The following is a 57671-nucleotide window of genomic DNA, read 5'->3' on the forward strand; positions in this document are numbered from 1 at the left end:
AAATCCTGCAAAATCTGGTAATCCTTGCCGCTGCCATGCAGGGAGGCGCGTGCGGCGGCAGAGAGGATGGGAGCGCCGAGCTGAACCTCGAGCTCCACAGCGGTACGCATCAGGATGAAGCGGCGGATGGCATCCATGAAAGCCTGCAGCAGTACCGCTCCAAGAACCGCGACCGTCAGCATCACGAGCGTATCCATCGAGCGGCTCGTCAGCACGCGGTCCGAAATCTGAAACAGATAAAGCGGTATGGCGAGAAGCAGGACGTTGATGGCGACGGTGAACAGCATCACCACAATCATGTTGCGCCGCACCGCGGCGATGCCCTTGGCAAGGCTTGCGGCGAAATTGATCGGTTCGCTGCGTTTATGAAAGCCGCTCTGGCTGCTGCCACCGCCGCCGCCACCGCCGCCATTGCCCGTTGGTTCCTTGCCATCGCCGCCACCGCCCGTCGCCGGGCGGCGTTCGTTTTCACGGATCGGACCGTCATTGTTGTCGATAGTCTTGACGAAGGCGAGGTCGGGAGCGCTCTTTAGTTCTGCATTGTCGATCTTGGCTTTGGGGGCAGGTTGCGACGCGGGGTGTGGCTCCTGTTGCGGTGCCGGATTTCCTGCTGGCATATCCCGCAATGTGTTGGATTGCGGTGTCGTCGGCGAGGGCGGTGGGGCCACCTCCGGAGAGGGCGGGGTTGCCCTAGCGATCTGTTCCGCACCCGACAACTGGCGAAGGTTCTCTACGGCTTCATTGATAGCTGAAATACAGGCGTCCGTCAGCTTGCTGTCTTCCGCGTCCTGATCCAGCGGTAAATCCAGCGAGCGTCCATCCGCAATCGTTCTTCTTGAAATATGATCCATTTTTATCGGTCCCCTCGGTGATCTTGCGGCTTTTGCGGTTACACAGGCGGAACTGCCGCCGGCAAAACCTATGCGGTGACCGCTTGCATGACGTCGGATGAGTGGGCATTGGACCACGACAGGTCGTGCCCGGCATTGATGACGCCGTCGGATTCGTTTTCGATGGTGGCGGGATCGTCGTGAAGAAAAGCGATGACCTCGTTCGCAAGTTGACCCGGTTGCGCAGGCTGCGACGTATCGTTTTCGATGATGCCACCCTGTATCAGAATGGCGTCGGAATAAACGCCGCCGGCAACATAGGTGGTGGAACCGAAGCTGTCGTAATCAATGATCTGCGCGAGATTGATGACGGCATTGCTGCCGGTATCGATATGGACGTCGGCATTCTCGTTGTTTTCGAGTACCTTGGCCGAGGCCTGGGTAACGTCGTCGGAATCGCCGAGCACACTCACCTGCTTAATGATGCTGACATCGTAGAGATTGCCGGTGATGTAGAGCACGTTCAGTCCCTGATAGCCGGCAAAATTGCTGTCATGCGCAAGTGCATCCGGCATGTTCGGATCGCGCTCATTGATCGCGGACACCGTCTGCGCCATGTAGTCGGGCATCGCTTCGAAACGGTCGTTGGAGCCGACGTTATAGATGGAGGCATCATTCCAAAGGAGATTGTTGCCGGATTGAATAGTGGCGCCTCCCGGTGCATCGGGATTGGCGCGGGCCCAGTCATTGTCGTAAAGCACGGCGATCTGGCTGATGAGGTTCATGTCTAGCACATTGCCGCCAACGATGATGAGGTCATACTGCATTCCGATGCCGAGGAAATTCGCAATATTGAGTGCGGCATTTCCCCCTGTCAAAAGACTGACGCTCGCACCGGAGGTCGTGATCGTCATCGTGTCGTTGTCGCTGACGAACTGGTATTGTTCGATCCAATGCACGAAGGAAACGTCACCCTCCAATACGCTGACGCGCCACGCGGTGGGGAAAATCGGCATTTCGCCGGTTTCAGGGCTCTCCGCAGCCGTATTTTCCGCGGCGGGGAAAACGCTGCGTTCGAAATTGGCGATGTTGTAGGCGGCCGTGTCGGCCTGATCCTCGGAACGGGTGAAAACGGAAGCGATTTCGTCCCTGTCGCTATAGATATAGGCCTGGGTGATCGCATCGATCTGGTGGTAGTCACCCATCACGGCGGTGACGGAGGTCATGACGGCGGTATTGACCAATGTGGCGACGTTGGCGACGACATTGGCGCCTGCGGCCACATCGAGACTGTTGCCGGCGGGACTTTCTTCATGCAGCGCAACGTCACTTCGTTCCGGTTCTTCCGGAGGCTTGGCAATGCCGCGATCCGGCATGTAGTCGTCCAGCGCCGGCTTCTCAGCGGCGGCAACGCCATTGATATAAAGACCATTGATGTCGTTGCCGGCCAGGACGAAATCCTCATCTGCGCCGGTCCCGAGTGAGGTAACGTCGTTGTCGCGGGCGTGTTCGATGTAATCATGCGCGGTCTTGGCGAGAGCCTGCAGCGCATCATAGCTGTCGGTGCGCTGGAAACCGGAAAAAGGGGTGAAGACGGACGCTTCGTTGTAGAATTCGACTGTACGTTCAGTGACGAAGCTGGTGTCGCGGGCCACGTTGGGGCCGTCCGTCATATTCAGATAATCATCGTCCTGAAGAATATTCACCTGCGCGACATGGGCGACAACCGAGCCTGGGCCGGTATGAATTACCAGCTCACGTTCGTCCTCGAAGGAAAGGCGACCTGGAAAGCGGAAATTCGCAGCGGAAATATCGACCGGTATCGAATTCGCAAACTGCTGCATGTCATGTTCGACCGTGCGTGCGAAATGCGGCGGCAGATAATCGAAGTCGTAATAGCCTGCATGGTACTTGACGCCAGGATCGTAGTCCTGAAGTGCAACGTCATAGTTCTTGTCGAGCAGCCTTGCCGCTTCCTCTTCCGGCAGTTGCTCAGGCCCGGAACGTGCGGGGCCTTCACTATAGTTGTTTCGCAGACGCGCTTCTTCGGCCATCGTATCGAACAGGCCGATGAAATGCGCGATCATGTCTGAAATCTTGTCGATATGCATTGGAGGTCCCTCCCCGATCATTGCGGTACGTCACAGATGTCGGGCGGCACACGTCTTGGAAGCGGTGCTTCTTTGTCGCCAGGCCTGTCTATGAACCGCAAACTGCACCGGCGGACGCCGGTGCAGCTCTTTTCGTCAAGAGATGGTTGTCAGGAGTGATCCTCACCGACGTCCGAGACACTGGAGTTGCCCCCTGTGACCGTGACGTCAACGGCATTGGAGAGCATGTTGGCGCCCTGCACCAGCTCCAGATGGAAGCCGGAATTTGCAAGGATTGCCGATGCGTCGGCCGTGCTGGTGCCCGCTGCGTCGTCGCCGGCCTTGAGATCCCATCCCTTGCCGTCGATGCCTTCTGCGCCATAGGCGTCGCCTGCATTGGCGCTCAGGTGGTTTTCTGCGCCACCGTTCTGCATCTTGATGTCGTATGCCTCATCCTGATCCGCCAGGTGGTTGGCCTGCACGAGGCTGAAGCCCGTGTCGTTGCCGTCACCGTTGAGCGAGTCGTTGAGGATGCTGTCGACATCCAGGGTAAAGGAGAAGTCGTCACCCAGATTGAAGGTGAGGTCTCCGCCGGCGATGCCGAGATTGCCGACATCCTTGACGCCCGTGATGTTGCCGAAGTCGTCATCCGACTTGTAGAAACTATCCGAGGAGTTGAAGCTGTCGGTGGTTGTCGATACCTTGGTGGATGTGTCGTTGTCGGAATAGGAGAACGTCTTGTTGTCCGTATCCGTAATCGTTTTCACATTGGTATCGTTGTCGCTGTACGACTTGCTTTCATAGCTCCAGTCGTAATCGGTCTTGATGTCGGTGTTGGTTTCGGTGCTCGTCTTGGTCGTCGTGTCGTTATCGCTGTACGACTTGCTGTCATAGCTCCAGTCATAGTCGTTATCGCGATTGTCACCATTGCCGACTGCAACATCGATCTTGGCATCAACATCCACATTGGTGCTGTTGTCGCTATTGTCGTTGTTGCGGTTTTCACCGTTCGCGGTGCCGACGTTGCTGTCTTCCACCTTGGCGTCATTGGTAGACGTGTTGGCAAAACCATCGGAAAGCGCGCCGATCTTGGTGATATCGTCGTCGCTGCCAGCGGATTTATGATCATAACCCATTTCGATTTCCTCCGAAAAAGCTCGGAGCAGCTTTCGAAATCCCTCTCATCTCAAACGGGATTTTTTCGCGCTTGCTCCGGATAGCATGAAGATTGATGTTGGCAGATGGACTCGGTTACGCATCATCTGCGGTTCGGTATTGGCCCGTGGACGGGCTCTTTTTCTTCAGCCCTTGTGCGCTACTCGGTAAAACGGCGCACAAATCCGTTCCTCGCTCCAGCAGGGGAGCGCGGTGGCTTCGTCTTTTCGCTTGCATGTTTTCTTGAAAAGGGCCCGGCGCTCTCAAACACACGTCAAGGCCGGGAGTGTCTTTCCATCAGCCGCCGTTCAGCGACGGTCAGACTGTGCCGCAGAAAAATTACGCTTCCTAGATATCAATTTGGGCTAAACCTATCGGCGTTCCACCCGAATATATACGTCGCAAGCGGTTGTCTTGGGCAACGTTCGCCGGTTCATTCTCGAAAAAACGCCGCTTCGGCAGGGCAGAGCGGCTCTTTCGTGAAACATGGTTTATTTCGGTGGAGAGATGCTCTCATCCCGAAAAGGCACAGGCTTTGGCATGTGCAGCAGGCGAGCTATGTTGAGGGATATCAACTGAAAGTTACATTTCGTCGGAACGCAAAACCAGCACGAAAGCTTTTCCGATATATTTGTTTTTACCCCGGTTCCCGCATCACTGATTCTGATCCGGCTTAACCTATTTTGTATGTCAATTGTAAAAAATAACCCGTTTGGGCCATTTATTTACACAGCTTTTCGTATTAGCGTGTACGAATTAACGGGTGATTAATAATAATTGACATGACATGAAGCGGAGGGTCGCCCCCAAGTTTTAAGGGGAAGGTCGCCGGGCGGATGACAGACTGCGCAACCAAAAGAAAGTAATGCGTAAGCGCTTGAGGGAGGCGTCAATGTTCATGGGAACGTCAGATTATGCGGCGAAACAAAAAAACGCCGTCACACATATAAATGGAACTTTATTGATCGTAGCGGATCCGGACCTGTTTTCCGAATGCCTTATGGAGGCGTTGGGCAAAAAGTTCCCTACATTCTCCGTGGTAAGCGTGACATCGTCGGCAACGATTGACGATGATTACGGCGCCGATGTCCGGCTCGTATTGCCCTATCGCCTGGCGGGCGAGCGGCTTCACAGCGTATTGTCGGCGATCCGTGAAAAACATCCTGAAGCGCCAATAGCGCTCGTCGTGGAAACGATCGACAAAATTGAAGAGCCACTGAAGCGGCTGGTGGGAATGCGCATCATCGATGGTGTGCTGCCGCTCAATCTCCGGCTCGACGTCTTCATGGCGGCGGTCGACCTGCTCATGAAGGGCGGGGAGCATTTTCCGGCGGCCCTTCTCGGCAAGCTTACGCCCTATTCCACCGCAGCCGGTGGTAAAAGCGTGCAGAACAGCGCTGTCATCGCCAACCGTGCCGACGCCCTCGCCGAGAGCAGGAGCGACATGGCGACGCTGACGACGCGTGAGGTGCAAATCCTCGACCTGTTATGCAAGGGTACGCAGAACAAGATCATTGCCGACCGGCTTCATCTGTCCGAGAACACGGTGAAGGTGCACGTTCGCAACATCTACAAGAAGATGAACGTTCGCAACCGCACGGAGGCGGCGTCGCGTTTCTTCAGCAAGGATGAAGGCGCGACGTTCTCCGGCTGGAAGAACTGAGCGTCGAGCTGCCAGAGGCAGCCCGGACGTTATGCAGGAGGCTCAGGGCCTCAGGAAGCAGCGGGACTTTTGCCCAAATCCGCTCGGCGAGCAGATATAAGGAGAAGAGCCCGAATAGGAAGGTCGCGAAACTGCCGGTGTGTCCGAAGCACCTGCAACAAGCGTAACGGCTGCGTTGCCGGTTTTTTGATAGCCATAGGCCGCCTTCGCCGGTGTGACGCGGCTCTTGATCGTAGTCGGGCTGGCCGATGCGGTCGTGAGAACGGCGTCTTCGACGACGGAGCATGAAGCGGTCGCGAAAGTGAAAGTCAAAAGTGCGCCGGCAACGAGCGCAAGACGACATTGACGGACTGTTTTGCCGCCACGGAAATAAGGCATTTCATTCATCATGTGTGTCCCCTGAAATCGACTGTCTGTCGCATCTCGCCGGGCGGTTTTGTTCCCGGTGGACCGAGCCTTACAAAACCAGGATAGCCCCGACTGGTTGAGCGAAGCTTGCGCTAATGCTCAATAAGAAAGGCATAATGGAGGCGTAGTTAAAAAGTATTAAATCAACGGGCTATTTTGAGTAATTTTGGGTAATCAATTGTAATATTTCGATAAATTGAAGTTGACCTGTTTTTGCCTGCGCTTATCATGAAAGTGGAAATTTATCGGATGTGAATATTAAAACCTCAGGAAGAAGAAAAAATAGAGGGATGATATTCAGATAGCGTCAAATGGAGAGTTCAATTCACTTAGTTGAATCGGGTGTGCTGATTCACCGTGGGGAGGTGTGTGTTATGCGTAATTTCGTTCCCAACGAACATGATAACGGCGTTACCATTTACTCAGATTGGAAACCCGGGCAACGGGTACTCGTTAATGGTGGCGCCGGTTTCCTGGGCTCCCATCTCTGCGAGCGGTTGCTGAGCAGTGGTCACGAGGTGATCTGTCTCGATGATCTTTCGACCGGCCGTACCGCGAATGTGGAGCATTTGCGGAACAATAAGCGGTTTCTGATGGTCGAGCACGATGTGCGCAAACCCTATGACATCGATGTTTCGCTGATCTTCAACTTTGCCTCTCCGGCTTCGCCGCCTGATTATCAGCGCGATCCCGTCGGAACCCTTCTCACCAATGTACTCGGCGCAGTCAATGTGCTGGAAGTCGCGCGCAGATGCGGTGCTACCGTGGTGCAGTCCTCGACCTCGGAAGTCTATGGCGATCCCCACGTCAATCCGCAACCGGAAACCTATTTCGGCAATGTAAATACAATCGGGCCGCGCGCCTGCTACGATGAAGGGAAACGCAGCGCGGAAACGCTGTTTTTCGATTATCACCGCACTTTCGGTGTCGATATCAAGGTCGGACGCATTTTCAACACTTACGGGCCGCGTATGCGCCCTGACGACGGCCGTGTGGTTTCGAACTTCATCGTCCAGGCGCTGAAGGGTGACGACATCACCATTTACGGTGATGGCAGCCAGACCCGTTCTTTCTGCTATGTCGATGACCTGATCGATGGCTTCCTGCGCTTCTCGGCCAAGCCGAAAGACTGCATCGGGCCGATCAATCTCGGTAATCCCGCAGAAATTCCGGTGCGGCAGCTGGCCGACATTGTTATCCGGATGACAGGTTCTCGCTCACGCATCGTCCATCTGCCTGCCGCGATCGACGATCCGCAGCAGCGACGTCCGGATATTTCGCGGGCAAACGAGCTGCTGAAATGGCAGCCGCGTGTACCGCTCGAAATCGGCCTTGAAAGAACGATCGTCTATTTCGATGCGTTGCTGGCTGGCCGGAAAGTGGCGGAGGCCGTATGAGATGCCCCGCACAATCCTCGTCACGGGCGGGGCCGGATTCATAGGCAGCCACATCTGCAAGGCACTGGCGCAATCCGGCTTCAAGCCCATAGCTTATGACAATCTATCGACCGGTCACGCGGATTCGGTCCGCTGGGGTCCCTTTATCGAAGGCGACATTCTGGATCGTGGTCTCCTGAAAGCCACGCTCCAGGAATTCTCACCAGCCTTCGTCATTCATTGTGCCGCCAACGCTTATGTCGGCGAGTCCGTCGAGGATCCACGCAAATACTACCGCAACAATGTCGGCGGCAGTCTTTCGCTGCTGGACGCCTGTCTTGACCAGAATATCGGCGGATTGGTGTTTTCCTCCAGCTGCGCCACCTATGGCGTGCCGCCGCAACTGCCCATCCGTGAGGAGACGGCGCAGACGCCGGTCAATCCTTACGGCCGCACCAAGCTGATCTTCGAGATGGCACTAGACGATTATGCCGCGGCCTATGGTCTGCGTTTCGTCGCGCTGCGTTATTTCAATGCCGCCGGTGCGGACCCAGATGGCGAGCTTTGCGAACGTCATGAACCGGAGACGCATCTGATCCCCCGTGCGCTGATGGCCGCTGCTGCGAGGCTGCCGCAACTCGATGTGTTCGGTGCCGATTACGATACCAGTGACGGTACCTGCATTCGCGATTATATCCATGTCAGTGACCTGGCCGATGCCCATGTCGCCGCCGTCAACCATCTTGCCGATGGCGGCGAGACGTTGCGTGTCAATCTCGGCTCCGGTCACGGCACATCGGTCGGTGACATCATTCGGGCAATCCATCGCGTGACGGGGCAGGAAGTCCCTGTTCATTTCGGCGCACGGCGCGCAGGAGACCCTCCGGCGCTCTTTGCCGATATAGAACGGGCACGGCAGACGCTCGGCTTTGCGCCCAGACGCTCCGATATAGACACTATCATCCGCACGGCCGGTCCCGGTTTCGGACTGGAGGTGCTGTCATGACGATGCGCTCAACGCCCGCCGTCGCATTCCCCCGCGCCGCTGCAGGCGTGTTGCGGATGCTGCCGGTCTTTACGGGCTGGAACCGCCTTGCCTACCTGCTTGGTATCGGTGGCTGGCTGGTGACGCTCGCCTATTTCTGGATCTGGTGGCTCGATCGAGATCGCGTCATCGACTGGCCCTACTACTCCGTGGTCACGTTGGCGCTGGCGTGGATCACGCTTCTGCCGTCCTATTTCATCTTCATATTTCTCAACGCGAGGGTTGTTGACCGGCGCTCGCCTCTGCCGCGGGGCAGGGTGGCGATGGTGGTCACCAAAGCACCGTCGGAACCTTTCGCGGTAGTGGAAAAGACACTGCTGGCCATGCTGGAGCAGAAGGGTCTGGAGTTCGACGTCTGGCTTGCCGATGAAGCCCCGGATGCGGAAACGTTGAAATGGTGTGGCGCGCACGGCGTTTTCGTTTCCACCCGACAGGGCATTGCCGAGTATCATCGCAAGACCTGGCCGCGGCGCACGCGCTGCAAAGAGGGCAATCTCGCCTATTTTTACGACCGTTACGGTTACGAGCGTTATGATTTTGTCGCCCAGTTCGATGCGGATCACGTGCCGGAACCCGACTATCTGAGCGAGGTAATCCGTCCCTTTGCCGATCCGAGGATTGGATATGTGTCCGCCCCAAGCATTTGCGACGCCAATGCCAATGAAAGCTGGGCCGCACGCGGCAGGCTTTATGCCGAGGCAAGCCTGCATGGTGCGCTCCAGCTGGGATACAATAATGGCTGGGCGCCGCTTTGCATCGGCTCGCATTACGCCGTGCGCACGAAGGCTCTTCGGGAAGTGGGTGGCCTCGGGCCGGAGCTTGCCGAAGATCATTCCACCACGCTTTTGATGAATGCCGGCGGCTGGCGCGGCGTCCACGCCGTCAATGCTATCGCCCATGGCGACGGGCCGGTGACCTTTGCCGATCTCATCGTGCAGGAATTCCAGTGGTCGCGCAGCCTTATGACCATTCTGCTGCAGTATTCACGGCATTACGTGCCGAAGCTGCCCGCGCGACTGAAGTTCCAGTTCCTGTTTTCGCAACTCTGGTATCCGCTGTTCTCCGGCTTCATGGCTCTGATGTTCGTGCTTCCGGCCGTGGCGCTGGTGAGAGGCCATGTGCTGGTCAACGCATCCTATCCGGCGTTTCTGGGGCATTTCCTTCCGGTTTCGCTGATCATGATCGTGTTCGCTTCCTTCTGGCGGGCCACGGGCGCGTTCCGTCCGCATGATGCGAAGCTTTTCAGCTGGGAGGCCATGGTGTTCCTGTTCCTGCGCTGGCCATGGTCGCTTATGGGTGTGCTGGCGGCCATACGTGACACGATCCGTGGCGATTTCGTCGATTTCCGCATCACGCCCAAGGGCACGCAGGCAAAACCGCCGCTGCCGCTGCGGGTAGTCGCACCATACACGATCCTCGCGACACTCAGCCTTCTTGCCATGGTTCTGGCGCCGCGCCAAAACGGCGCGGAGGGGTTCTTTATCTTCGCTGCCATCAATGTGGCGATCTATGCGAGCCTGTCGGTGTTCCTGCTCATCCGCCATGCAGTGGAAAACGGTTTGCCGAAGCTGCCAGCCCTGCGCGGTGGAGCGAGTGCTGCCGCCTGTTCCTTGCTGCTGGTGGCCGGAAGTGCCGCGGAACTCAGCTCCCATGCGATCGGTGGGCTGGAAGCTCTCTCGCACGGACAGCCCTATGTCAGTTTCACCGAAACACGGTTCACGGTCGCCGGTGCGGGCGCGGAAGGTGCGAGGTCGGTGCGTCTGAAATTGCGCATTGCACTGCCTGGACTGCGCGGGCCGCAGGAAATGCAGGCAGAACCAATCGTTGCGCCGCCGCCGGCGGTGGCAACCGGAGAGATCATGCTGGCCGACAATAGGGTCGGACAATGAAGGAGGAGGCTGTGATGAAAACAACAATAAGCACATGCGGATTCTCCGCTTTCGTACTCTGTCTTGCGGTGGTCGCGCCAAGCGTCGTCCATGCTGCAGGCGGCACGAAGACGCCGAAGCCGCTCAGAACCAGCGAGGTCGTGGAGATGTATTTCGACAAGACCTGGAAATGGGATACGGGCGGCGGGCGCTTCATCGCCGACGGCCGTAAATTCATCGCTGCAACGGAAGAAAAGGGCAAGAAGTCCATCGGTGAAGGCCGCTGGACCGTCGATGCCAATGGCACATTGTGCATGCGCGCCACCTGGAAAGCCGAGGCGGGAAGCGGCAAGGCCGATACCTGCTTCGACCATGGCCGCATCGGCAACGTGCTCTACCAGCGCAAACAGGGCGGGCAATGGTACGTGTTCCGGCACAATCCGCCCCGCCCTGGCGATGAATTCCTCAAGCTCGTCCGCAAGGACGATGTCACGCCCCAGATCGCCGCCTACGATAAGGCGATGACGGCAACAAGGTAAGGAGTAAGGTGTCATGCAGATAACAAGACGAACACTTCTGTTCGCGAGTGGTGCCGCCGCAGCCTTTACCGCCGGAATGTATCCGGTGCTCAAGCTCGACGCGCAAGGGGTCGCCCCCATGACCTCGACGGGCATGAAGACACTTGCCGACAAAAGACCGACATTGCATGCGGACGGAATACGTTTCGGCGCATATGATCCGCACGGCGATTTCACCGGCCAGTCCGGGGTGGCGACGGAACACCTGTTCTTGCCCTGGGAAGACGTGGATCTCGATAGTCTCGCACTTGCGGATGCCTATGCCCTGGAGCGCAAGCGCAATGTGATGATCACGGTCGAACCCTGGTCGTGGGACGTCAACTGGCGCCTCTCTTCAGACGAGTTGCGCCGCAAGGTTCTGAGTGGCGATTACGATAAAAACATGCAGGCGATCGCCGCACGCATGTCGGCCATGAAGAGCCCGCTGATCCTGCGCTGGGGACAGGAAATGGAAGACACGACCGGCCGCTTCTCGTGGTCGGGCTGGAACCCGCGTGATTACATCACCGCCTACAAGCGCGTGGTGGATATGACGCGCAAGGCGGTTCCAGGCGTAAAAGTGATGTGGTCACCGAAAGGTCTGGATGGTTTGCGGGCCTATTATCCCGGTGACAATTACGCCGATCTGGTCGGTCTGTCGGTGTTCGGCCTCGAGGATTACGACAAGATCGAATATGGCGCGCCGAAGACGTTCACGGATCTGCTGCGCAAGGGCTACGGACTCGTCGAGACCTTCGACAAACCAGTCTGGGTCGCCGAACTGGGTTATGAAGGCAGCGATTCCTATGTTCGTCCGTGGATGAACGACGTGACGCTGAAACAGGCGGATTTTCCGAAGTTGGAAGAAGTCGTCTACTTCAATGACAAGGATGTTCATGCCTGGCCGCACAATCTCGGCAGACCTGACTGGCGCGTGGTGCGTCCGGCCAAGGTTTGACCGGTATCAAAACCGGCGAGCGGCGATGCCGCTCGCCCGGTACGTGACGTTCCTCACCCTGCTGCCAGCACCGCCTCGGCCTCATAGATGGCGCAGACGATGTGGTAAAACGTGCTTGCCGGCGCCGGTTCGTCGAGCATGGGCCGATCCGCCGGCCATTTGTCGAACCACAGGCCCTTGACCGGCGTGTCAAGGAAAGGCTGCAGCGCGCCGATGGCGCTCAGACCAGAGGCAAGGTAACGCTGCCGCTCCTCGCCATCAGTCACACTGGCAAGCCGCACCGCCGCCTTCAGCCATTCCGTCTGTGGCCATAGTCGCGCAAGCCCGTCACGCAGCGAAAAATCGTCGTAAAGGCTCATCACCGCCACCTTGCGGCGCGGGCAGATACCGTGGTCTTCGCCGATCTCGAACAGGCGTTTTGCCTTGCTGATCGCTTCTTCGTCTCCACGCAGGCTGCCCCAGCGCACCAGAAGCCAGGCCCATTCGAACTGGTGGCCCGGCTCCATGATCCGGCCCTTCTCCCCCTCGTATGGCGTCCAGTCATGGGCGAAGAATTCGCGCAGGCCGCCATTGCCGTCATCGATGAAGCGGGAAAGTGCGAGGCTGGCAATCTCGTCCGCCAGCGCAGACCACGGGCCGTCACGATCCTGCTCTTCCCAGGCCAGCATCGCTTCGAAAAGATGCATATGCGGATTGGAGCAAAGCGGTGTGCGCGGCGGGTTCGCCTCCTCGAAGCCGGCGATGGGGTGTCTGTAGTCGCGCTCGAGAATGGCAAGGATTTCGAGCGCGCGGCTGCACATCTCATTCCTTCGCTCGGGAAGGATAGCAGCTGTCTGTGCTGCGGCGAAAAGCGCAAAAGCCTGGTTGTAGAGATCGAAGGAGGGGTCGATCAGTTTTCCGGTCTGGTCGGCCAGATTGCCGTAAAGACCGTTTTCAAGGCGATAGACCTTCTCGAACCAGGACAGCCCGTGCAACACTGCGTCTTTCCAGGGTCCGTGCCAGCCATGCTGGCCGGCGGCGGCATAACAATAAGCCTGGCGCGGCTGGACGCGGGCGCGGCGGTCATCGGAAAAAACCGGTTTCGCATCCTGACCGAGACGCTCGTAAAAGCCGCCATCCGGCCGGGCTGACCCCGCCTCCCACCACAATGGAAGGGCATCCTCGTCAAGCCATTTGCGTAATGTTCCGATCTCCTCGGCAAGTGTCTGCGCGATACTCGGAAATTGCATGGTCATGCGGTAACTCTCTGTTTTTGCAGTTGAATAAATTGAGATCAATAAAAATACGCAACTATGGAGGCAAATAGACCATGTGGCATATTGCGCTGCAACCGCAAAAATTATCGATCTGACGCAAAGCCAACCCGCAGCGGCGTGATTGGTTCCACCTTTTTGCCCTTCGCCAATGGGAGCGAAAAAGCGATTCGCACGCCATAAACTATCAGAAATTACAACGGAAATTTGCGATTGCTTATTCGCAGTCCTCACGTATTTCGTAACAATGGTCTGGTCATTGGTGATTCGGTTTCCTTTTAATCTGGGCGGCGTCGGGGAAAAAAAGGGGCGAAGGGCAGTGAAATTTTCTGCCTATACTTCATTGCTGTTTTCCATTGCGGTTCTTTCTGGCTGCAATACTCCCGCGGGCATTCGGTCGTTCGGCGGGACGCAGCTTCTGTCCCCTTCCGAAGCGCTGATTTTTCCGCCGCCTGGCGGTCCCGAAATCGTTACCGTCGTCAGCCGTACTTATTCCAATGCCGTGGCGCAGCAGGTCATATTGCGTTCCGAGGCCGCTACGCCGGGACAGAATTATCTCAAGGCGGAGTTCTTCGGTCCGCAGCAGGCGGGCGATACAGATCTCGATTCCCTGGCGTTCACCGGTTTCAGGGCTTCCTCCCTCGCACGGGAAATCCGTGCGGAATTTCCCGGTGAAACTATCGCCATGTCGGCAAATTACTTGCAGAACAGTTACGGCGCGTTTTCCTATGCCGCTGGCAAGGGACGTGGTGAGGATACCTGCCTTTATGGTTGGCAGGATATACGTTCCCCCGAAAGCATGCGGCAGGATTTCCGCAATCTGGGGCGCATCAAGGTGCGGCTACGCCTCTGTCAATCCGGCGCAAGCATCGAGCGGCTTCTGGCGGTGATGTATAATTATACCATCACCGGGACTTATGCCTCGCCAAGCTGGAACCCCTATGGCACGCCGCAGGCGGTGGACAAAAATCTCGGCCGTCCCGGCAATCCGGTCTATCCGATAAAGTCGGAAGAGGTGCCGATGCGACCCGGCGGCGAGGTCACCGCCAGCGTGCCGGTCCGGCCGGTTCGTCGTGCGGCGGCCACTGCCCCGGTTCAGCCGGAACAACAGCCGCTGCCGCCCGTTGCAGCAGTTAACATTCCTTCGCCGGTATCGGCGGGTGCGTCGGGTCAGCCTGCGGTGACGGCCCCGCGCACCGCCGGCGGTGGGGCAGTCACAGGCCAACAGCAATCATCGCGCGTACCGCAGGTGTCCATTCCCTCGCCATCGTGCCTTTCCGGTTCGGGGGCGGGCCAGGGATGCAGATGATGGCGGGGACGAGAGCGGAGATGCCGGGCCGAAATTCCGGATGGGGACGAGAACGGAAAGTTTCTGGATGAACAAGGCCATCACAATCATTGTCTGGTTGCTTGTGTCGCTTTGCGTTCTGGCCATCATCACGATGCCGGTCAGCTTGCAGACCCACCTGGTCGCAACGGCAATCTCGCTTATTCTCCTCGCAACGATCAAGGGCTTCAACGGGCAGGGGGTCTGGCGGCTGGTGGCCCTCGGTTTCGGTACGGCCATCGTGCTTCGTTACGTCTACTGGCGCACGACAAGCACGTTGCCGCCCGTCAATCAGCTTGAGAACTTCATTCCCGGTTTTCTGCTCTATCTGGCGGAAATGTATAGCGTGGTGATGCTGGCGCTCAGCCTTGTCATCGTGTCCATGCCGCTGCCGTCGCGCAAGACCAGGCCCGGCTCGCCCACATACCGTCCGACAGTGGATGTCTTCGTGCCCAGTTACAACGAGGATGCGGAGCTTCTGGCCAATACGCTGGCGGCGGCCAAAAACATGGATTATCCGGCAGACCGCTTCACGGTCTGGCTGCTGGACGATGGCGGCTCGGTGCAGAAGCGCAATGCCGCCAATATTGTCGAAGCGCAGGCCGCGCAGCGCCGCCATGAAGAGCTGAAGAAGCTCTGCGAAGACCTCGACGTGCGTTATCTGACGCGCGAGCGCAATGTCCACGCCAAGGCCGGAAATCTCAATAACGGCCTTGCCCATTCGACTGGCGAACTCGTCACGGTCTTCGACGCCGACCACGCGCCCGCGCGCGACTTCCTGTTGGAAACCGTTGGTTATTTCGAAGAAGACCCGCGGCTGTTCCTGGTGCAGACGCCGCATTTCTTCGTCAATCCCGATCCGATCGAGCGCAATCTGCGAACCTTCGAGACGATGCCGAGCGAAAATGAGATGTTTTACGGCATCATCCAGCGCGGTCTCGACAAGTGGAACGGCGCCTTCTTCTGCGGTTCCGCCGCCGTGCTGCGGCGCGAGGCCCTGCAGGATACCGAAGGTTTCAGCGGTGTCAGCATCACGGAAGATTGTGAAACGGCGCTCGCACTGCATTCCCGCGGCTGGAACAGCATCTATGTGGACAAGCCCCTGATTGCCGGGCTGCAGCCGGCCACTTTCGCAAGCTTCATCGGTCAGCGCAGCCGCTGGGCACAGGGCATGATGCAGATCCTGATTTTCCGTCAGCCCCTGTTCAAGCGTGGCCTCACATTCACACAGCGCCTCTGCTACATGTCCTCGACGCTGTTCTGGCTATTTCCGTTTCCGCGCACGATCTTCCTATTTGCGCCGTTATTCTATCTTTTCTTCGACCTGCAGATATTTGTGGCCTCGGGCGGCGAGTTTCTGGCCTATACGGCGGCCTACATGCTCGTGAACCTCATGATGCAGAACTATCTCTACGGCAGTTTCCGCTGGCCGTGGATATCGGAACTCTACGAATATGTGCAGACGGTTCACCTCCTGCCCGCCGTCGTTTCGGTGATCTTCAATCCGGGCAAGCCAACCTTCAAGGTCACGGCGAAGGATGAATCCATCGCTGAGGCGCGACTCTCGGAAATCAGCCGGCCGTTCTTCGTGATTTTCGGATTGCTGGTGGTGGCGATGATCTTTGCCGTCTGGCGTATCTACAGCGAGCCCTACAAGGCGGATGTCACGCTCGTGGTCGGCGGCTGGAACCTCCTGAACCTCATCTTCGCCGGTTGCGCGCTGGGGGTCGTTTCTGAACGCGGCGACAAGTCCGCCTCGCGGCGCATCACCGTGAAGCGGCGCTGCGAGGTCAAGCTTGAGGGCAGCGACACCTGGGTGCCGGCCTCCATCGACAATGTTTCCGTCCACGGTCTGCTCATCAATCTATTTGATAACGCAACCACGGTCGAAAAAGGCGAGACTGCGATCGTCAGGGTCAAACCCCACAGCGAGGGCGTGCCGGAAACGATGCCTCTCAATATTGTTCGGACGGTGAGAGGTGAAGGGTTCATTTCGATCGGCTGCACCTTCTCCCCACAACGGGCCGTCGATCACCGCCTTATCGCCGACCTGATTTTTGCCAATTCCGAGCAATGGAGCGAGTTTCAGCGTGTGCGACGCAGGAACCCCGGCCTCATTCGCGGTACGGCGACCTTCCTGGCAATATCGCTCTTCCAGACGCAGCGTGGTCTCTTTTATCTGGCGCGCGCGCTGCGGCCGGGTTCCAAGGCCGTCAAACCTGCTGGAGCCGTAAAATGACCGGCCGCGGACCTATCGGGCAGTCGCTGACAGTGATGATCTGGGGGGCAGTCGCGACGAGCGCCATTGCGCAGTCATCCCCCTTCGACATGTCGCCGGAAAGGCCGGCCCAGGCCGCGCCGAAGCCCGCGGAGCCGCCCGCCATTTCTCCGGTGGAACCGCGTCGCGAGCCGGAGGTCCCGACGCCGGCGCAGCCACCTGTTCCGCCACCCTCCGCGGCTCAGCCTGCGCCTTCCCCAGACGTGACGGCCCAACCGCCGCCGGTTCCCCCGGTGACCGTGCCCGCGCGCCGGGAAAGCATCTCACCCGGTTCCATGCGCGCCTCGTCTTCTTCAGCGGATGGCCGCCGCCGCTATATCCTTCCCTATGAAAAGCTCAGCCTTTCGGGCGAGATGGACCGGCGGCAATGGAGTATCTATCTGACGCCAGAGCAGGTGAATGCAGCCGTATCGTTGAATGTCGGTTATCAGAACGCGATCGTTGTTGCCCCGGAAAGCTCGAACTTTCAGGTCAGCGTGAACAATGTCGGGCTTGCGGCAGCGCGTATCGAGGCGCCGGACAGCCAGGGGAATATTTCCCTTAAAATTCCGCCCGGTGTCCTTCAGGTCGGCGCGAATGTCGTGTCGCTCGGGGTGCAGCAGCGCCACAGAACAGATTGCACGATCCAGTCCACTTACGATCTGTGGACCGATGTCGATCCGGCAAATACCTTCATAGGCTTTAACGCCGATGTTGCGGGCAGTTTCGCCAACATCGACGACATCCAGGCGACCGGACCTGATGGCAAGGCGACGACGTCGATCGAAATCGTGGCACCGGCGCTCGGCAATCCGGCATTTGCGGATTCTCTCCTGCGTCTTTCGCAGGCGCTGGCGCTCAGAACCCAGATGCCGAACCAGACGGTCCGTTTTGTGACGGCCCCTCCCGTCGAACGGAAAGCGGGAACGCTTTCGGTCCTCGTCGGCACCGCTCGGGAAATCGCCGGCATGGCCGGAACTTTGCCACCTGAAGCATCAGCGGGCGCTTTCGCAGGCTTCGGCAGCGCCGTCGCGGGCGGAGCGTCGCCGCTTCTCGTCACCGGTCCGACCCCCCAGGCGGTGCAAGCGGCGATAGAGACGCTGTTTTCCTCGATCTCGCGAACACCGGGCGCTCAGCGAGCCACTTTTTCGACGCGCAGCTGGCACGCACCCGATGTGCCACTGATCATGTCGGACCGTCGGATTGAGCTTTCGGAACTCGGTATCGAAAGCAGCGAGTTCAGCGGCCGGCGTTTCCGCAATGAATTTTACATCGGCATGCCCGCCGATTTTTATGCGTCGGCCTATGGCGAAGCGTCGCTTCTCCTGGATGCAGCCTATTCTTCGCAGGTGTTGCCCGGCAGCCATGTCGACATCTATGTCAATGACCAGATCGCCTCCACCGTGCCTATCTCCAATAATGGCGGGGGTATTTTCAGACATCTGCCGATCAACGTGACAATGCGGCACTTCAAGCCCGGTCCGAACAAGGTGACTATCGAAGCGGTGTTGATGACGGCGCAGGATCAGGCCTGCGCACCGGGTGCGCCAGCGAGCGCAACGCCCCGTTTTGCATTGTTCGACACATCGGAAATTCATATTCCGGATTATGCGCAGATTGGTCGCAAACCCGATCTCGCTGCTATGGCTGGCGCCGGGCAGCCCTACCGCACTGGAACTACTCCCGTCGCCCTGTCTCTTGATCGTTTTGACACGGACACGATGTCGGCGGCGGCCACGCTCATCAGCCGGCTGGCGAGCGTGGCGGGGCATCCAATCGACATCGAGACCGTCGCGTCGCCACTGGTGATCGGCGACCGGGACGCGTTGTTCGTTGGTACGATCTCACAATTTCCGCAGGCTTTGATCAGCCAGTTCAACCTCGTTCCCTCCAGCCAGATCTCCTGGAAAGTGGGAGCCGGTGTTCAGCAGCCTGCGCAAAACAGTGAAAACCTCTTTAATGACTGGCGTGAACGGGTCGACGGCGGCATCTGGGAAGGACAGGTTTCGTCCTTTGAGGAATGGATGAAGCGCAACTTCGACCTGAGTTCGGATACATTGCGCTTCCTGCCTGCAGCCGAGCAGCCCTATGCGCCGCCTGCCAATGTTTCCTTCATGCTGGCCCAGGGCCTCAGCCCTTCAGGTGAAGGGGTTTGGACGCTTGCAACCGCGCCAAGTTCGGGAGAGCTTTTGGAGGGCATGGCGGCGATGACGCGTGAAAACCGGTGGGGTGGCGTCACGGGGCGTGTCGCCGCTTACGACGCGGGTGCTGAAAAAATCGAGACCGTCGAAGTGGAACGGCCATATCTTTATAGCACGCGGCCATTTTCCTTCTCGAACTTCAGGCTGATTGCGGCAAACTGGCTGTCTTCTAACGTTCTCTCCTATTCATTGGCCTTCATCGGTTTCGTGTCGCTCCTCGGTCTCGCGACGTTTGCCATGCTGCGCATGATGGGGCGACATCGATGAAGAGCGGAATTTCGAAACTGGCCGGTGTTGTCGTCCTTTCCATCATGACGTTGCTGACAGCCGTTTCAGCGGGCCGCACCGCGTCGATCCCGCCGGAGGCATGGTCGGCCTATAAGAGTGCGTTTCTCGATCCCGGTGGCCGCATTATCGATACGGGCAACGGCAATATCAGTCACAGCGAGGGTCAGGGTTATGGCATGTGGCTTGCGGTATTGTCCGACAGCCTCGCCGATTTCGAGCTGATCTGGAGTTTCACACGCACCGAACTGCTGGTGCGGGATGACGGACTGTCCGCCTGGAAATGGGATCCGCGCACACGTCCGCATGTGACCGATATCAACAACGCTACGGATGGCGATATCCTGATCGCCTATGCGCTGGCGCTGGCTGCCGGGCAATGGAATCGGCAGGATTACGCCGAGGCATCCACAGCCATGGCATCCGCCATCCTCAAAAAAACCGTGGTTCAGCGCGCTGGGCGTACATTGCTCCTGCCGGCTGCAACCGGTTTTGGCGAGGGAGACCGAGATGACGGTCCGGTGGTTAATCCGTCGTATCTGATATTCGAGGCCTTCCCGGTTCTCAATCTCGTCGCGCCGTCGCCGCTCTGGAAAGCGGTAGCCGATGACGGGGTGACGCAGATTGGTGCCTTTGCCTTTGGCGAGAGGAAACTACCGGCCGACTGGGTATCGGTGCGGACGCGAGCCCAGCCAGCATCGGGTTTCCCGCCGGAGTTCGGTTACAATGCGGTGCGCATTCCGCTTTATCTCTCTCGGGCGAATATGGGCTCGCCCGAGCTGCTCAACCGGCTGAAGAACGGCATGACGCTGGAAAGCGGTGCGGCCGGCACTTTCGATCTGAAGAGCGGAGCGGTCAAGGATGTGCTGTCGGATCCAGGCTATCGCATCATTCCGGCACTTGCGGCCTGTGTCGCAGGCGGGGCCGCCGTTCCGGAAGAACTGAAGAGCTTTCAGCCAACACTTTATTATCCTTCCACATTGCATCTTCTGGCATTGTCGTTTCTGGCAAGGAATAACGGGGAATGCCGATGAACAAGCCTCTATCGACTTCGGCCCTCATCCTGCTTCTAGTCGCGCTTGCAGCCTTCCACTGGCGTGACAGCATTCTCGGTCGCGTGTCGGACGTCCACACCTCCGCGGTGGGGGACAATCGCGCCGCGCAGCGGATATCTCCTGCGGCAAATCCGGCGCAAATCAACGCTTTTGTCAAGAATCGCGAGATGGCGCAGTTAGCGCAGTCCTCGACCCCACCGGTAACCGTGCCGGCAACCGAGCCGCGACCGTTGCCACAGACCGGCGCCCAGACAATGCAAACACAGACGGCGCAGGCGCCTGCCGCGCGCGTGGCGGAGCCGGCGTCGGGTGATATGCCGGAAGTCGATCTCAGTGCATTGCGCTATTTCGCCGCGAGAGGCGATACGCAACGCCTTCAGGCCGAAATCGCGCGACTTCGCACGCTTTATCCAAACTGGACGCCACCGGCTGATCCGCTTGCTGTTCCGGAAAATGGCGATGCAAAGCTCGATGCCATGTGGCAGCTTTATACCGACGGCCGTTATGCCGAGGTCAGGAAAGCGATTGCCGACCGCCAGCAGACAGAGCCTGGCTGGCAGCCGCCGGACAACCTGACCGGCATGCTGTCTCTCGCCGAGGCGCGTCAGCGCCTCATCAACGCGTCTGACCTCAAGCAATATGCGACGGTGGTGGATACGGCCGCCAATAATTCCGGTCTGCTGACCTGCAGCGAGGTCGACGTTCTGTGGCGGGTTGCCGATGCCTTTGCCAATACGGACAGGATGGCACGGGCGCGCGACGCCTATCTCTACATTCTCAACAATTGCACTGTCGCAAGTGACAGGCTCGCCACCGTGCAAAAGGCATCCGCGCTGCTGCCGGCGGAAATGATGGGTGAGCTTCTGGCCAAGGAAAAGCCCGGCGCCGATGGACAGCTGGAATTCGAGCCGGTCAAGAACGATCTCGCGCGCCAGTTCGTGGCGAAGGCAGGAGAGAAAGAGGGGATCACCGTCCCTTCTGCCTATCTGATGCGGCTTGAACGGCTTGCCGAAACGGAAAAGCTCGCAAGCGACGCGCTGCTGCTCGGCTGGTATAATATTCGCCAAAAAAATATGGCGGAGGCCGAAAAGTGGTTCCGCAAGGCGCGAGAGGAAGAGGACAGCGCGTCGGCCTCGCAAGGGCTGGCGCTGGCGCTGATCGACCGCAACGAGCCGCGTGAAGCCGAGGACGTCATGTACAAATGGCGCGCGACATCCGACGATGCGCTTGCAACCTATCTTGCCGCAACCGCCAATCTTCTCGCGCTGGAGCCGCCCGTGGTGCTGCCGCCGGATGTACTGCAGCGCATTGCAGCGGAAACCGTTGCGCGCAAGGACGCGGCGACGGCACAACAGTTCGGCTGGTATTCGCTTGCGTTCCGTCAGAGCCAGCTCGCCTTGCAATGGTTCAGCACTGCGCTTGGCTGGAAAGCGGATGATGAGCCGTCTGCCTATGGCGTGGCACTGAGCTATCACGACCTGCGCAACCTCGCTGGCCTGCGGGGCATTCAGCAGCAATGGGCGGGTCGCTCGCAGCGTATTGCCGATGTGGGTACTGCACGCATGGTGGATCAATCCGGCCAGCCGGCCGTGGCGGTAACCGCGCCGCCTCTCGCCATCGCCCCGCAGCAGACAGCGCCCGTGCCTCAGGCGGCGCAGGGAGGGACGGTGACCTATGTTCAACCCGTCGTCCAGGCGCCTGAACCGTCACGCAAGCAGGCGAGACTGTCTTCGCCAGCGCAGAGAGCAAACAACACGGCTTCGCGTCCACGCTCTTGTGCCGCCTATCCTGATCCGCAGCGATTGCCGCCGCAGCAGGCGCTCGATCTCGGCTGGTGCCTGATGGAGACGAATAGACCGGCCGAGGCGCTGAAAGCTTTTGAAGCCGCCATTGCCGGCGGCCAGTCGAGCGTCAAAAGCGATGCGGCCTATGGTCAGAGCCTCGCCTATCTGCGCATGGGGCTGACGGATCATGCTGCGGTCTCGGCGACGAAATCGCGCATGGATCGTCCGCGAGCCACGGAGCTGCAGGTTTCGATCCTTGCCGATCGCGCGGTTTCCGCCTTCCAGTCGAAACGTTATGCCGAAACGCTTCTGCTCCTCGATCAGCGGGCTCGGCTGGCTGACGAGCGTGCTGATCTGATGGTGCTGCGCGGTTACTCCTATCTCGCCATGCGCCGTTATGGGGAAGCCGCCCAGATATTCGAAAGCCTCGCCTTCATCGGCAATCGCGATGGCATCAGGGGGCTCGCGGCAGTGCGCGCCGCCCGGCCGAGCAACGGTCCACAAGGCGGTTGACAGCGGCCGGCGTGCAGCCGGCCACGGCTTATTTCCCGCCAGTGAGATTACGAATGAGGCGCATGAAGATGCGCGCACCGATACCGATCAGTGCGTCCGGAAAGTCGTAATCGGGGTTGTGCAGATTGGGATAGTCCCGGCCTGCGCCGAGAAAGAACATCGCCGACGACGAGACGCCACGGAAACGGCCGAAATCCTCGGAAGCGCGCATGGGCAGACCTTCGGAACCGTGGGAGATTTTCTCGTCGTCCAGCGCCTGCCGGATATGATCGACGGCGTCCGGGGCGTTTTCGCAATGCAGGAAAATATCGTCATAGGTGATATTGAGCGCCAGCCGCTCTTCGTCTGCCACCCTTTTTGCGAGCGTCTCCGCGGCGTTGCACAGATTTTCCATCCGGTCGTCGGTCAGCGTTCTGAGTGTCGCCCAGATTTCCGCGTCAGCCGGGGAAATGCCGAAGGCCGCTTCCCCCATGATCGCGTGGGTGATCGTCACCATCGAAAAATCCGGTGCCGGCGGAAAACCGGAACCGAGATCGCTCAGGGAGGGCATCAGCCTGGCAATCGCCCGCATGGGGGAAATGCCGTGTTCCGGTGAGGAAGCATGTGCCGTCTTGCCCGCTAACGTGATTTTGATGCCGCGCGATGCGCAATTGACCGGCCCTTCCACCACGCTGACATGTCCGAAGGGCAGGCCGGGGAGGTTGTGAAGTGAAAATGAATAGTCCGGTTTTATCTCCGCAAAGCGGGGATCGGCAATAACGGCGGCTGCGCCCGCACCGGTTTCTTCCGCCGGCTGAAAGAGAAGAATGACCCGTCCTGTCTCCGGCCGCTGGCGGGCAAGGCCAAGCGCCAGTGCCGTCAGAATGGTGGAGTGGCCGTCGTGACCGCACAGATGGCCTTTTCCATCGACGCTCGAACGATATTCAACTTCACCCTTTTCGTGGATAGGCAGCGCGTCGATTTCCGAGCGGATCAGAACCGAGGGGCCGCTTCTTCCGCTGTCATAGACAGCCGCCACGCCATGGCCGCCGAGGCCGGCAAGAAGCCGCTCAGGTGGTGCCTGCTCAAGAAAGGCACGGACGCGGCGGGCGGTTTCTTTCTCCTCTCCGGAAATTTCCGGATGGCGATGCAAATCGTGGCGAAGCTCGATGAGATCGAGCATGTCCTTATTTGTCAGAAACATCAAAATTCCCTGCAGGTCGGTCGGCTTTTTGCTGCCGCAACTTACAGATCATTGTCTTCAATGCAAAACCTTTGGCGGGTGCCAGCGCTTGCCCGCCGTTTTCGGTTTGACGGTGAGCGGGATGACATCGGCAGGGAGTGGGATCTTTGTTTTCGTCAGCTCCAGCCGCGCAAGCGCGGCCCGCGCCTTCTCCGCATATTCGAGATGTTGGGCCTCGTCCGAATGATAATGCTGCAATCTTTCAAGGATTTCGGCGCCTTCCATCTTTCTTTCGGCGGCGATGAGAGCAACGGCGCATTTGTAGAGCGCTTCGCGGTGGAACGGCGCGCGATTGGTGACCTGGCGGAAGGCCTCGGATGCCTCGTGATAATGCTGTTGCGCCAGCCGTGCCTCACCGATGCGGAGCCAAAGCAGAACCGGGTCCTGGCCGCTTGCGAGAAGCGCCAGGAAGGCGATTTCCGCCTCCCGGAACTCGCCCCGATCAAGAGACAGGTTGGCCAGCCCGAATTGGGCGCCGGAATGACCGGGCGCTGCGGCAAGCACCTGGCTGAAGGCGATGCTTGCGGCAGCCTTCCTGCCCGCCTTGTAAAATTTGAGACCCTGTTCGTAGACAAATCGGATACTGCGCGGGTGAAGCGTGCCGCCGAGATTATCACCCGAGCGGGTGCGAAACAGCGTGCAGCTCAGCTTCTGCTCTTCCGGCCCGAAAAAATATTTATAGGGCTCGTTGCCACGGAGGAAGTCGTAGGTCCTGAAACCCTGCTCGATTGCCCTCCGGATGCAATGCCCGTGCAGCACGAGGCCGGGGGAAGGCGTCTTCCAGTTCTCGTCGCGGCCGGTGATGTAGAACATTACAGATTTTTTCCGGCGATCGATGATGTTGGCGAGTGCGCCAAGCGGCTGGTCGCCGAACCACAGCACAGGTACCTCTAGATCACCGCGAATATAGACATCCATCAGCATCTGGCGGGTCGCGCCGATCAGGAGCTCGGTGCGTTCCTTGCCCTTATGCGGCGCCCAGCGGATACGCCAGAAATCGAAGAGGATGTCCATGTCCCGCTTGATGGTGTCTTTCGTCGCGAAGCTGATGCGATATTCGTCCCCGCCCTCGACCTTTCTCATGAAACGCCTGAGCTTTTGCCGGGTCTGGCTGCTCATGTGGCTTTCAAGATACCCCTCAAACGTGTCCGGCAGGGTCACGACCGGGCAGATGCAATTGTTGATGTTGTAGGGGTTGGTCGGCATATTGTCGCGGAACATGACGAGCGGGCCCTGAAGCGCCCTGATCATAGCATCGCGCCGTTCCGGCGGGCCTGAAAGATAATCGAGTTTCAGCTCGGTCCAGTTCTGTTGTCTTATATAGGCGCAGAAACCGGCGACGGCGTGATCTTCATAGTCCGGCAGGGTGATGAAACCAGTATAATCCGCGGCAGCATTGCCGGCCATGACGATGCTGTCGTGAAAGCGGCCGGTTTTCTTGTCCGGTTCGGTGACGATGCGCAGCGGAAAAAACGCCACATAGGGCGAGCCTTCCGAACGTTCCCTCAGAGCCAGAACGAACCAGCGCCTGCGGCGCGGCATGTAATCGCGCAGCCAGCCCCAGGAGAGAAAATGCCGGGCATGGGGATCGGCCATGAACACCGATTCCCAGTTTTCCCGAACCGCCTCGAAGCCGGCGTCGGTGTCAATGATGTCGATGCGCATGTGTCCCCCTCCCAATACAGATCACACATTCGGGAGGTTTCATTTTATGGGCAAATGATCCGCTTCAAATATTACCTTCGGGTGAAACCCCCGCATCAAATGGGATTAGCCCGCGAGCGGCCTTGCTTCGCCCACCGCGACAAAAAAGCCCTTGTCACCCGGCCGAAGCGCTCTAACATGCGTGTTGAATGCGAGGCCGGCTCAACGATCCGCATGGCACAGGAGTTCTCTATGGCTGTTCCTTACATGCTTCTGACCGGTGCCAGCCGGGGAATTGGGCATGCCACCGTCAAGCTGTTTCAGGAAAAGGGCTGGAGGATCCTGACCGTTTCGCGGCAACCCTTTTCCGAGGAATGCCGCTGGCCCTCCGCCCGTGAGAGCCATATACAGGCCGATCTGGAAGACCTGTCGCGCGTAGAAGACCTGGCAGATGAGGTGCGTTCACGCCTGCCGGAAGGAAAGCTTGCGGCACTTGTCAACAATGCCGGAATTTCGCCTAAGGGCGAAGGCGGAAGCCGCCTTGGCGTGATGGATACGACGGCGGATATCTGGACGCGGGTGCTCAATGTCAATCTCGTCTCGACAGCGCTGCTCGCCCGCGCGCTCCTGCCGGAGCTGGAGGCGGCGAAGGGCTCGATCGTCAATGTTACCTCCATCGTCGGTTCGCGAGTTCACCCCTTCGCCGGTGTTGCTTATGCCACGTCGAAGGCGGCGCTCGCCGCACTGACGCGCGAACTGGCGCATGAATTCGGTCCGCGGGGCGTTCGCGCCAACGCGATTGCGCCGGGGGAAATCAATACTGCCATTCTGTCTCCGGGTACGGCCGAGCTGGTGGATGCCCAGGTTCCGCTCGGGCGGCTCGGCACCACGGAGGAGGTGGCGCAGACAATCCTTTTTCTCTGCTCGGAACAGTCCAGCTACATCAACGGCGCGGAAATCCACATCAATGGCGGACAGCACGTCTGACGCCTCAGTCAATCAACCGAAACGGAGCCATTATCGATGACCATCCTGCCGAATTCCGTCGAGGCACGCGATATCGCCTATCAGATGCATCCCAATGTCAATCTGCGCAAATTCGAAAAGACCGGTGGCCTGGTAATTGAAAGCGGCGAGGGCATCTATGTCACCGACAGCAGTGGCAAGCGATACATCGAGGCAATGGCGGGACTGTGGTCGGTGGCGCTCGGTTTTGGTGAACAGCGGCTGGTGGAAGCCGCGACAAAGCAGATGCATAAGCTGCCCTATTACCACACCTTTTCCTACAAGACGCATAGCCCGTCCGTCGATCTCGCCGAACTGCTGATCGAGCTTTCGCCGGTGCCGATGTCGAAAGTTCATTTCACCTCCTCCGGCTCGGAAGCCAACGATCTGGTCGCCAAGATGGTCTGGTATCGTTCGAATGCGCTGGGCAAGAAGGAAAAGAAAAAGATCATAGGCCGCATCAAGGGTTATCATGGCGTGACCATTGCGTCGGCCTCGATCACCGGCTTGCCGCGCAACCATGAGAGTTTCGATCTGCCGCTGGACCGCATGCTGCATACGGCCTGCCCCTCCTATGTGCATTTCGGGAAGGAGGGCGAAAGTGAGGCGGATTTCACCGCGCGTATCCTCGGGGAGTTGGAGGATCTGATCCTCCGCGAAGGTCCCGAAACCATCGCCGCCTTCTGGGGGGAGCCGGTAATGGGCGCCGGTGGCGTTCTCCTGCCACCGGAGGGCTATTGGGAAGGCGTCCAGGCGATCCTGAAGAAATACGACATCCTGCTTGTGGTGGACGAGGTCATCTGCGGTTTTGGCCGCACGGGCAAGATGTTCGCCTGCGAGACCTACGGTATCAAGCCGGACGTGCTTGTGGTCTCAAAGCAGATTTCGTCGTCCTACATGCCGCTTTCGGCGATCATCATGAATGATAATTTCTACCAGCCTATCGCCGATGAGTCCGACCGTATCGGATCGTTCGGCCATGGCTACACCGCCTCCGGCCACCCGGTCGCAACGGCTGTAGGGCTGGAAAACCTGAAGATCATTCAGGAACGCGATCTGGTCGGCAATGTCGCGCGGCTCGAAGGCCGGTTCCTCGATCATCTGAAGGCACTTGCGGATCACCCGCTCATTCATTCCTCGCGCGGTATCGGCCTCATCGGCGCGCTGGAGGTGAAGCCATGGGAAGGCATGAAGCCGGGCGATACGACGTTTGCCCTTGCCGCCGCGATTGAGGAGGAGGGTGTCATAACCCGGCCAATCGGTGAATCCATCTGTTTCTGCCCGCCGCTGATTATTACCGCGGAGCAACTGGATGAGCTGTTTGCTGGCGTGAGGCGGGGTCTCGACAAGGTTGCGGCCGCCCGAGGCTGAAAATTTTGGCAATTGTGCCGGCCGGTTGATCCGGCCGACCTATCCCCGGTAGGCCACAAGCACCGCACCGCAGGCGATCAGCACGACGCCGAGCCAGTTAGGCAGCGAAAGCCTTTCGCCCAAAAACAGCACTGCAAAGACGGCGACAAAGACGACACTGAGCTTGTCGATGGGCGCGACACGGGCGGCGTCGCCAATTTTCAGCGCCCGGAAATAGCATATCCAGGATGCGCCGGTTGCCAGACCGGAGAGTACGAGAAAGGCCCAGGTTTTCCCCGAGATGGTGGAAGGCTGCTGCCAGTTGCCGGTGATATAAACCATCAGGCCTGCGGCAGCGAGAATAACGATGGTTCGGATGAAAGTGGCGAAATCGGAATTGACGTTTTCGATGCCGATCTTGGCGAAAATGGCAGTCAGAGCCGCGAATGCCGCCGATAACAGGGCCCAGAACTGCCACGCCAGGAAAATGTTTCTCATATGGGCCACTCCATTCATCGCAACGGTTCTTGTTTGATCTGGCCTACAGCATCGCCCGTCCGATAAAAACTGTTTTCCGAGACCTGCTTGAACGACAAAGGCCGACACATCGAGATGACGCGCCGGCCTTCATGCGAGGCCTGTCCGGACGAGGCCGGGCAGGCAGGACCTTGGGAGGTCGTATTACTCTGCCGGCTGCACCGAGGCCGGAAGCTGATCCACATCGGCGATGCCGGTGAATTCTTCCTTGCCGCTGAGCACGCGGGCAAGCTGGTCCTGGTCCAGTTCGCCTTCCCAGCGGGCGACGACGATGGTGGCGACCGCATTGCCGACGAAGTTGGTGAGCGCGCGGCATTCCGACATGAAGCGGTCGATGCCGAGGATCAGCGCCATGCCTGCGACCGGAACCGAAGGCACGACGGAGAGCGTGGCCGCGAGCGTGATGAAGCCCGCACCGGTGATGCCGGCGGCACCCTTGGAGGACAGCATGGCGACGAGCAGCAGCAGAATCTGTTCGCCGAAGGAGAGGTGAATGCCGGTCGCCTGCGCGATGAAGAGGGCTGCCAGCGTCATGTAGATGTTGGTGCCGTCAAGGTTGAAGGAGTAACCGGTCGGAATGACGAGGCCAACGACGGAGCGTTTGCAGCCGGCCTTTTCCATCTTGCTCATCAGGCCCGGCAGGGCAGCCTCGGAAGACGAGGTACCGAGAACCAGCAGCAGTTCTTCCTTGATGTAGCGGATCAGCGCGACGATGGAGAAGCCGTTGTAGCGGCAGACGGCGCCGAGGACCACGAACACGAACAGGAAGGACGTGACATAGAAGGTGCCGATCAGCATCGCAAGATTTGTGACGGACGAGATGCCGTATTTGCCGATGGTGAAGGCCATGGCGCCGAAAGCACCAATCGGGGCGGCCTTCATCAGAATCGCGACCAGCTTGAAAATCGGATACATCAGGGCGTGCATGAAATCGGTGACCGGCTTGCCCTTTTCGCCGACGACGCCGAGCGCGATACCGAAGAGCACCGAGAAGAACAGCACCTGCAGGATATCGCCGCTGGCGAATGCGCCGACGATGGTCGTCGGTATGATGTTCATCAGGAAGCCGGTGATGGTCTGCTCATGGGCCTTGTCGGCATAGGTCGCGACGGCCTTTGCATCGAGCGTTGCCGGATCGATGTTCATGCCCGCGCCGGGCTGTACGGTGTTGGCGACGATGAGGCCGACGATAAGCGCAAGGGTGGAGAATACGAGGAAGTAGATCATGGCCTTGCCAGCCACGCGGCCAACCTTCTTCATGTCGTTCATGCCGGCAATGCCGGTTGCGACAGTGAGGAAGATGACGGGCGCGATGATCATCTTGACGAGGCGGATGAAGCCGTCGCCGAGCGGCTTCAGTTCTTCACCGAAGGCCGGATAGAAATGGCCGAGTGCGATACCGGCTATGATGGCCACCAGAACCTGAAAATACAGATGCTTGTAGAATGGCAATTTGGCGTGGCCCGCGGCCACGGCTGTCGTATCGATCATGTTTTTTCCTCCTCGGCCTCACCCTGCCTTGATTGGCCTCCCGGGATCGCCGTGTCGTTGACGGCTTCGCGCCGATTGCGGACTCATGTGCAATACGCATGCCAGACTTGATTATTTGCCGTAACTGACTGATTCAAAAAGTTCTTTTTTGGAGGGTTAAAAGGCGCGACAGTTAACTGTGCGGAATTCCGGACAAAAACTCTTGCGGTCTGTGTGTAAATCCGCACAATTGGCCCATGAACCAGATAGAGAATTCACTCCATTCCCAGGCGAAGCGACGGGCGCAATGGCTGGCGCTCGCGGGGCTTTGGCTGCTTATCGGGTTTGGCATGCTGCTTGTCGCCGATGAATTTGCCCGCCATCAGGCCCTGCGTGCGGCGGGTTCCGAGGCCTCAACCGATGCCGAACTGAAGATCGCCCTTTTGAATGTTGCACTGGAGCGACCGCGGGCCATTCCGCTGGTTCTTTCCGGCGATCCCGATCTTGCCGTCGCTCTCGATGGCGGCGGCTCTTCGGCTCTTGATCGGCTCAATCGAAAGCTTGAAGGGCTTATCGAAGGAACCCAGTCCTCTGTTATTTACGTGACCGGGCCGACCGGCCTGACCATCGCGTCGAGCAACTGGCGGCAGGCGGACAGCTTTGTGGGTTCCAACTATGCCTTCCGCGAGTATTTTCAGGCGGCGATGAAGACTGGCATGTCCGAACATTATGCGCTCGGCAATGTCAGTCGCCGGCCAGGTCTCTATATCTCCCGCCGGATCGATGCGGCTGATGGCCGGCCGCTTGGCGTCGTGATTGCCAAGGTCGAGTTCAACCGGCTGGAAGCGGACTGGAATATCGGAGGCAAGCCGGTCTATGTCGTCGACAGAAACGGTGTCGTGCTGATGACGAGCGTGCCGGAGTGGCGCTTCAAGACAGTCGCGGCCATCGACGAGGCGCGACGAAACACCATTTCCGAAAGCCTGCAATTCGGCAATGAGGCGCTGGCGACGCTGCCTTTCCGAACGGCTCGATCACTGGGCGACGGTGTTCCGCTCATCCACGTCGACGAGCCGGGGCGCGAACGCGGCGATTATCTTCGCTTGGAAATGCCGGTGCCGACGACATCCTGGACCCTGCATTATCTTCAGCCCGTCGCACCCGCTCTGAATGCCGCCATCCGCGAGGGCAGGGCGGTCGCGCTGGCGACGCTCATGCCGCTGATTGCGCTTTCAGCGCTGTGGCTGTGGCGCAGGCACAAGGCTCTGACGGAAAAGGAAGAAGAACAAAGGGCCCGCGCAGAGCTTGAACTGAAGGTACAGGAGAGAACCCGCGATCTGACGAAGACGCGCGATCATCTTCAGGCGGAAATCGCCCTGCACGAAAAGACCACCGGGGAGTTGCGCAATGTCCAGCATGAGCTGGTGCAGGCCAACCGCCTTTCCATTCTTGGGCAGGTGGCGGCTGGCGTGGCGCATGAGATAAACCAGCCTGTGGCGACAATCCGCGCCTTTGCCGATAATGCGCGCACTCTGCTGAAGCGTGAACGTCTGGCTGAAGCCAGTGAAAATCTTGAGGACATTGCCGCCCTTACCGAGCGTATCGGCACGATTACCAGCGATCTGAAGATACTCGCGCGCAAGGGCCGAACCGGCGCTGAACCTGTCAGTGTTCGAACCGTCGTCGAAGGCGCGGTGATGCTGCTGCGCAGCCGTTTTTCCGGTCAGATGGACGCGCTCGATATTGTCTTGCCCGGTCAGGATCTGAAAGTGCTCGGCAGCCGCATCCGGCTGGAGCAAATCCTCATCAATCTTCTGCAAAACGCGCTGGAAGCGACTGAAGCGATTGATACGGCCCGGGTGGAGGTGCGTGTTCGCGAAGAGGGCGACGCGGTTGTAATCTCGGTTGGCGACAATGGCGGGGGCATTCCGGAAGCCATCCGTGCCCAGCTTTTTTCACCCTTCAATACCTCCAAGGAGGGCGGTCTCGGCCTTGGCCTTGTCATCTCAAACGATATCGCTTCGGACTATGGCGGGCGCATTGAGGTGACGAGTGGCGAGGCAGGCACGTGTTTTTCCGTATATCTGAAGCGAGCATGACATGACGGCGGATGGTACTATATTTCTGGTCGATGACGACTCGCAGCTGCGCAAGGCGATGGTGCAGACGCTGGAGCTAGACGGGCTGCCGGTCACTTCCTTTTCCCGAGCCGAGCAGGCGCTTGCAGCTTTGAGTGAAGATTTCGACGGCGTCGTTATCACTGATGTGCGCATGCCCGGCATGACCGGGCTGGAATTTTTCGACCATGTCCGCAAGATCGATGCGGATCTGCCTGTCATCCTCATTACCGGCCATGGTGATGTACCCATGGCCGTCGATGCGCTCCACAACGGCGCCTATGACTTCATAGCCAAGCCGTTTCCCGCCGAACGGATGGTGGAAAGCGCCCGCAGAGCCCTCGAAAAGCGCCGCCTCGTGCTGGAAAATCGCGCGCTTCGCCGGGCAGCCGGGCAGGCGGAGGACGACCTGCCGCTGATCGGGCAGACACCCGCCATGGAGCGCTTGCGCATGACGCTAAGGCATATTGCCGATACGGATGTCGATGTGCTGGTGGCCGGCGAAACGGGCAGCGGCAAGGAAGTGGTGGCAACGGCCCTTCATCGCTGGAGCAAGAAGCGCGCCAAGGGCAATTTCGTTGCGCTGAATTGTGGTGCGCTACCGGAAACGGTGATCGAGAGCGAGCTTTTCGGCCATGAGCCGGGGGCATTTACCGGGGCACAGAAAAAACGTGTCGGCCGCATCGAACATTCAAGTGGTGGCACGTTGTTCCTGGACGAGATCGAAAGCATGCCGCTTGCCGTGCAGGTGAAAATGCTGCGTGTGCTGGAAATGCGCGAGGTTTCGCCGCTTGGTTCAAACGAGGAGCGACCTGTCGATATCCGCGTGGTTGCGGCGGCCAAGGTTGACCTTGGCGATCCGGCCGAACGCGGCGCGTTTCGTGAGGACCTTTATTACCGGCTGAATGTCGTCACATTGTCGATACCGCCGCTTCGTGAACGCAGGGCGGATATTCCACTCCTGTTTTCCCACTTCGTCACCAAGGCAGCCAACCGCTTCAACATGCCGGTGCCGCAGATCGGCGCCGGGGTTTCCCGTCGTCTCAACGATCATGATTGGCCTGGCAATGTCCGGGAACTCGGCCATTTTGCCGAGAGGGTAGTTCTGGGGCTTGAGACGGAATTGGCGGTCACATCTGTTCTGCAGTCAGAAATCCCGGCTTCCGGCACCTTGCCGGAGCGTATGGACGAGATCGAGGCGCGCATTATCCGCGAGACACTGGAGCAATCCAATGGCGACGTTGCGGAAACCATCGCCACGCTCGGTATCGCTCGCAAGACCTTTTACGACAAGCTGCAACGCCATGGTATCAACCGGGCGGACTATGTGAAGAACGGCGCGGCCTGAAACTGTGCAGAGGACGACTTATGGCGACAGCGTGAAGTCGTCCTGCTCCGAGCCCATTGAAAAGCTGCAGACTTTTCCATCTGCGGCCTGGCAATAATCGGCAGCAATTGCGGCAAGGGCCGTCGTTCAGCCTGCTACGCAGAAATGACGCTGACCGTCATAATCCGTGTAGGTGCCGGTGCGGGAATTGAAGCTGCGGTAACGCTGCGAGCAATAATCGTACCAGGCGTTGGTCCACGGCTCGATGGTGCGATAGGTCTGGCGCTGATTATAAACGGGGCGGCTGTCGTAAACCGGCTGCGCGCGATAGACCGGCGCAGGGCGATAAACCGGCTGCGGTGCTGGCCGGTAGTAACGATAGTCCGGCTCTTCATAGACATAGCTCGGCTCATAGGCCTGATAACGGCGCGGTGCCGGATCGATATAGACCCGTTCCTCCTCCACCGGTGCCGGGCGGGAAAGGGCGGAACCAACGGCAACACCGGCGGCAAGGCCAAGCACACCTCCCAGAAGCGCCGCGTCGCGGCGGTCGTGGCGGTCCCAGTCACCGGCGGATGCGCTGTTGAAGGGAGCGATGGTTGCGGCGGCGACGGCGATAGCCATAACGGTTTTAGCTGCAAAGGACGACATGGTGTTTTTCCATCCAGGTGGCAGGGTGCTGCCAGTTGCAAATTCGATGGTTAAGGAAATACAGCCCGCCTGCTGAACGGTCGCTGAATGAATTGTGGCAGACCGGCTGTCGCCCACAATTCCCGTTTGCCTGCGTCCCACGCTTCGCGCTAAAACTCGGGAGCAAACAGGACGCGCCCATGAGCCTTGCCCACATAACCGTATCTCCCGATTCATCACATGAGGATCGTGCCCAGGCCATTCGAGACACTTTGCGCGACGCCATTGTCGATCGCCGGCTGGCGCCGGGAACGAAATTGTCGGAATCGGAAGTGGGAACGTTGTTCGATGTCAGTCGCACGGTGGTGCGCGCGGCGCTGCAGATGCTTGCCTATGAGGGCCTCGTGAAGGCCGAGCGCAATCGGGGCGCTTTCGTTTCCAATCCGACGCCCGACGAGGCGCGGCAGGTATTTGCGTCCCGCCGGCTGATCGAGCCCGGCGTCGTTGACGCGGCAATTGAAAAAATCACGCCTGCGGCGGTAAAAAAGCTGCGGGAACATCTGTTGGAGGAGAGCAGGCATCAGCAGGAACGCGGGCCTAGCGCACGGCGGGCCGAAATCAAGGCCTCGGGTGATTTTCACCTGATGCTGGCGTCAATTGCCGGCAATGCCATCCTGGAAAAATTCATGGATGAACTAGTTGCGCGCTCATCGCTGGTCATCGCGCTCTATGGGCGCTCCGGCGTATCGAGCTGCGGTCATAACGAACATGCCGATCTTCTGCATGCGCTGGAGGCGAAGGATGCGGCAAGGGCCCGGGCGCTGATGCTGAAACATCTCAATCATATAGAGGCCGATCTTGACCTTCGTACCAAGGAAGGTCTAGCCCTTAGGGACGCTCTGGCGCTTTAGGATATCGGTGTATCGGCCCTCACACGACGTGCGAGGGCGATATCAGCGGAAACCGCGCCGTGCCGGTCATGCCGCGTAGCGGTTGATTGCCAGATCGTGGGTGTCGATCTCGGGCGTCGCACCGCTGATCATGTCCGCAAGGACGCGGGCGGAGCCACAGGACATGGTCCAGCCGAGCGTGCCGTGGCCGGTGTTGAGGTAAAGGTTGCTGTAGCGGGTAGCGCCGATGACAGGCGTACCATCCGGCGTCATCGGGCGCAGGCCACACCAGAATTTCGCCTGCGACTGATCGCCCGCGCCGCCGAACAGGTCTTCCACCGAATGGGCGAGCGTTGCCTGCCGCGCTGCGGGCAAGTCCTTGCTGAAGCCGGCGATTTCCGCCATTCCTCCAGCACGGATGCGCGAACCGAGCCGGGTGATCGCGACCTTGAACGTTTCATCCATCACCGTGGAGACGGGTGCCCGTTCCTCTTTCACAATCGGCACCGTGATGGAGTAACCCTTGACCGGGTAGACCGGCAGGGTCAGACCGAGCTGACGAAGGAACTGCGGAGAGTAGCTGCCAAGCGCGGCGACAAAAATATCCGCTTCCACAAGCCCACGGGTGGTCTCCACCGCCTTAACGCGTCCCGCCTCAACGATGGGGCGCATGATCCCCGTGTCGTACAGGAAGGTAACGCCCGCTTCTTCCGCCATGCGGGCAAGCTCGGTGGTGAACATGTAGCAGTCACCGGTCTCGTCGCCAGGCAGGCGCAGCCCGCCGACGATCTTTTCCTTCGATGGCGAGAGGCCGGGTTCCACGGCGGCGCAGCCGTCGCGGTCGAGAATTTCGAAAGGCACGCCGCCCGCCGTCAGCACGTCCACGTCCTTGCCGATGGCGTCAAACTGCTTTTGTGTGCGGAATACCTCCAGCGTGCCCTGCATGCGCTGGTCATACTGGATGCCTGTCTCTTCCCGCAGTGCCATCAGGCAGTCGCGGCTATATTCCGCGACGCGCACCATGCGGCTCTTGTTGATGGCATAACGCGCCGAGGTGCAGTTGCGCAGCATCTGGCTCATCCAGCGCCAGGCCGCCGGATCGACCGTCGGGCGAATGATCAGCGGCGCATGTTTCATGAACAGCCATTTCATGGCCTTGACCGGAATGCCCGGCGCTGCCCAGGGTGAAGAATAGCCGGGGGAAACCTCACCCGCATTGGCAAAGCTGGTCTCGAGCGCTGCAGCCGGCTGCCGGTCGATCACCGTCACCTTATGCCCGGCTTTGGCCAGATACCAGGCGGATGTCACGCCGACGACGCCGGCTCCGAGGATAGTGACGTTCATGATCGTCTCACTTGTGATTGACTGATGTTGAAGCAAAGGCCGGGGTTTCGTCCGGCTGAATATACGTACGGCGATAACGACGGCCGAGGCCGGTCAGGATTTCGTAGGCGATCGTGCCCGCATCGTCCGCGATGTCTTCAAGCGTTTGCTCGGGGCCGATCATCTGCACGAAACTGCCTTGGGTCAATGTTCCCTCGGGCAGGGCGGATATGTCCAGAATGATGCTGTCCATCGAAACGCGCCCCGCAATCGGCAGGCGCACGCCATCATACCATGCTGCGCCGCGATTGCTGAGCGAGCGCGGCAGGCCGTCTGCATAACCGGCGGCGATGGTCGCAAGACGCGTGGAGCCGGACGCTTCGAAGGAACCGCCGTAACCAACCAGCGAACCGGCGGGAACGGTGCGGGTCTGGATCACGGCGAGATCGAGTCGAACGACCGGTTTCATCGGGTTCGGGCGGTCGGCAGAGGGTGCGCCGCCGTAAAGCGCGATGCCGGGGCGCAGCAGGTGGTTGTGGTACTCACGACCCAGAAAAATACCTCCGGAGTTGGAAAAACAGACCGGGACATCAGGAAACGCAATCGTGGCCTGCCGCATCGCCGACAGCTGTGCCGCATTGCATGCATGGCCCGGTTCGTCGGCGCAGGCGAGGTGGCTCATGACGAAGGCGATGTCGATACCATCGAGCAGTTGCGGCTGGGAGGTGAGGGTTTCCAGCTCTTTGGGGGAAAGGCCGAGGCGGCACATGCCGGTATCGATCTGTACGGCGGCTGCAAGTTTCCTGCCGAGCGTCTTGGCATGGGCCGCCCATTGGGCGATCTGCTCCAGCGAATTGAGAACCGGTGTGATCGCCATGGCGGCGCAGGAGGTCTCATTGCCGGGTTGAAGGCCGTTGAGGACGAAGATCCGCGCTTGGGCGGGAAGACGCAGCCGGAGCGCCAGCGCCTCGTCAATATGAGCGACGAAGAAATGGCGACACCCCGCATCGAACAGGGTTTGCGAGACCATATCCGCACCGAGGCCATATGCATCGGCCTTGACGACCGCCGCCGTCTGGGATGCGGGCGCCATCGCCGCAAGTGCCAGATAATTGTCGCGCAATGCGCCGAGATCGATGGTCAGATGGCCGCTCGCACCACCGGCTGCCTGCTGGCGGCTGATCTGCATGTCCATGGTCGCTCACCCTCATTTTTATCTTATGAGAGTATTGCAACGATTATCGAATTTCTTGGCATTTATTCGAAGGAAATGCGATAGAATTGGCAATCGCGCAATTTTCTTTTGCTGATTGGAATTTTCTATGTCGTCACTCGATGCGACCGACCGCCATATCATCCGGCTGCTTCGGCTCAACGCCCGCATCAGCAACGCAAAGCTTGCTGCAGAGGTCGGGCTTTCGCCATCCGCGTGCTTGCGTCGCGTCGATATTCTCGAACGGGAAGGGATCATCCGCGGTTACACGGCGCTTACCAGCGGCCTCGCCGGCGGTGAGGTGATTTCGGTCATCGTGCAGATCACGCTCGACCGGCAGACGGAGGATTTTCTCAACCGTTTCGAAAATGCGGTGCGGCGATATCCGGAAATCCGCGAATGTTATCTCATGACCGGCGGTTCGGATTATTTCCTGCGTTGCGAGGCAGAAAGTGCGGGGGATTTCGAGCGCATCCACAAGGAGATACTCTCGAAGCTGCCGGGGGTCTCGCGTATTCATTCGAGTTTCGCGATCCGGAATGTGCTGGCGACGCCGAAGGCGAGGTAGCATCGAGTGTGGGGCTTCACCCCCACCACCGATAAAAATGATGCACCGGCCCCCGCCCATGTCCAACGGCAAGCCCCCGCCCAGCATCGAGCGCCCCATTCAAATAATCCTTCGCCAGCTCCACAGCCTCCAGCAACTCGCTTCCCCTCGCAAGATGAGCCGTGATCGCCGCCGCCAGCGTGCAGCCTGTGCCGTGATCGTTCTTCGTCTCTACGCGTGCAGCGGAAAGCGCCTGCATGGTGCCATCTGCAAACAGATAATCCGTGCTCTCAGGCCCCGCACCATGTCCGCCCTTGATGAGCACCGCTTTCGCGCCCGCTTTCAGGATCGCCTCGGCCTGATGATTGATGTCCGTTTCCGTCTCCGCTATCGGCGTGCCGGTTAAAAGCGCCGCTTCCGGCAGGTTCGGCGTAACGATGGTCGCGATTGGCAGAAGCTCGCGCCGTAATGTCTCGATGGCGTCCTCTTGCAGCAAACGGTCGCCTGACGTCGCCACCATGACTGGATCCAGCACCACGGGCTGCGATTGCCGCCGGAGCCGCTCCGCTATGGCTGCTATGGTTTCGATACGGGAAACCATGCCGATCTTCACCGCATTGACGGTGAGATCGGAAAACACCGCATCCATCTGCGCGATGATGGCGGTGACCGAAATATCCTCGACCGCAGTTACGCCTCTGGTGTTCTGTGCGGTGATGGCGGTGATGACGCTGGCGCCATAGGCGCCGAGCGCGGAGAATGTCTTGAGGTCGGCCTGTATGCCCGCACCGCCGCCGCTGTCGGATCCGGCAATGGTCAACGCAATTGATGTCATGGCTGTCTCGCTTTCAGGGTGGCATCGATTGCGGAGCGGAACTCCTTGGTCGCGCCGGCAATATCCGCCGCGCGGAAGATGGCGGAAATCACCGCGACTCCATCCGCACCGGCGGCAATGACAGAGGGGACGCGGGAAAGATCGATGCCGGCGATGGCGCCCACCGGCATGTCCGGCCGCCATTCCCTCAGCAGGCCACGGAGTGTCGAAAACCCATCGATACCGACAGGCTTGTCCGGGTTGACCTTGGAAACCGTGTCGAACACACCGCCGATGCAGGCGTAATCGGCGGGCATGGAGGCTGCCCGTTCGGCGTCGGCGCGGTTCTTGACCGTGAGGCCGATGATCGCCTTTTCGCCAAGAATGCGCCGAGCGGTTCTGGCGTCCATATCGTCGGCGCCAAGATGCACTCCATCTGCGCCCGAGGCGAGCGCGACATCCACCCGGTCATTGATGACGAGCGGCACGCCGGTGCCGGCGATGGCCTCGTGGATGGCGCGGGCGTTTTCGATCATCTCCCGTGTCGAGCCGTGCTTGTCGCGATATTGCAGGATTGTCGCGCCATTAAGTGCAGCCGCCAGAGCAAGCTCAAAGAGAGGCGCGACATCGCCGAGGCTCGCATCCACAAGCGCGTTGAGGCGGTAATCAACCTTGTTCATTCTCGATCCTCGCATGATTGATGATATCTTCGCCGGTAATCGCCGAAAGCGCGTCCAGGAATGCCGGTTCGAACGTGCCGGGACCTCTGGCACAGGACGCGGCCAGTTCGGCGGAGACGCCGGTGACGGCAAGGGCGGACGCCGCTGCTGCCAAAGCATCCTTTTCCACCGCCATGAAAGCAGCGATGACGCCTCCCGAGAGGCAGCCCGTACCCGTTACCTTAGCCATCCAGGGATGGCCGTTTACGATCCTGACGCGTCGCGTCGCGTCGCTCAGGTGATCGACCGGCCCGGTCTCGATCCTGATTGCATCTGGCACCTCGCCGATCAGGCTCATTTCGGCACGGTTGCCACGCACGATCGCGGGAGAGAGAGTGATGAGCTCACGCGCGAAGGCCAGCCGGGATGGAGAATAGTCACAATGCACGGGGTCGACGATCCAGGGCTTGCCTGAGGCGTTGGCGATCTCCACTGCCAGCAGGATAACCTTGCGCCGTTCCGCATCCAGCGTGCCGAGATTGATGGTCAGCGCATCCGCCTTGGCAACGAAGCTTTCGATTTCCTCCAGCGACGTGGTCATGGAGGGAATGCCGCCGACAACGGTGATCCCGTCGGCGGTGAATTTTTGCACCACGGTATTCATAAGGCAATGTACGCGCGGACGCGCCTGTCTGACTTTTTCAAGGATTTCGGCGGCCTGCGTGGTCGTGGGGGAAGGGATGGTCATGGCTGCTGTAGCTCCACGGCGATTTCGTCCGCCGCCGGCGCCTGCTTGATGAGCTGCATTTCCTGCATGAAGGCGCCAAAACGCGCATAGCGGGCGCGGTCGAGTGCGGCGGGGCGCTTGGCAAAACGCGGCAATGTGTCGAAGAAAGCCTGCTTGTTCAGTGCGTCATCGAGATTGGGATAGGCCTTGATGAAGAGCTGCCAGGATTCCTGCGGGTGATTGGTGATGAAAATAGCGGCCTGTTCCACGGCGGAGAGGAAACGCGGCAGGCGGCTGTCTGTTGCGAGATCGCGATGGGTGACGAAGATCAGCTCGTCATAGGCCGGAACACCATGTTCCTCCGGAAAGAAGGATCGGCCTTCGTGGCCCTCGAGCTTCATCTGCGTCAGTTCGAAATTGCGGAAGCCGCCGAGCGTGGCGTCCACCTTGCCGGCGATGAGTGATGGCGACAGGGAGAAATTGACGTTGATGAGTTCCACATCGTCTTTCGTCAGACCGTCCTTTTCCAGCATGCGCTTCAGCATGGCATCCTCGAAGCCGGATACGGAAAAACCGACTTTCCTGCCCTTCAGGTCCTTCAGGCTTTTGATCGGTCCGTCAGCCAGCACGGTGACGGTGTTTAGCGGCGTTTCGACCAGGGTGCCAAAACGGACGAGCGGCAGGCCGGCATCGTGGTCCAGATAGAGGTTGGGCTGGTAGTGCACGCCGATATCGGCCTGTTTTGCCGAAACGAGGCGCGGAACAGCGGAAGGATCTGCCGGCGGAACAAGTTCAACTTCGAGCCCCGCATCTGCAAAAAGGCCCCGCTCTTTCGCAATGACCATCGGCGCATGGTCGGGGTTCACGAACCATTCCAGCAATACCGTGAGCCTGTCGGCCGCCTGTGACTGAACGGGGGCAAATATGCTTGCCGCCGCGACGACGAAAGAAAGAAGAGTTCGCTTCATGATGCTGAAATTCTCCGTAAATACCCGAAAGGAATGGTGTGTTCTGTTTCCTTGGCCCAGGGCGCCAGATGGGCGGTGGCGCGATCCACCGCCAGTCGCAGCAGCACCGCCATGATGGCGAGTATCGCCATGGCGGCGAACATCGTGTCGGTCTGCATGCGCGCGTTTGACTGGATCATCACGAATCCAAGCCCTGCCGATGCGCCAACCCATTCGCCGATGACAGCGCCCAGCGGTGCGAGGGGTGCGGCAACCCGCAGCCCGGAGATAAGCGAAGGCAGTGCCAGTGGCACGCGCAACCGGGTGAGAACCTGCCAGTGGCTTGCCTGCGTTAGCGAGGCGGCATCGAGAATGGCGCGATCCGTCCGGTTGAGGCCATCGGTGAAGGAGGAGGCGACGGGAAAGAAGATGATGATCGCCGTCATCGCCGCTTTCGAGGCCATGCCGAAGCCGAACCAGAGGACGAGGATGGGCGCCAGCACGAAGACCGGAAAGGCCTGCAAAACCAGAACCATCGGCCAGACGAGGCGACCGAGACGGGGGATTGCCGCGATGGTGAAAGCCACGAGAATACCGACTAGGACGCCGGCCGTCAGTCCAACGGCCATTTCGAGAAATGTAACCATGGCCTGCCCCAACAGGAAACCGGGCTGGCGCAGGAAGGCCGCGGCGACATCGGCCGGCGCCGGCAGGATATAACGGGGTGGCGAAAACAGCCATGTGCCTGCCTGCCAGAGAACAAGCAGGAGACCGACACCGTTCAACGCATGGGCGGCACGCATGAGCCGGACCTCAGACGCAGACGCACCGGGTGCGACGGACAAAAACTTTCAGCATCATCATTCGGTCTCCACACGTGACAATCGCGGAGATCAGGACAAAGCGGAGAAGAGAAAGGGCAGCGCCCCAAAGGCGCAACAGTTTCCGTTCCTACGCCGGCATGATCCGGATCAGGTTCAAGGGTCCGGCTCAACGCCATCTCAGCACCGTCTGGTGCTCCCCTCGGAATGGGTCGGAAACTGTCGTTTTTTTAGCTGGCTGTCAACGGCTCAGATGGTGCGGAGCTGTTCAAACAGGGTGACGTTGCCACTATCGGCGCGGTAGAAAACCGCGGGCCGGCCGAGTGGTGCTTCCACGGTAACCTCGTTTCCACCGCGATGATGCACGCCGCTCCACAGATGTACCCACTGCCCATCGCCCGGAAGATAGAGGGTGCGTTGCGTTTCTCCCGCTTTCCAGACAGGGGCCACCAGCATGTCGGGGCCATAGAGATAGCTGTCCTGAATGGCGTAAGTCTGCCGGTCATTCTCGAAATGCAGGAAAAGCGGGCGTTGTACCGGAAGCCCCGTTCTGGCCGCTTCGGCGGAGAGCGATTTCAGATAGGGGGCAAGTGTGACATAGATCGACGTCATGTGGGCGAAGTGGGCAAGAACCGCTTCATCCTGATCGATCTGCAGATTGTCGCGCGGGCGATTGCCTTCATGGGTGCGCATCACAGGGGTAAACGCCGCCATTTCAGTCCAGCGCATGATGAGTTCCGCGGTGCGGACATTGCCGAACAGGCTGGTGTAACCACCGATATCGGAATGGTGATAGGCATTGCCCATGAGGCCGGATGAAAGCGCGCCGCAAATGACGGTGACAAGGCCATCATGACGGGAGAAGTCGACCGACTGGTCACCGCCCCAGATGAGGGGGCAATGGGCCTGCACTCCGGTGAAGCCTGCGCGCATGAAGAACAGCGTTTCGCCGGTCTTGTCGCGGCTTTCGACGGCTTTTGCATTGACCTCGGCCCACAGGGTGGGCCATGCATTGTGCATCAGCTTTGCGTCGACACCGTTGGACAGCGTTATATCGATCGGCAGATATTCGCCGAAATCAGCCATCCACCCGGAAAGGCCCAAATCCAGCATGTTCTTGCCGATGATTTCTTCGGCAAACCAGTCGGCGGCAGCCGGATTGGTGAAATCGACGACGCCGCAATCGAACTCGCCGAAATCCACCAGGGCCGTTTTTCCTTCCGCATCCGTTGCGAAATAACCGGCCTGTTCGGCCACCGGGAAAAGCGGGCCGTCAACGCAGAGGTAGGGGTTCACGTAACCCAGGAAGCGGATGCCCTGATCGGCAAGCTCGGCGATCTTCTGGCGCAGATGCGGATAACGGGTTTCGTTCGCCTGCCAGTCCCAGAACAGGCGTGCGCCAAAGGATGTCTGGCGAAGCCCCACCCAGTCCTCACACCACAGGCCCGAGACGAGCGTTCCGGCTGCGCGGATTTTCTCCAGCCGCGCAAACGAATTGACGCCATCCTTTAATCCAATGATCGCGCCATTATAGATCCATTCCGGCAATTGCGGCTGCCGTCCAAACCGTAGGGACAGCGCGGAGACGATATCGGTGAAACTGTCGCCGGCGAAAAATTCGATCTTTTCAGGGATGGCCCAGATTTCGATCTCGTGGAAATCGCCATTGCGGAAATCGAAGACCGAATAGGCGCTCGTTTCCACATGCAGCGCGTATCTACGCGACGAGAGATAGGTCGGCTGCGGATAGTTGGTGTTGTAATAATCACCGCCTGCCTTGCCGTTGACGTCTGACTTGAAGGTGATTTCGGTGGCCTTGTCGCGTCCAACGCCGGGCTCGGAGGTCCAGAGCGGAAAGCGCCGTCCGCGCATGTCGAAATAGGACATCTGCTCGCCGCCGCCCCAGACATGCTCATCCGTTTCCGCAAAGATGCGCAGCCAGAGGCGGTTGATGGTCTTGTCCAGCGCCGTCAGCAGGACGGCATTGCTTTCGAGTGTCAGGCGAAGGCGAGGGCGCTGTCCCGACGCGGAGGAAAGCGTGACGCTGTCGCCGCTCACCTCGGCGTGGCGCAGGGCGGTTCGTTCGATGACGTAGTCTTCGATATCGAAATTGCCGCGATACATATCCATCCGTTCCTTGCCGAAACCGGCGAAGAAGGCCGGCTTGTCGGGTGAATGGGAAAGGATGGTGCGGTTGCCGATCGCAAGCGTAAATCCATCGTGGGTCTTTTCGAAATGCATGACTTAACCTTTTAGCCCTTGAGACCGCCGGCGGTGAGGCCAGAGACAACCCGTTCCTGGAAGATGACGATGAGGATCGCGACCGGCACGATGCCGACCACCAACGCTGCCGAAATAACCGGCCAGGGGAAAGCGAACTCCCCCTGATAAAGCTGGATGCCAACGGGCAGTGTGCGCAGCGCAGGGTTGGAATTGAAGGAGAGCGCCAGCAGGAACTCGTCCCAGGCATTCACGAAGGCAAGGATGCCTGCGGTGAAAACACCAGGCGCGCAAAGCGGCACGACGACCTTGAACAGCGCGCCGATGCGGGTGCAGCCATCGATCATGGCGGCGTTTTCGAGATCGCGCGGAATGCTTTCGAAGAAGGAGACCAGCATCAAGGTGCACACCGGCAGTGAAAGCACCGTGTAGGGCAGGATCAGCGCCGTCCAGCTGTTAAGCAGGCTGAGCGCTCGCATGATTTCGAACAGCGGCACCAGAAGTGTGACAAGGGGGAAGGTGGAAACGGCGATGATGAGAGAGAGGATCAGCGCCCGGTATTTAAGGTTCAGCCGCGCCAGCGCATAAGCCGCCAGCACTGAAATCAGGATGGTGAGTGCGGTGGAAAGCAGCGCCACCATGAAGCTGTTGAACAGGAAGAGGTGCAGCGGCTGATCCGAAAAGGCCTGCATGTAGTTGGCAAGTGTCGGCGCGTGCGGAAACCAGGTGATCGGCTTGACAGTCAGCTCCGCCTCGGTTTTCAGCGAGGTGAAGAGGATCCAGATAGCCGGGAAAAGGCCGTTTATCAGAAGAATGGAGGCCGCGATGAAGCGCAGCGGCTTGCCAGAGAAGAAGGTGGACAGACCGGAAGAGGTGGCAACGGTGCTCATGAGATCAGTCCTTCGTCCTGATGATACGGAGGTAAACGGCGGTGACGCACATGGAAAGCGCAAACATCATGACCGCTAAGGCCGAACCGTAACCGAGATCGAGGAAGGAGACGGTGTTCTGGTGGATATACATGGCAAGCGTCGTGGTGGATGTGCCGGGGCCGCCGCCGGTCATCATGTAAGGAATATCAAAGGTCTGTAGCGCCGTGATCGTGCGGAAGATGAGGGCGACGATAATCGATGGCTTCAGAAGCGGCAGGGTGATTTCGAAGAACTGCCTGATCTTGCCGGCGCCATCCACATCAGCTGCCTCGTAAAGCGAGCGCGGGATGGTCTGCAACCCGGCGAGGATCATGAGCGCCATGAAGGAGGAGGTCTTCCAGATGATAGTCAGGCAGATGGCGGCAAAGGCCCAGTTCGGTGAGTTGAACCAGATGATGCCTTCAAAGCCCAGCCGGTTCAGCACGTCATTGACCACGCCATATTCATAATGGAAGAACCACGCGAAGATGAGACCTGCAAAGGAGAGCGGCAGCGCCCAGGGGATGAGAAGGGAAAGCCGCATTGGCCACTGCATGGAGAAAGGCAGGTTGGCGAGCAATGCGAGGCCAAGGCCCATGAATAGTGCGCCGGGCACGGTGATCAGCGTTATCAGCACCGTATTCCAGGTCGTTTCCCAGAAAATCGGATCGTCGAACATCGCGGTGTAATTTTCAAAGCCGATGAATTCCGCCGGCAGGCCCGATGTCAGCGAAAGGCTGAAAAACGAGGTGTAGACGAGCCGCGCCACCGGATAAACGATGATGAGCGAAAGCAGGATCGCCGCCGGTGCGAGTAGCAGCACGGCCAGCGACCGGTCGCCGAGATCGAGCCACCGCGTCCAGCGCGGTTGCGGTTTCTCGTCCACCCGAACCATGGTTCTTTCCGGCATTGTCACGTCTGCCACTCCCGCAACTGGATTCACGTCATCGTCTCCCGGTCGGACCGGTTTATGTCCGGCCCGTTTCGCGCCCTTGAGGCGCCTTTCATCCTGTCAGTCGAAACGGCCGTAAGGGGCGCGGCGCACACGCCGCCTTCCGGCCCGAAGCTTATCGCAGAACGCGCCGCAGACGGCTTTCCATCTGCTTTGCGCCGTCCTCCGGCGTCATGACGCCTGCGAGCACACCGTTGACCGTGGTGCGAATGGTCTCGCTGACCTCGTTGTAGCGCGGCGTCACCGGACGGGCCTTTGCTGTCTCGACGACCGGCAGGGCATCCGCGAACCACGGGATTGCCTTGGTCACGTCGGCATCCTTGTAGAGAGCGGCGTAGGTGGGCAGGAGCGCTGCGTTGATGGCCATGAACTTCGATACATCCTGACTGGAGAGATATTCGACAAGCTTCTTGGCTTCATCCTGCTGCTTGGAATAGGCGGACACGCCGAATTCCCAGCCGCCGAGGCAGGTCGTCTGCTCACCGCCTTTCACGGCGGGAAGGCGGGCGACGCCGACCTTGTCGTTCACCTGCGATTCCTTGCCCTGGAAATGGGTCCAGGCATAGGACCAGTTGACGGCAAAGAGGACCTTGCCGGCCTGGAATTCCTTGCGGGTGTCGTCGGTCGCCACCTCCGAAATGTTCTTCTTGGAAATGCCTTCGTCGACAAAACTCTTCCAGAGCTTCAGCGAATCCACCGCCGCCTTGTTGTCGAAGTTCAGCTTGCCGTTTTCAACCAGCGACTTGCCTTCGCTCCAGTAGGGCAGGAGGAAGGTGCAGACCGCGCCTTCGATCGCCTTGCCCTGGAAGGACAGGCCCTGAAGCTCCGGGTTCTTTTCGCCTTCCATGACCTTCTTGGACGCTTCCTTCAGCTCGTCCCAGGTGGTCGGCGGCTTGATGCCGTATTTATCCAGCAGGTCCTTGCGGTAATAGAGGAACATGGAGTCGGCGAAGGCTGGCAACGCCACGATCTTGCCGTCCACCGTATTAGCTTCGGCATAGGTCGGCAGATAGGCGGACATGTCCTTGCCGGCAAAATCGCTGGTCCAGCCGGCTGTTGCAAATTGCGCGGGACGGATGACGTCGAGCATCAATACGTCGAGGCTCGAATCCTTGGCCGACATCACGGTGTTGAGATATTGCGCCTGCATTTCCGAGGTGTTGCCGCCGGTTTCGATGACCACCTTCACGCCCGGCGTCTTCGCCTCATATTGATCGAGCGCCTTGCGCCAGACATCCGGCTGATGCTGGCTGGAAACGAAGATCTTCAGCTCTGCATCGGCAAAGGCCTGACCTGAAAAAGCGAGCACGCTTGCGCAGAGCGCTGCGCCCACGAAGGCTTTGCCCCTGGTAGATTTAAGTGTCATGTGTTCCTCCCGTTATTAATCCTTGGCCGTGGCATTTTGCCCGGCAATCAGTGGATCGAGCGCTCCGTTGTTGCGTCGAAAAGATGGACCTTGGACGGATCGACCCCGATCCGCAGTTCCTCGTTCGGCGTTGGCCGAAGCTGCGGCGGCATTCGTGCGGTCAGCGCCGCGTCGCCGAGGCTGAAATGGACGAGCGTGTCCGAGCCCAGCGGCTCCACCACCTGCACCTTCACGGCAAGCTGGCTGTCGAGGCTCTCGGCAGTACCAAAATGTTCCGGGCGAATGCCAACGATGACTTCGCGGCCTTCGAGACCTGTTTCGCGCGATGGCCGAATGGATGCCATCGGCAGGAAATTCCCGTCCGAGAATATCAGCCGGTCGCCATTCACCTTGGCCCGCGCGAAATTCATGGCGGGCGCACCGACGAAACCGCCGACGAACACGCTTTCCGGGCGGTTATAAACCTCATCCGGCGTGCCGACCTGTTCGATATCGCCGCCGCGCAGGATGACGATGCGGTCCGCCAGCGTCATCGCCTCCACCTGGTCGTGGGTAACATAGATGATGGTGGTGCCCAGCTGCTGGTGCAGGCGTTTGATTTCCGTGCGTACCTGTCCGCGGAGTTTAGCGTCGAGGTTGGAAAGCGGCTCATCGAACAGGAAGACCTGCGGGCGGCGAACGATGGCGCGCCCCATGGCCACACGCTGACGCTGGCCGCCGGAAAGCTGTCCAGGCCGCCTGTCGAGAAGGTGCTCGATGCCCAGCATCTTTGCCGCCTCATCGATGCTGGCATTGGCCTGCGAGGCGCTGACACCGCGCACCTTCAGGCTGAAGCCCATGTTTTCGCGCACCGTCTTGTGCGGATAAAGCGCATAGTCCTGAAACACCATGGCGATGTCGCGCTCGCGCGGCGGCAGCCGGTTGACGACACGGTCGCCGATCTTCACCTCGCCGCCTGTAATGCTCTCCAGCCCTGCGACCATGCGCAACGTCGTTGATTTGCCGCAGCCGGAAGGGCCGACAAATACGACGAATTCGCCATCGTTGATTTCAAGGTCGATGCCCTTGACGATGCGAAGCGCACCGTAACTCTTGTCCAGCTTGCGCAGGCTGACCGAAGCCATATTTTCCTCCTCACGAACGGCACGCCCAGAATGTGAATGGACGCAATAGCCGGTTTCAACCTTCAAATTCCCCGTATCGCATCTTCGAAAATCGAGCCCGATTGTCTGGCAATAACGTGGGGTGGCAAAACGCCTGTCTCCCTGAGGCCGTGATATTACCTTTCACAAAAAGGAAATCAATAGTGTATCAATTTTATTTCTGACAGAAATCAAAAACTACTAAGTCATTGATTCGAAGAAATATAACCGTGAAATCGCCCGCTGGCGGGCAGTGGTTGGCTTGCCTGCCGTCAAATTCCGTCACTCCTGTAGATCACGCGAATTTAGCGTAGTCTCAACGTATGCGGGAAACGTAGCGCGCGACGGTATGGTCAAACCAGGTCCAGGAAACTTCTGCCACTGCACCATCCTGCGCCTGGCTGAGACGCAGGACGCGGGGCACGGATGCGCCTGCTTTCTGGCCGAACGCTTCGGGCGTCCATTCGGGCACGTCACCGAGATCGATGCGATCCTCCGCCTTCGATATCCAGAGGTTGAGGCGAGTGCGGTAATAGAGGTAGAGAGATTCCGACATATTTTCGATGGTGATCGTGTCAACGTAGGAACCATCAAGCCAGATTTCCTCGATGGCGGCCGGTTTGCCGGCGATGCGCCGCAGACGACGAATCCTGTGTCCTTCGGAGGAGGTACCAAAAGCGGGCAGATCGGCGGGCTTCGCTAGCCGGGCCACATCCAGAACCTCCGCTGTCGGCAGGCCGCCGCCCTCGATCAGTTCAAGCCGGAAGAAAGCGTAGACGCTTTGCGGATCGCTGACCGCGCGGATGTAGTTGCCGGAACCCTGCACGCGCTCCAGAAGACCGCGTTCCTGCAATTCGGCAAGCGACTTGCGCAGCGTACCGACGGCGATGCCGAGATCGGCAGCCATATCGCGCTCCGGTGCCAGCTTTTCACCATCGATCAAACGGCCGGCAGCCACCTCGCGCACCAGCATTTCGGCGATCTGCAGATACATGGGCAAACTGCCACCAGTGTTTCTCATATGCCGTTTCCTCCACCCAAAACAAAAATTGATACATCATTGATTTACATATTTCTTGATGTTATGCAAGAACAACGAGAGCGGCCCTGAGGAGGAATTGCATGACCGTCGTACCCGTTACATCCGCTGATCTCGATGCTGCTGAGGTCTCCTGGTTTTCCGCTTTGTGTTCCGATGATTACGCCTATCTCGGCGTGCCGGATGGAAGCCTGCGTTCCAGCTTCGAACATTGCTCGGATATCGTCAAAAAAGCTGAGGAACTTGGCTTCCGCAACATTCTCTGCCCGTCGTCCTATCAGGTGGGGCAGGATACGCTGAGCTTTGTCGCCGGCTGTGCGCCGATCAGCGACCGTATCAATTTCCTTGCCGCTATCCGCTGTGGCGAAATGCAGCCGATCATGCTGGCGCGGACCGTCGCCACGCTCGACCACATGCTGAAAGGCCGCCTGACCCTCAATGTCATCAGCTCGGATTTTCCGGGCGAAGTTGCCGACAGCGCCTTTCGTTACAAGCGCAGCCACGAGGTCGTCGAGATTTTGCGGCAGGCCTGGACCCGCGACACAATCGACCACGACGGCGAAATCTACCAGTTCAAGGGCGTATCGACCGAGCCGGCGAAACCCTACCAGCAGAATGGCGGCCCGCTTCTTTATTTCGGCGGTTACTCTCCAGATGCCCTTGAGCTCTGTGGCGCACAATGCGACGTCTATCTGATGTGGCCGGAGACGAAGGACCAACTGGCGGACCGCATGCGCGCCGCCAACGAGCGCGCTTCCGCCCATGGCCGCACGCTGGATTATGGTCTGCGCGTCCATATGGTGGTGCGCGATACTGAAAGGGAAGCCCGCGAATATGCCGAACATCTGGTCTCCAAGCTCGATGATGAATACGGCCAGCTGATCCGCAACCGCGCCCACGATAGCGGTTCACTCGGCGTGTCGCATCAGGCACGGGCCCGTGAACTCGCTGACAAGTTCGGTTATGTCGAACCCAATCTGTGGACCGGCATCGGCCGGGCGCGCTCCGGCTGCGGTGCAGCACTTGTCGGCTCGACGGATCAGGTTCTTTCGGCGCTGGAGGATTACCAGAAGATGGGTATCCGCGCCTTCATCCTGTCCGGTTATCCGCATCTCGACGAGGCGGAACATTTCGGCACCAAGGTGTTGCCGCAGATGAAAACCTGCTCCCTGCCGCATGCCTATGGCCGGGTGCCTTCTGAAACGCCAGCGACGCCGCTCGGCAACGGGGAACGCCACTGATGGAACGTATCGCTCTTTCTGACACACTCGAACTCAGCCGCATCGTTTACGGCATGTGGCGCATTGGCGACGATGCAGACACCTCGCCGGCGCATGTACAGGCGAAGATCGAGGCCTGCCTAGCGCAGGGCATCACAACCATGGATCAGGCCGATATCTATGGGGGATACACGGCAGAAGCCATTCTTGGCGCCGGATTGAAAGCCGCGCCAGGACTGCGCGACAAAATCGAAATCGTCACCAAATGCGGCATCGTCGCCCCGGCCGGCCGCCATACTGCCGCCCGCGTCAAGCATTACGACACGACCGCGGTCCACATCAACGCTTCGGTGGAAGCGTCGCTGCGCGACATGGGAACGGATCACGTCGATCTGCTGCTCATTCACCGCCCCGACCCGCTGATCGACGCGGAAGAAACCGGCAAGGCACTTGATGCCTTGGTGGCGTCGGGCAAGGTCAAGGCGGTTGGCGTCTCCAATTTCCGCCCGTGGGATTTTTCGCTGCTGCAATCGGCCATGAGCAACCGGCTGGTGACGAACCAGATCGAAATGAGCCTGCTTGCCACCGATTCCTTCACGAATGGCGATCTCGCCTACCTGCAGGAAAAGCGCATTTCGCCCATGGCCTGGTCGCCGCTCGGTGGCGGTTCGCTGTTCTCCGGCGCGCATGGCGGCACCATGGCTGCCCTGCAGCGCGTCGGCAAGGAACAGGGCGTCGACGCGACGGCCGTCGCGATCGCCTGGCTGCTGCGCCATCCGGCAAAGATCGTGCCGGTGCTTGGCACCAACAATCTCGAACGCATCAAAACCGCTGCCGATGCGCTTCGCGTGACGATGGACCGCCAGACATGGTTTGAACTCTACACCCTTGCGATTGGAAAAGAGGTGGCGTGATGACAGTTGCAGAAGCGATCAAGATGCCCAATGAACATGTATTCGTTCCCGGCGGCGAAAACAGCCGCAGCTTTCGCAATGCGCTCGGCGCTTTCACCACCGGTGTTACGGTGGTAACAGCCACGACCCCGGAAGGCCCGATCGGCATGACGGTCAACAGCTTCGCATCCGTCTCGCTCGATCCGCCGCTGGTGCTGTGGTCACCTGCGAAAAGCTCGTCGCGTTATCAGGCCTTCAGCGGCGCGACCCATTTCGCTATTCATGTGCTGAGCGCCGATCAGGACGTGCTGAGCGCCCGCTTCACCCGCAACGGCCGTGCTTTCGATGATCTTGACTGGGAATTGAACGATGAAGGCGTACCGGTCATCCCCGGAACGCTGGCCCGTTTCGAATGCCGGCAGGCGGCGGCCCACGATGCGGGCGACCACACCATCATTGTCGGTGAAGTGCTGCGCGCCGCCCATCGAGATGGCGATCCGCTGTGCTTTTCGGGCGGAGCCTTCGGGCGGTTTGCCCGGCAGTAGTATGCTCCGGCCGGACTTTCATGATCTTCGACAGATATTCGAGTCGCCGATGCGGCTCGAAAATCTTTGTCAAGCGGCAACAGAGTCTGGTTCGCCTGTTGTTTGCGGCGTTTGCGGCTCGGCGTGTTTTTCCGTCGCTTTGTTGCGGGAAAATAGCCCTGTGAGGAAGCGGCCGAAGCGGTCCATTTCCACGAAGATGACAGGCGTGATGAACAATGTCAGCAATTGCGAGACGATGAGACCGCCGACCACCGCGATGCCGAGCGGTTGGCGCAGTTCTGAACTGGCGCCCGAGCCGAGCGCGATGGGAAGAGCGCCAAGCAATGCGCAGAATGTCGTCATCATGATCGGGCGGAACCGGCGCACGCAGGCTTCGTGAATGGCGGTGGCGGGTGGTTCCGCTTTTTCGCGCATCAGCTCCACCGCCACGTCGATCATCATGATCGCGTTTTTCTTGACGATGCCGATAAGCATCAATAGCCCGATCAGGGCGATGGTGGAGAAATCCATGCCCATTACCTTCAGCGCCACAAGGGCGCCGAAGGCCGCTGCCGGCAGACCGGAAAGAATAGTCAGCGGGTGGATGAAGCTCTCATAGAGAACGCCGAGAACGACATAGATGGTGAGCACCGCCGCCAGAATGAGGATTCCGGTGTTCCCTTGGCTCTGCTGGAAGATTGCCGCCGTGCCGCCATAGCTGGTGAAGACATCCTGCGGCAGGCCTATCGTGGTCTTGAGCTGGTCGATCCGACTTGTGGCGTCGGAGAGTGCCACACCATCCGGCAGGTTGAAGGAGATGGTGGTGGAGACGAGCTGGCCCGTTTGATTGATGGTAACAGGCGCTTGCGTCCGGGTGAGAGCAGCGAAGTTGGAAAGCGGCACCAGTACGCCCGTTTTGGCCGAAAGAATATTGATGTCGCTCAGGAAATCGTCATTCCACGGCTTCGAGCTGTCGAACTCGACAATGACGTCGTAGCTGTCGCCGGTCGACTGGATCTGTGCGGCGGTGTAACCGCCGAAAGACATTTCCAGTGTCTTGCGCAGCTGATCATTGGTAATCCCGAAGGCAGCGGCTTTTTCCGAATCGACCGAAATCGTGGCGGCGATGGCGCCGTTTTGGGCATCCGAGGTGACTGACGTGAAGGTATGGTCGCGGCGCATCGCCTCCATCAGCTTGTTCGACCATTCATTGGTGATATCAGCGTTCAAGCCCTGCACCACGAGCTGATATTGGCTGGCGGAGCTGCGCCCGCCGAAACGCAGGCTCTGCTGCGGGTTGATGTAGGTGCGGATGCCCGCGACTTTCGAGCTGGCCTGGCCCAGTTCCGTCAGAACCTGGCTCAGAGGTGCACGCTCCTCCTTGGGCTTGAGTTCGACAAACATCGAGCCGTTGTTCAGCGGATTGCGCGAATTGCCGCCAACGATGGATGTAACGTGGACCACGGCCGGATTCTTGCGGATATGATCGGCAACCTGCGCCTGGAGATCGCGCATCGCCGTGTAGGAAATATCCTCTCGCGCCTGTGTCGAAACAGAAAGACGGCCGATGTCTTCCTGGGGGAAGAAGCTGGAGGGCAGCACTTCGAATAGATAAAGAGATGCCGCGACCGAGGCGAGAAATGACGCCAAAACAATACGGCGATGGGAAAGGCACCAGCTCACGGCGTTTCCATAGGCACGAAGCGTCCGCTCGAAGCCGGCATCGAACCAGCGGATGATCGCCGGTGGCCGGGAGGAGTGGCCGGAAAGGCGCGAGGCGAGCATTGGCGTGACCGTCAGCGATACCAGAGCCGAGGCCATGATGGCGAGCGTGACGACCATGCCGAATTCATTAAAGAGCCTGCCGATCACCCCGCCCATCAACAGAATGGGGATGAAGACGGCGACAAGCGAAATCGACATGGAGAGGATGGTGCTGCTGACTTCCGCCGCACCCTGCAGCGCGGCTTCCCGCATCGGCAGCCCCTCTTCGTGCAGGCGCAATATGTTTTCCAGCATGACGATGGCATCATCCACCACAAGACCTACTGACAGGGTGAGCCCAAGCAGGGAGATATTGTCGATGCTGTAACCCAGCACATACATCGCGCCGAAAGCCGTGATCAGCGACAACGGCACGGCAAGACCCGGAATGACGGTTGCCGTCAGATGCCCGGTGAAGAGGTAGATCACTGCCACCACCAGCCCGATGGTCAGGAACAGGGTAAACTGAACGTCGGAAATCGCGTCCTTGATCGCGGTCGAGGCGTCGTTCATCACGTTGATGTTGACGGAGGGTGGCAATTGCTGGTGAAGCGCCGGCAGCTTGGCCTTGATGGCGTCCACGACATCGACGGTGTTGGCATCCGGCTGCCGCTGAACGGCGAGAACGATGGCCTGTTCGCCGTCGAACCAGCTGCCCGCATTGGTGTTGTCAATGCTGTCGGTCACGTTGGCGATATCACCGAGGTGAATGGGTGCACCGTTGTTTGTCGATACGACCAGCGAACGGAAGGCGGCTGCGTTCGTGCGCTGGGTATCGGCCTCGATCGTCAGGCGCTGATTATCGTTCTGTAGTGCGCCGACGGGAACCTGATTGTTCGCCTGGGCAATGGCGGTGGTGACCGTATCGACGCCGAGGCCTCTTGCCTGAAGCTGCGCCGGATCCAGCCCAATGCGCACGGCATAGGTCTGCGCACCGTAGATACTCACCTGCGCCACGCCGGAAATGGTGGAAAGGAGCGGGGAGATGATGTTCTCGGCGATTTCATCGACCTTGCTAGTGGGCATCTCCTTGCTGTTGACCGCAAGCAAGAGTACCGGGGCATCGGCCGGGTTCGTTTTGCGATAGCTGGGCGTCGTCGTCATATTGCTCGGCAACTGCCGTTGCGCACGGGAAATCGCGGCCTGCACGTCGGCAGCGGCCGCGTCGATATCGCGGTTGAGATCGAACTGAAGCACGATCGAGCTGTTGCCAAGCGTATTGGTGGCGCTGATCTCGCTAACGCCGGGAATTGTCTCGAACTGCTTGACCAGTGGCGTGGTGACCGAGGTGCCCATGGTTTGCGGGGAGGCGCCGGAGAGTGATGACGACACGTTGATCGTCGGAAAATCCACCTTCGGCAAGGCCGCGACCGGGAGCAAACGGAAACCGGCAAGGCCTGCCAGAACGAGGCCGATGGCGAGAAGCGTGGTGGCGACGGGCCTGTTGATGCAAAAATTCGGGATCATTGGCGGCCAGCCTTTACCTGCGGAATATTGGCGGCCATATTGCCTGCCGCCCCGCCCTTGTCGGAAAATTGCTCGATCACGAGCTGGCCGTCGGCGAGTTCCGACTGGCCCTCGACGATGATATGCTCTCCGCCATTAAGGCCGCGCGCAATGGCGGTGAGGTCGCCGTTCGAACGCGCGACCTCAACTGGCGTCATATGAGCATGATGATCGCCATCGACCGTGTAGACAAAATTGCCCTTCGGTCCGGGTCTCACAGCGACCGTCGGTACGACGACCATTTCGTCTTCGGAAACAAAATGCGCGGTGACGTTTACGGACTGACCGGGCCACAAAAGGCCGCGGTCGTTCTTGAACTCCGCCTTTGCCAGCACTGTACCGGAGGTCTGGTCCACAGTGTTGTCGTAAAAACGCAGTACGCCGCGCATCGCCTCGCCGCCGGTCGCCGCAGGGTCGACATCAACTGCCGTATCTTCTGCTACGCCTTCGCGCAATTGCGGCAGATAGCGTTGAGAGAGCCGGAAACTGACCGAGATGGGGTCGTATTTCGTGATCGTCACGACATTCACGCCGGCACTGAGGTAAGCTCCCGGGCTGACGCTGATATCACCCAGTCTCCCATCGAAGGGAGCACGGATTTCCATATGTTCCAACGCTACCTGATCGGACGCAAGTGTTGCGCGGTCGGCATCGATCTTGGCGCTGGCGCTGTCCCGCGCCGCTCTGGCCTGATCCAGCACCTGCTGTGACTCGGCGCTCTGCTTGACGAGGTTGGCGGCACGCTGAAAAGCGGCTTCAGCCTGTTCAAGTGTCGCCTGGTCGGCGGCGATATTCGCCTTGTCCTTGTCGACCGCCGCACGGGCAATTCGATCGTCCATCTTGAGGATCAGATCGCCCGCCTTGATGTGCTGGCCGTCCTTTGCCTCGATTTCGGTGACGAGGCCGGCCTGGAGCGGTGCGATATTGGTGATGTCGGCTGCTACCGCCCACCCTGTTGCCGCCGCGTCCATTGGCAGCGTCGCCTTACTGACCGAAATGGTGCTGACGGTCGGTGGTCCGCCATTGCGCCGCCCACCGCCCTGCCGTTGCCCCTGTTGTGCGCCTGGCTGGTCATTGCGGGAGGATTGCGGTTTTGCATTTGCAGTCGTCTCTGCGGTTGCGGTCTCTGCCTGCGGTGGAATGCTGGCAAATTGTTTCAGATAGGGAATTTGATCGAGCGGCAGGCGGTCCTTGAAATACCACGCGCCGGCGGCTGCGATGGCAAGAACGCTGAGGGCGGTCCAGAAACGTTTCATCTGACGGTTCCGCGTAATGAAGGCGATACATGTTTCCCGACATGTGCGGCAAGCCTTGGGAGCAGCTTTCCTCCACAAGACACCCAATACGCTGCGAAATCACCTTAAACTTTTGTAATGGCAGTAACCGTACGCGAGGGCCGTTTGCCCTGCCGTACAGGAGCTGAAGCGGATCGCGCTCGCAGGCAACCCCGCCATTGCGCGTATTCTTCGCGCCGGTTGGTACGGGAAAAGGCCGCCTCGTGTCCGGGGTGGCCTATTGCGCGACGCGATACGCCGAGGTCAGAAAGCCCGGATGGCGTTGCGGGTGGCCAGCACATCTTCAGCAACATTGCCTGTGGTGGCGGGCACGGAGCCGACGAGATCCAGGAACTTGTAGAGTTCGGTGGCCTGCGAGTTCGTGACATAGATGATGTCGCGATCCTGCATCGGGAATTTCGTGCTGGCAAAGAAGGTCGAGGGATCGCGCAGATTGGCACGGAAAATGACCGGAACGTCCTGGCCAGCGAATTTGGACGTGTTGATGCCGAGCTTCAAGAGAAGATCGCGCTTGACGATGCGGTAGACGTAGACTTGGGCGGGATCTGCCCGGGAGTCGAGCAATCCGCCCGCCTTGCCAAGGGCGTCCGAGAGCTTGAGATCGGCGTCCTCGAACTCGAAACGGCCGTTGAGGCCGGAAGCGCCGAAGGCGAGATAAGTGCGGCGCTCCCGCTCCACCATGATGGTGTCGCCCGGCACCACATAGATGTTTTCAGAAGGCGTGCTGACAAGGTGATTATAGTTTACGCGGGCCGTTTTCCCGCGCCGAATGAGCGTGACATAGGACTCTATGTTGGGAGCACTCAGGCCTTTCGCGTAAGAGATGACGTCAAGAACGCGATCACCTGCTTCCGACAGCTGCACCTTTGTCGGCTCCTTGACATCGCCCAGAACCGAGGCCTGTGCGGAGCGGCTGGAAATCTTGGTGATCAGAACCTGCGGCTCGATGGCGCGATTTGCCAGGCGCTCCT

Annotated in this window: 46 protein-coding genes and 1 riboswitch (2 of these 47 running past the window's edge); of the genes, 20 read left to right on the forward strand and 26 right to left on the reverse strand. The window is 59.4% G+C overall.

All coding sequences use genetic code 11. From position 1 onward, the window contains the following. The 3 genes from FHW77_RS18130 to FHW77_RS18140 form a co-directional block, all read right to left on the reverse strand. On the reverse strand, positions 1 to 851 hold the start of the coding sequence (locus FHW77_RS18130; protein ID WP_182590617.1) for a type I secretion system permease/ATPase. 1357 nt of this gene lie to the left of the window's left edge; only the first 851 of its 2208 coding nucleotides appear in the window; the start codon lies at positions 849 to 851; the stop codon falls past the left edge of the window. 68 nt (positions 852 to 919) lie between these two features. Then, positions 920 to 2941, reverse strand: a complete 2022-nt coding sequence (locus tag FHW77_RS18135) for a hypothetical protein (protein WP_182590618.1) — start codon at positions 2939 to 2941, stop codon at positions 920 to 922. Positions 2942 to 3090: 149 nt separating this feature from the next. Further along, a complete protein-coding gene (locus FHW77_RS18140; protein ID WP_064263127.1) occupies positions 3091 to 4056 on the reverse strand; it encodes a hypothetical protein in 966 nt (321 codons plus the stop codon). Positions 4057 to 4967: 911 nt separating this feature from the next. Between FHW77_RS18140 and FHW77_RS18145 the strand changes: the two genes are divergently transcribed. Next, on the forward strand, positions 4968 to 5738 hold the full coding sequence (locus FHW77_RS18145; protein ID WP_182590619.1) for a response regulator transcription factor: 771 nt from the start codon (positions 4968 to 4970) through the stop codon (positions 5736 to 5738). A gap of 42 nt (positions 5739 to 5780) precedes the next feature. On the opposite strand, the gene FHW77_RS18150 is transcribed toward FHW77_RS18145, so the two are convergent. Continuing rightward, positions 5781 to 6128: a hypothetical protein gene (locus FHW77_RS18150; RefSeq protein ID WP_182590620.1), complete on the reverse strand. Its 348-nt coding sequence runs from the start codon at positions 6126 to 6128 to the stop codon at positions 5781 to 5783. Between the two features lie 392 nt (positions 6129 to 6520). Here FHW77_RS18150 and FHW77_RS18155 point away from each other — a divergent pair, with 392 nt between their 5' ends. Genes FHW77_RS18155 through FHW77_RS18175 form a run of 5 tightly spaced genes read left to right on the forward strand, consistent with a single transcriptional unit; the run spans position 6521 to position 11950 of the window. Beyond that, positions 6521 to 7543 carry a UDP-glucuronic acid decarboxylase family protein gene (locus FHW77_RS18155; protein WP_182590621.1) on the forward strand — a complete coding sequence of 341 codons (1023 nt, stop codon included), beginning with the start codon at positions 6521 to 6523 and terminating at the stop codon, positions 7541 to 7543. A 1-nt stretch (position 7544) separates the two neighbouring features. Continuing rightward, entirely contained in the window at positions 7545 to 8528 is a 984-nt protein-coding gene (galE, locus tag FHW77_RS18160; RefSeq protein WP_107340092.1) for a UDP-glucose 4-epimerase GalE, read from the forward strand. Beyond that, complete coding sequence (locus tag FHW77_RS18165; RefSeq protein ID WP_182590622.1) at positions 8525 to 10456, forward strand: glycosyltransferase family 2 protein; 1932 nt, start codon at positions 8525 to 8527, stop codon at positions 10454 to 10456. The genes galE and FHW77_RS18165 overlap by 4 nt, the downstream gene beginning before the upstream one ends. A 14-nt stretch (positions 10457 to 10470) precedes the next feature. Then, the gene (locus FHW77_RS18170; RefSeq protein ID WP_004438628.1) at positions 10471 to 10974 is read left to right on the forward strand and encodes a DUF995 domain-containing protein; all 504 of its coding nucleotides are present in this window, start codon (positions 10471 to 10473) and stop codon (positions 10972 to 10974) included. Between the two features lie 13 nt (positions 10975 to 10987). Further along, a complete protein-coding gene (locus FHW77_RS18175) occupies positions 10988 to 11950 on the forward strand; it encodes a glycoside hydrolase family 26 protein (protein WP_004438632.1) in 963 nt (320 codons plus the stop codon). A gap of 53 nt (positions 11951 to 12003) precedes the next feature. Here the strand turns inward: FHW77_RS18175 and FHW77_RS18180 are convergent, their stop codons facing one another. Then, positions 12004 to 13185, reverse strand: a complete 1182-nt coding sequence (locus tag FHW77_RS18180) for an AGE family epimerase/isomerase (RefSeq protein WP_502709247.1) — start codon at positions 13183 to 13185, stop codon at positions 12004 to 12006. Between the two features lie 337 nt (positions 13186 to 13522). On the opposite strand from FHW77_RS18180, the gene bcsN reads away from it, so the two are divergent. The 5 genes from bcsN to FHW77_RS18205 all read left to right on the forward strand — a co-directional run bounded on the left by bcsN (position 13523) and on the right by FHW77_RS18205 (position 22625). Next, positions 13523 to 14512, forward strand: a complete 990-nt coding sequence (gene bcsN / locus FHW77_RS18185) for a cellulose biosynthesis protein BcsN (RefSeq protein WP_182590623.1) — start codon at positions 13523 to 13525, stop codon at positions 14510 to 14512. A 67-nt stretch (positions 14513 to 14579) separates the two neighbouring features. Continuing rightward, entirely contained in the window at positions 14580 to 16769 is a 2190-nt protein-coding gene (bcsA, locus tag FHW77_RS18190) for a UDP-forming cellulose synthase catalytic subunit (protein WP_004438642.1), read from the forward strand. After that, positions 16766 to 19255 carry a cellulose biosynthesis cyclic di-GMP-binding regulatory protein BcsB gene (locus FHW77_RS18195; protein ID WP_182590624.1) on the forward strand — a complete coding sequence of 830 codons (2490 nt, stop codon included), beginning with the start codon at positions 16766 to 16768 and terminating at the stop codon, positions 19253 to 19255. Before bcsA ends, FHW77_RS18195 begins: the two co-directional genes overlap by 4 nt. Further along, a complete protein-coding gene (locus FHW77_RS18200) occupies positions 19252 to 20307 on the forward strand; it encodes a family 8 glycosyl hydrolase (RefSeq protein WP_004438650.1) in 1056 nt (351 codons plus the stop codon). Before FHW77_RS18195 ends, FHW77_RS18200 begins: the two co-directional genes overlap by 4 nt. After that, a complete protein-coding gene (locus FHW77_RS18205) occupies positions 20298 to 22625 on the forward strand; it encodes a tetratricopeptide repeat protein (RefSeq protein ID WP_182590625.1) in 2328 nt (775 codons plus the stop codon). The genes FHW77_RS18200 and FHW77_RS18205 overlap by 10 nt, the downstream gene beginning before the upstream one ends. A 28-nt stretch (positions 22626 to 22653) precedes the next feature. Here the strand turns inward: FHW77_RS18205 and FHW77_RS18210 are convergent, their stop codons facing one another. Together FHW77_RS18210 and FHW77_RS18215 are read right to left on the reverse strand one after the other, a co-directional pair. After that, positions 22654 to 23808: an amidohydrolase gene (locus FHW77_RS18210; protein WP_182590626.1), complete on the reverse strand. Its 1155-nt coding sequence runs from the start codon at positions 23806 to 23808 to the stop codon at positions 22654 to 22656. Positions 23809 to 23865: 57 nt separating this feature from the next. Then, the gene (locus FHW77_RS18215) at positions 23866 to 25512 is read right to left on the reverse strand and encodes a GNAT family N-acetyltransferase (RefSeq protein ID WP_182590627.1); all 1647 of its coding nucleotides are present in this window, start codon (positions 25510 to 25512) and stop codon (positions 23866 to 23868) included. 231 nt (positions 25513 to 25743) lie between these two features. Here FHW77_RS18215 and FHW77_RS18220 point away from each other — a divergent pair, with 231 nt between their 5' ends. Both FHW77_RS18220 and FHW77_RS18225 read left to right on the forward strand, forming a co-directional pair. After that, entirely contained in the window at positions 25744 to 26478 is a 735-nt protein-coding gene (locus FHW77_RS18220) for an SDR family NAD(P)-dependent oxidoreductase (protein WP_182590628.1), read from the forward strand. A gap of 36 nt (positions 26479 to 26514) precedes the next feature. After that, a complete protein-coding gene (locus FHW77_RS18225) occupies positions 26515 to 27867 on the forward strand; it encodes an aspartate aminotransferase family protein (protein ID WP_064263054.1) in 1353 nt (450 codons plus the stop codon). Between the two features lie 39 nt (positions 27868 to 27906). Here FHW77_RS18225 and FHW77_RS18230 read toward each other — a convergent pair whose 3' ends face one another. Both FHW77_RS18230 and FHW77_RS18235 read right to left on the reverse strand, forming a co-directional pair. Continuing rightward, positions 27907 to 28344 carry an EamA family transporter gene (locus FHW77_RS18230; RefSeq protein ID WP_004438669.1) on the reverse strand — a complete coding sequence of 146 codons (438 nt, stop codon included), beginning with the start codon at positions 28342 to 28344 and terminating at the stop codon, positions 27907 to 27909. 183 nt (positions 28345 to 28527) lie between these two features. Beyond that, complete coding sequence (locus FHW77_RS18235; RefSeq protein ID WP_004438672.1) at positions 28528 to 29874, reverse strand: dicarboxylate/amino acid:cation symporter; 1347 nt, start codon at positions 29872 to 29874, stop codon at positions 28528 to 28530. Between the two features lie 236 nt (positions 29875 to 30110). On the opposite strand from FHW77_RS18235, the gene FHW77_RS18240 reads away from it, so the two are divergent. After that, positions 30111 to 31952, forward strand: coding sequence for a sensor histidine kinase (locus tag FHW77_RS18240; RefSeq protein WP_182590629.1), 1842 nt, complete (start codon positions 30111 to 30113; stop codon positions 31950 to 31952). Between the two features lies 1 nt (position 31953). Then, on the forward strand, positions 31954 to 33318 hold the full coding sequence (locus FHW77_RS18245) for a sigma-54-dependent transcriptional regulator (RefSeq protein WP_182590630.1): 1365 nt from the start codon (positions 31954 to 31956) through the stop codon (positions 33316 to 33318). A gap of 126 nt (positions 33319 to 33444) precedes the next feature. Here the strand turns inward: FHW77_RS18245 and FHW77_RS18250 are convergent, their stop codons facing one another. Beyond that, positions 33445 to 33948, reverse strand: coding sequence for a BA14K family protein (locus FHW77_RS18250; RefSeq protein ID WP_004438678.1), 504 nt, complete (start codon positions 33946 to 33948; stop codon positions 33445 to 33447). 179 nt (positions 33949 to 34127) lie between these two features. On the opposite strand from FHW77_RS18250, the gene FHW77_RS18255 reads away from it, so the two are divergent. Beyond that, a complete protein-coding gene (locus FHW77_RS18255; RefSeq protein ID WP_182590631.1) occupies positions 34128 to 34838 on the forward strand; it encodes a GntR family transcriptional regulator in 711 nt (236 codons plus the stop codon). A 66-nt stretch (positions 34839 to 34904) separates the two neighbouring features. Here the strand turns inward: FHW77_RS18255 and FHW77_RS18260 are convergent, their stop codons facing one another. Continuing rightward, positions 34905 to 36197, reverse strand: coding sequence for a D-amino acid dehydrogenase (locus FHW77_RS18260; RefSeq protein ID WP_286086114.1), 1293 nt, complete (start codon positions 36195 to 36197; stop codon positions 34905 to 34907). Beyond that, the gene (gene alr, locus FHW77_RS18265; RefSeq protein WP_182590633.1) at positions 36169 to 37335 is read right to left on the reverse strand and encodes an alanine racemase; all 1167 of its coding nucleotides are present in this window, start codon (positions 37333 to 37335) and stop codon (positions 36169 to 36171) included. Before alr ends, FHW77_RS18260 begins: the two co-directional genes overlap by 29 nt. 127 nt (positions 37336 to 37462) lie before the next feature. On the opposite strand from alr, the gene FHW77_RS18270 reads away from it, so the two are divergent. Then, complete coding sequence (locus FHW77_RS18270) at positions 37463 to 37921, forward strand: Lrp/AsnC family transcriptional regulator (RefSeq protein WP_004438693.1); 459 nt, start codon at positions 37463 to 37465, stop codon at positions 37919 to 37921. A gap of 16 nt (positions 37922 to 37937) precedes the next feature. Here FHW77_RS18270 and thiD read toward each other — a convergent pair whose 3' ends face one another. The 11 genes from thiD to FHW77_RS18325 all read right to left on the reverse strand — a co-directional run bounded on the left by thiD (position 37938) and on the right by FHW77_RS18325 (position 49480). After that, positions 37938 to 38735: a bifunctional hydroxymethylpyrimidine kinase/phosphomethylpyrimidine kinase gene (gene thiD / locus FHW77_RS18275; RefSeq protein ID WP_064263050.1), complete on the reverse strand. Its 798-nt coding sequence runs from the start codon at positions 38733 to 38735 to the stop codon at positions 37938 to 37940. Further along, the gene (gene thiE / locus FHW77_RS18280; protein WP_035208120.1) at positions 38732 to 39394 is read right to left on the reverse strand and encodes a thiamine phosphate synthase; all 663 of its coding nucleotides are present in this window, start codon (positions 39392 to 39394) and stop codon (positions 38732 to 38734) included. Before thiE ends, thiD begins: the two co-directional genes overlap by 4 nt. Further along, positions 39381 to 40121: a hydroxyethylthiazole kinase gene (locus FHW77_RS18285; RefSeq protein WP_182590634.1), complete on the reverse strand. Its 741-nt coding sequence runs from the start codon at positions 40119 to 40121 to the stop codon at positions 39381 to 39383. Before FHW77_RS18285 ends, thiE begins: the two co-directional genes overlap by 14 nt. Further along, entirely contained in the window at positions 40118 to 41068 is a 951-nt protein-coding gene (locus FHW77_RS18290) for an ABC transporter substrate-binding protein (RefSeq protein ID WP_064263047.1), read from the reverse strand. Before FHW77_RS18290 ends, FHW77_RS18285 begins: the two co-directional genes overlap by 4 nt. Continuing rightward, positions 41065 to 41850: an ABC transporter permease gene (locus tag FHW77_RS18295; RefSeq protein WP_182590635.1), complete on the reverse strand. Its 786-nt coding sequence runs from the start codon at positions 41848 to 41850 to the stop codon at positions 41065 to 41067. The genes FHW77_RS18290 and FHW77_RS18295 overlap by 4 nt, the downstream gene beginning before the upstream one ends. Before the next feature lie 128 nt (positions 41851 to 41978). Next, positions 41979 to 42081: riboswitch (TPP riboswitch) on the reverse strand. A gap of 36 nt (positions 42082 to 42117) precedes the next feature. After that, positions 42118 to 44109, reverse strand: coding sequence for an alpha-glucosidase (locus FHW77_RS18300; protein WP_182590636.1), 1992 nt, complete (start codon positions 44107 to 44109; stop codon positions 42118 to 42120). Between the two features lie 11 nt (positions 44110 to 44120). Further along, a complete protein-coding gene (locus FHW77_RS18305; RefSeq protein ID WP_182590637.1) occupies positions 44121 to 44978 on the reverse strand; it encodes a carbohydrate ABC transporter permease in 858 nt (285 codons plus the stop codon). A 4-nt stretch (positions 44979 to 44982) separates the two neighbouring features. Next, on the reverse strand, positions 44983 to 45894 hold the full coding sequence (locus FHW77_RS18310) for a carbohydrate ABC transporter permease (RefSeq protein WP_035208133.1): 912 nt from the start codon (positions 45892 to 45894) through the stop codon (positions 44983 to 44985). 172 nt (positions 45895 to 46066) lie between these two features. Continuing rightward, a complete protein-coding gene (locus tag FHW77_RS18315; RefSeq protein WP_182590638.1) occupies positions 46067 to 47317 on the reverse strand; it encodes an ABC transporter substrate-binding protein in 1251 nt (416 codons plus the stop codon). A gap of 47 nt (positions 47318 to 47364) precedes the next feature. Beyond that, positions 47365 to 48441: an ABC transporter ATP-binding protein gene (locus FHW77_RS18320; RefSeq protein WP_064263041.1), complete on the reverse strand. Its 1077-nt coding sequence runs from the start codon at positions 48439 to 48441 to the stop codon at positions 47365 to 47367. 334 nt (positions 48442 to 48775) lie between these two features. Then, on the reverse strand, positions 48776 to 49480 hold the full coding sequence (locus tag FHW77_RS18325) for a GntR family transcriptional regulator (protein ID WP_064263040.1): 705 nt from the start codon (positions 49478 to 49480) through the stop codon (positions 48776 to 48778). Between the two features lie 101 nt (positions 49481 to 49581). Between FHW77_RS18325 and FHW77_RS18330 the strand changes: the two genes are divergently transcribed. The 3 genes from FHW77_RS18330 to smoA are packed head-to-tail and all read left to right on the forward strand — an operon-like array spanning position 49582 to position 52156. Further along, positions 49582 to 50739 (forward strand): LLM class flavin-dependent oxidoreductase, encoded by a 1158-nt coding sequence (locus tag FHW77_RS18330; protein WP_064263039.1) that lies wholly within the window; start codon positions 49582 to 49584, stop codon positions 50737 to 50739. After that, a complete protein-coding gene (locus tag FHW77_RS18335; RefSeq protein ID WP_142186547.1) occupies positions 50739 to 51632 on the forward strand; it encodes an aldo/keto reductase in 894 nt (297 codons plus the stop codon). The genes FHW77_RS18330 and FHW77_RS18335 overlap by 1 nt, the downstream gene beginning before the upstream one ends. Beyond that, on the forward strand, positions 51632 to 52156 hold the full coding sequence (gene smoA, locus FHW77_RS18340; protein ID WP_004438731.1) for an NADH-dependent FMN reductase SmoA: 525 nt from the start codon (positions 51632 to 51634) through the stop codon (positions 52154 to 52156). Before FHW77_RS18335 ends, smoA begins: the two co-directional genes overlap by 1 nt. A gap of 69 nt (positions 52157 to 52225) precedes the next feature. On the opposite strand, the gene FHW77_RS18345 is transcribed toward smoA, so the two are convergent. From FHW77_RS18345 to FHW77_RS18355, 3 genes are all read right to left on the reverse strand, one after another. Beyond that, positions 52226 to 55366, reverse strand: a complete 3141-nt coding sequence (locus FHW77_RS18345) for an efflux RND transporter permease subunit (RefSeq protein ID WP_182590639.1) — start codon at positions 55364 to 55366, stop codon at positions 52226 to 52228. Beyond that, a complete protein-coding gene (locus FHW77_RS18350; RefSeq protein WP_182590640.1) occupies positions 55363 to 56661 on the reverse strand; it encodes an efflux RND transporter periplasmic adaptor subunit in 1299 nt (432 codons plus the stop codon). Before FHW77_RS18350 ends, FHW77_RS18345 begins: the two co-directional genes overlap by 4 nt. Positions 56662 to 56943: 282 nt before the next feature. Continuing rightward, positions 56944 to 57671: the 3' portion of a polysaccharide biosynthesis/export family protein gene (locus FHW77_RS18355; RefSeq protein WP_182590641.1), read on the reverse strand. 469 nt of this gene lie beyond the right edge of the window; the window shows 728 of its 1197 coding nt (coding positions 470-1197); the start codon falls outside the window, past its right edge; it ends in the stop codon at positions 56944 to 56946.

Origin of the sequence: Agrobacterium sp. RC10-4-1, assembly GCF_014138475.1 — a bacterium.
In the GTDB taxonomy this organism is placed as follows: domain Bacteria; phylum Pseudomonadota; class Alphaproteobacteria; order Rhizobiales; family Rhizobiaceae; genus Agrobacterium; species Agrobacterium pusense.

Bases quoted from the DNA above. Each gene is read 5' to 3' on its own strand.
- FHW77_RS18310 (WP_035208133.1), bottom strand. From the start codon at position 45,894: ATGGTTCGGGTGGACGAGAAACCGCAACCGCGCTGGACGCGGTGGCTC.
- FHW77_RS18300 (WP_182590636.1), bottom strand. From the start codon at position 44,109: ATGCATTTCGAAAAGACCCACGATGGATTTACGCTTGCGATCGGCAAC.
- FHW77_RS18145 (WP_182590619.1), top strand. From the start codon at position 4,968: ATGTTCATGGGAACGTCAGATTATGCGGCGAAACAAAAAAACGCCGTC.
- FHW77_RS18230 (WP_004438669.1), bottom strand. From the start codon at position 28,344: ATGAGAAACATTTTCCTGGCGTGGCAGTTCTGGGCCCTGTTATCGGCG.
- thiD (WP_064263050.1), bottom strand. From the start codon at position 38,735: ATGACATCAATTGCGTTGACCATTGCCGGATCCGACAGCGGCGGCGGT.
- alr (WP_182590633.1), bottom strand. From the start codon at position 37,335: ATGGACATGCAGATCAGCCGCCAGCAGGCAGCCGGTGGTGCGAGCGGC.
- FHW77_RS18250 (WP_004438678.1), bottom strand. From the start codon at position 33,948: ATGTCGTCCTTTGCAGCTAAAACCGTTATGGCTATCGCCGTCGCCGCC.
- FHW77_RS18200 (WP_004438650.1), top strand. From the start codon at position 19,252: ATGAAGAGCGGAATTTCGAAACTGGCCGGTGTTGTCGTCCTTTCCATC.
- FHW77_RS18335 (WP_142186547.1), top strand. From the start codon at position 50,739: ATGGAACGTATCGCTCTTTCTGACACACTCGAACTCAGCCGCATCGTT.
- FHW77_RS18165 (WP_182590622.1), top strand. From the start codon at position 8,525: ATGACGATGCGCTCAACGCCCGCCGTCGCATTCCCCCGCGCCGCTGCA.
- FHW77_RS18305 (WP_182590637.1), bottom strand. From the start codon at position 44,978: ATGAGCACCGTTGCCACCTCTTCCGGTCTGTCCACCTTCTTCTCTGGC.
- FHW77_RS18285 (WP_182590634.1), bottom strand. From the start codon at position 40,121: ATGACCATCCCTTCCCCCACGACCACGCAGGCCGCCGAAATCCTTGAA.
- FHW77_RS18255 (WP_182590631.1), top strand. From the start codon at position 34,128: ATGAGCCTTGCCCACATAACCGTATCTCCCGATTCATCACATGAGGAT.
- FHW77_RS18210 (WP_182590626.1), bottom strand. From the start codon at position 23,808: ATGTTTCTGACAAATAAGGACATGCTCGATCTCATCGAGCTTCGCCAC.
- bcsA (WP_004438642.1), top strand. From the start codon at position 14,580: ATGAACAAGGCCATCACAATCATTGTCTGGTTGCTTGTGTCGCTTTGC.
- FHW77_RS18170 (WP_004438628.1), top strand. From the start codon at position 10,471: ATGAAAACAACAATAAGCACATGCGGATTCTCCGCTTTCGTACTCTGT.
- FHW77_RS18150 (WP_182590620.1), bottom strand. From the start codon at position 6,128: ATGATGAATGAAATGCCTTATTTCCGTGGCGGCAAAACAGTCCGTCAA.
- FHW77_RS18290 (WP_064263047.1), bottom strand. From the start codon at position 41,068: ATGAAGCGAACTCTTCTTTCTTTCGTCGTCGCGGCGGCAAGCATATTT.
- FHW77_RS18235 (WP_004438672.1), bottom strand. From the start codon at position 29,874: ATGATCGATACGACAGCCGTGGCCGCGGGCCACGCCAAATTGCCATTC.
- FHW77_RS18135 (WP_182590618.1), bottom strand. From the start codon at position 2,941: ATGCATATCGACAAGATTTCAGACATGATCGCGCATTTCATCGGCCTG.
- smoA (WP_004438731.1), top strand. From the start codon at position 51,632: ATGACAGTTGCAGAAGCGATCAAGATGCCCAATGAACATGTATTCGTT.
- FHW77_RS18325 (WP_064263040.1), bottom strand. From the start codon at position 49,480: ATGAGAAACACTGGTGGCAGTTTGCCCATGTATCTGCAGATCGCCGAA.
- FHW77_RS18220 (WP_182590628.1), top strand. From the start codon at position 25,744: ATGGCTGTTCCTTACATGCTTCTGACCGGTGCCAGCCGGGGAATTGGG.
- FHW77_RS18350 (WP_182590640.1), bottom strand. From the start codon at position 56,661: ATGAAACGTTTCTGGACCGCCCTCAGCGTTCTTGCCATCGCAGCCGCC.
- thiE (WP_035208120.1), bottom strand. From the start codon at position 39,394: ATGAACAAGGTTGATTACCGCCTCAACGCGCTTGTGGATGCGAGCCTC.
- FHW77_RS18175 (WP_004438632.1), top strand. From the start codon at position 10,988: ATGCAGATAACAAGACGAACACTTCTGTTCGCGAGTGGTGCCGCCGCA.
- FHW77_RS18330 (WP_064263039.1), top strand. From the start codon at position 49,582: ATGACCGTCGTACCCGTTACATCCGCTGATCTCGATGCTGCTGAGGTC.
- FHW77_RS18225 (WP_064263054.1), top strand. From the start codon at position 26,515: ATGACCATCCTGCCGAATTCCGTCGAGGCACGCGATATCGCCTATCAG.
- FHW77_RS18195 (WP_182590624.1), top strand. From the start codon at position 16,766: ATGACCGGCCGCGGACCTATCGGGCAGTCGCTGACAGTGATGATCTGG.
- FHW77_RS18320 (WP_064263041.1), bottom strand. From the start codon at position 48,441: ATGGCTTCGGTCAGCCTGCGCAAGCTGGACAAGAGTTACGGTGCGCTT.
- FHW77_RS18270 (WP_004438693.1), top strand. From the start codon at position 37,463: ATGTCGTCACTCGATGCGACCGACCGCCATATCATCCGGCTGCTTCGG.
- FHW77_RS18245 (WP_182590630.1), top strand. From the start codon at position 31,954: ATGACGGCGGATGGTACTATATTTCTGGTCGATGACGACTCGCAGCTG.
- FHW77_RS18240 (WP_182590629.1), top strand. From the start codon at position 30,111: ATGAACCAGATAGAGAATTCACTCCATTCCCAGGCGAAGCGACGGGCG.
- FHW77_RS18205 (WP_182590625.1), top strand. From the start codon at position 20,298: ATGCCGATGAACAAGCCTCTATCGACTTCGGCCCTCATCCTGCTTCTA.
- FHW77_RS18345 (WP_182590639.1), bottom strand. From the start codon at position 55,366: ATGATCCCGAATTTTTGCATCAACAGGCCCGTCGCCACCACGCTTCTC.
- FHW77_RS18180 (WP_502709247.1), bottom strand. From the start codon at position 13,185: ATGACCATGCAATTTCCGAGTATCGCGCAGACACTTGCCGAGGAGATC.
- FHW77_RS18295 (WP_182590635.1), bottom strand. From the start codon at position 41,850: ATGCGTGCCGCCCATGCGTTGAACGGTGTCGGTCTCCTGCTTGTTCTC.
- galE (WP_107340092.1), top strand. From the start codon at position 7,545: ATGCCCCGCACAATCCTCGTCACGGGCGGGGCCGGATTCATAGGCAGC.
- FHW77_RS18140 (WP_064263127.1), bottom strand. From the start codon at position 4,056: ATGGGTTATGATCATAAATCCGCTGGCAGCGACGACGATATCACCAAG.
- FHW77_RS18315 (WP_182590638.1), bottom strand. From the start codon at position 47,317: ATGACACTTAAATCTACCAGGGGCAAAGCCTTCGTGGGCGCAGCGCTC.
- FHW77_RS18155 (WP_182590621.1), top strand. From the start codon at position 6,521: ATGCGTAATTTCGTTCCCAACGAACATGATAACGGCGTTACCATTTAC.
- FHW77_RS18215 (WP_182590627.1), bottom strand. From the start codon at position 25,512: ATGCGCATCGACATCATTGACACCGACGCCGGCTTCGAGGCGGTTCGG.